Below are 56,240 nucleotides of genomic sequence, written 5' to 3'. Positions count from 1 at the left end.
TTCGACGGCCAGTCGCGCTGCGGCGGCGCGAACCAGTCGGGAAACAGGCACAGCACGCCGTCGGTCGAATGCAGCCAGCGGCCGAGCACGCGCCGCGCCGGCGGCAGCCCGAGCGCGCCGCGCGCCGCATTGAGCGCGGGCCCGCATACGCGGTCCAGCACCTGCCGCTCGATCAGCGTCATCAACGCCGACTTCACCGGCAGCGGCCAGCGCGCGGGAATCGTCAGCCGCTTGTGCGTCGGCGGCGCATGCGCGGACAGCAGCGTCGACGGCGACACCTGCACCGACACGTACGGCGTGCCGTGCAGCTCCTGCACGAAGCGCGCGGAAAACGCCCACAGCGTGCCGACCAGCACCGTGTCGGCGTCGGTCAGCGCGCGCAGCGCATCGTAATGCGGGCGCAGCACCGGCGCGATCACCTGCCACAGCGTGCGGAACGACGTGCGCGGATCCCACAGCGCCGGGTTCGCCATCGCGGCTTCGTATTCGGCCGCGGTGCCGACCGGCACGAACGCGAAGCCGCCGCGGCGCACCGCCGGCTCGAACGGCGGATGCGTGCAGAACACGACGTCGTGACCGCGCGCGGCGAGCGCGCGCGCGACGCCGAGCAGCGGATGCACGTCGCCCGCCGAGCCGATCGCGGTCACGATCACCTTCGCCACGATGCGCGCCGCCGGATTCAGTAGACGCCAGGGATCAGCGCCGCGACTTCGCGGCGGTACTGCGTATAGGCCGGCCCGAAATAGCCGGTCAGCCAGCTCTCCTCGACGCGCACCTTGTACGCGAGCGACGCGAACACGAGCAGCACGCCGAGTGCGCCGCGCCATTCGCCGCCGATCAGCGCGGCGCCGACGAGCGCGACCAGGCAGCCCGTATAGATCGGATGGCGCACCAGCGCGTACGGGCCCGAGCGAACCAGTTCGTGGTTTTCCTTCAGCGTGACGGACACGCTCCAGTTGGTGCCGAGATGCAGCCGCGCCCATACCGAGAACAGCAGCCCCGCGACCAGCACCGCGAGCCCGCATTGCGCGGACAGGCCGAACCGCTGCCAGTCGGGCACCAGCGCGTGCAACGTCGGATCGGGCAGGATGATCAGCGCGCCGCCGACGATCAGCGGGATCGACTGCAGCGTGCGCGAGCGCGACGCCTCCTTGCGCACGGTCGACTTCACGGCCTGCGAGGTCGCGATCCAGTACGCGAGCCACGCGGCCCAGGGAACGACGATGGCGATGGACTGAACGATATTCACGGCTGGCCTGCCTCGTAGGAATGGAATGCGGGATGCGCGGCGCGCGGCGTCACGACGACAGCGCGGGCATCGGCGCCGGCATGCACGCGCCGAAGTTGATGCCGGCCGCCGCGGGCGGCGCGTCGCAGAAGAAGCCGAGCAGCGCCGCGCGCGTGCGCTCGCGCTGCGCGCGGCCTTCGATGTCGAGGAAATGGCCGGCGTCGGCGATCGTCTGGAAACGCGCGCGCGGCACGTGCGCGGCGAGCTGGCGAACGTCGGCCGGCGTCGTGTAGTCGTCGCGCTCGCCGTTCAGGAACAGCAGTTCGCAGCCGATGTTCGAGAACTCGCTCAGGTAGCGCTCGGGCTGCAGCGACAGGATCTGGTCGACGTGGAACGCGACCTGGTCCTGCTCGTCGCGCGGCAGGCGCGTCAGGTAGCGGTAGTTGTACAGCTTCATGATGCGCGGCAGGTAGCGGCCGACGGTGTCGTTCAGCAACTGCGCGGCCTGCAGGTTCTCGCCGGCCGCGATGTGGTCGCGCGCACGCGTCACGTAGTCGACCATCGCGTCGTTCAGGAACGGCGAGAACGAGCAGATTGCCGCGCGCCGCACGCTCGGGCAGCCGCGCGCGAGCGCGAACAGCGACGCGACGCCGCCCCACGACACCGACACCAGGAACGCCGGCGCGAAACGCTCGACCAGATACTGGAGGATCGCGGCTTCGTCGTCCTTCGTCAGGATGAAGCAGCCCGGATTGTGCTGACGCGACTGCCCCGCATACGGCAGGTCGAAGCAGATCGTGTTCATTCGCTCGCCGAGATACTGGACGGTCTGCCCGAACGAAGCCGTCGTCGCGAGTGCGCCGTTGACGAGCATCGCCGTGTCGAACGCCGGGTCGAACACGTTCCGTTCGACGTAGACCTTCAGTCCATTCGGCAGCGGGACTACGTGTTTTTCGGTCGGCATCGTCGTTCTCCGGTGGCTGCGGCGTCTCGACGTCGCGTCATGCTGCAGGTGCGCAATCGTGCGCGGCGGTTCCCGCGCGAATGCCGCTCACGCGCGTTGCCGGCCCACCGCGGCATTCGCGGGCGGCATCGATTCTTTCCTCGTAGTGCGGCGCCATACTAATACGGACAATATTACTGACTCAAGTCGCTCCAACGATTCCCTCTATTCCGACGGGAAATACGACCGATTCAAATTTTCCGCGCATTTTTTATGGTAGGCGGAAACCTCCGAAAGGCGATCGCAATCGTTTGCGAGCGGCTTGTCACTGCCCGATAAATCACAAACTCTCTTTTAAATTCAATAGCTTGCTACGTTTCAATCTCCCACTTGAAACGTATTTCCGAAAATTACCGAATCCCATCGACGGAATCGAGCTTTTCATATCATGAATAATGTTTAGATCTTCGACATTCTTTCGCCGTGTAATAAAACAAAATCCGCCTTTTCATCGCTTCGGACGAACTGTTTCCCGATCCGTTTTAAACAAACTTCAATTTATTTAACATCCTTTCAATTCGTTTTTCCGCAGCTGCACAATTCCCGCTTGCAACGGCTCGGCCGCCTTCGTCACATCGCCCGACACCTCCGACCCCGATTTTTTGTTGATTGAACGATCAATAAAAAACCGCTAAGCTCTCGACTTCCATGGGCGGCCCGTGCGGGCGAAGGAGTCGCGATGCCGAAAGTCGGAATGCGGGAGATTCGCCGCGCGCAGTTGATCGACGCCACGCTGCGGTCGATCGACGAAGCGGGGCTGCCCGGCACGACGCTCGCGTCGGTCGCGCAGCGCGCGAACATCTCGACGGGCATCGTCAGCCACTACTTCGGCGACAAGAACGGCCTGCTCGAAGCGACGATGCGCCATGTGCTGCGCGATCTGTGGGCCGCCACCACGCGCCGCCGCACGAGCGCCCGCAAGGATCCGCGGGCCCGGCTGCGCGCGATCGCCGCCGCGAACTTCGACGACACGCAGGTCAGCGCACCGGTGATGAAGACCTGGCTCGCGTTCTGGTCGCAGAGCATGCACGACCCGATGCTCAAGCGCCTGCAGCACGTCAACACACGGCGCCTCCATTCGAACCTGTGCGCCGAATTCGCGAAGGCCTTGCCGCGTGCGAAAGCGCGCGAAGCCGCCAGCGGCCTCGCCGCGCTGATCGACGGCCTGTGGCTGCGCGGCGCGCTCGCCGGCGGCCCGATCGACACCCGGGCGGCACTGAAGCTCGCCCACGATTACATCGACCTGCTGCTCGCGTCCGCATGACGCGGCACACAGTCGCCCTCAAGGAGATCCTCATGTCCGTATACGGTTTGCAGCGCCTCTACATCGGCGGCGGTTACGTCGACGCCACCAGCGGCAAGACTTTCGACAGCTTCGACCCCGCCACCGGCGAACTGCTCGCGCAGGTGCAGCAGGCAAGCGCCGCCGACGTCGACCGCGCGGTCGCGTCCGCACGCGAAGGTCAGCGCGAATGGGCGGCGCTGACCGCGATGCAGCGCTCGCGCATCCTGCGCCGCGCGGTCGAGCTGCTGCGCGAGCGCAACGACGAACTCGCGGCGCTCGAAACGCGCGACACCGGCAAGCCGATCGCCGAGACGCTCGCGGTCGACATCGTCACCGGCGCGGACGTGATCGAGTACTACGCAGGCCTCGCCACCGCGATCGAGGGGCTGCAGGTGCCGCTGCGCGCCGACTCGTTCGTCTACACGCGCCGCGAACCGCTCGGCGTGTGCGCGGGCATCGGCGCATGGAACTACCCGATCCAGATCGCCTGCTGGAAGACCGCGCCCGCGCTCGCGGCCGGCAACGCGATGGTGTTCAAGCCGAGCGAAGTGACGCCGCTGAGCGCGCTGAAGCTCGCGGAAATCTATACGGAAGCCGGCGTGCCGGCCGGCGTGTTCAACGTCGTGCAGGGCGACGGCTCGGTCGGCGCGCTGCTCACCGGCCATCCGGATATCGCGAAGGTGTCGTTCACCGGCGGCGTCGAGACCGGCAAGAAGGTGATGTCGCTCGCGGGCGCGTCGTCGCTGAAGGAAGTGACGATGGAGCTCGGCGGCAAGTCGCCGCTGATCGTGTTCGAAGATGCCGACCTCGACCGTGCGGCCGACATCGCAGTGACCGCCAACTTCTTCAGCTCGGGCCAGGTCTGCACGAACGGCACGCGCGTGTTCGTGCACCGCTCGATCAAGGACGCCTTCACGCAGAAGGTGCTCGAACGCGTGAAGCGCATCCGCGTCGGCAAGCCGACCGATGCCGACACCAACTTCGGCCCGCTCGTATCGGCCGCGCAGCTCGACAAGGTGCTCGGCTTCATCGAGAGCGGCAAGGCCGAGGGCGCGAAGCTGCTCGCGGGCGGCACGCGGCTGACCGACGGCCACTTCGGCAGCGGCCAGTACGTCGCGCCGACCGTGTTCGGCGACTGCCGCGACGACATGAAGATCGTCCGCGAGGAAATCTTCGGGCCGGTAATGAGCGTCCTCGATTTCGAATCGGAGGACGAAGTGATCGCGCGCGCGAACGACACGCACTACGGCCTCGCGGCCGGCGTCGTGACCGAGAACCTGTCGCGCGCGCACCGCACGATCCATCGCCTCGAAGCCGGCATCTGCTGGATCAACACGTGGGGCGAGTCGCCGGCCGAGATGCCGGTTGGCGGATACAAGCAATCCGGTGTCGGACGCGAGAACGGCATCACGACGCTCGAGCACTACACTCGGATCAAGTCGGTGCAGGTCGAGCTCGGCCGCTACAACCCGGTGTTTTGAGTCTTAAAGGAGGACGCCCCGTCATGACGACACGCGAATACGACTACATCATCTGCGGCGCCGGTTCCGCGGGCAACGTGCTCGCGACGCGCCTGACGGAAGATCCGAATGTGACGGTGCTGCTGCTCGAAGCGGGCGGGCCCGACTACCGCTTCGACTTCCGCACGCAGATGCCGGCGGCGCTCGCCTATCCGCTGCAGGGCCGCCGCTACAACTGGGCATACGAAACCGATCCCGAGCCGCACATGGACAACCGCCGGATGGAATGCGGCCGCGGCAAGGGGCTCGGCGGCTCGTCGCTGATCAACGGGATGTGCTACATCCGCGGCAACGCGCTCGACTACGACAACTGGTCGACGCACAAGGGCCTCGAGAACTGGACGTATCTCGACTGCCTGCCGTACTTCAAGAAGGCCGAGACGCGCGACGTCGGCCCGAACGACTATCACGGCGGCAGCGGCCCCGTGTCGGTGACGACCAGCAAGCCGGGCGTGAACCCGCTGTTCGAGGCGATGGTCGACGCGGGCGTGCAGGCCGGCTATCCGCGCACCGACGACCTGAACGGCTACCAGCAGGAAGGCTTCGGCCCGATGGACCGCACCGTCACGCCGAAGGGCCGCCGCGCCAGCACCGCGCGCGGCTACCTCGACCAGGCGAAGACGCGGCCGAATCTCGAGATCGTCACGCACGCGCTCGCCGACCGCATCCTGTTCGACGGCAAGCGCGCGTCGGGCGTCACCTACCTGCGCGGCAACGAGCGCGCGAGCGCGCATGCGCGTCGCGAAGTGCTGGTGTGCAGCGGCGCGATCGCGTCGCCGCAGTTGCTGCAGCGCTCGGGCGTTGGCCCCGGCGCGTGGCTGAAGGAACTCGACATTCCGGTCGTGCTCGACCTGCCCGGCGTCGGCCAGAACCTGCAGGACCACCTGGAGATGTACATCCAGTACGAATGCAAGGAACCGGTGTCGCTGTACCCGGCGCTCAAGTGGTGGAACCAGCCGAAGATCGGCCTCGAATGGATGCTGAACGGCACCGGCCTCGGCGCGAGCAACCACTTCGAGGCAGGCGGCTTCATCCGCACGCGCGACGACGATCTGTGGCCGAACATCCAGTATCACTTCCTGCCGGTCGCGATCAACTACAACGGCTCGAACGCGATCGAGATGCACGGCTTCCAGGCGCACGTCGGCTCGATGCGCTCGCCGAGCCGCGGCCGCGTGAAGCTGCGCTCGCGCGACCCGAACGACCATCCGAGCATCCTGTTCAACTACATGGCCGAAGCGCTCGACTGGCGCGAGTTCCGCGATGCGATCCGCGCGACGCGCGAGATCATGCGGCAGCCGGCGCTCGACCGCTATCGCGGTCGCGAGCTGAACCCGGGCGCCGAGTGCAAGACCGACAAGGAACTCGACGCGTTCGTGCGCGCCCGCGCGGAAACCGCGTTCCATCCGTCGTGCTCGTGCAAGATGGGCTACGACGACATGGCCGTGGTCGACGACGAAGGCCGCGTGCACGGGCTCGACGGGCTGCGCGTGGTCGATGCGTCGATCATGCCGATCATCACGACCGGCAACCTCAATGCACCGACGATCATGATCGCCGAGAAGATCGCGGACCGGATCCGCGGCCGCAAGCCGCTCGAACGCGCGAACGTGCCGTATTTCGTCGCGAACGGCGCACCGGCGCGCAATGTCGCGAAGGCCGTGCGCCAGCCGGAAACGGTCTGACCGACGGCGGGGGCGGCCGCCCTCGCACGCCGTCGCTCCATCAGGACGCCGCCGACTCCCGCAGTCGGCGGCGTTCTTTTTTGCGGCTCATTCGTCGACCTCGCGCCGCAGCTTCGCGACGTCGACGTTCTGCAGGTAGGACGCGATGTTCCGCCAGACCGGATGGAACCCGTATCCGCCATGCTGCAGCTCGTCGAGCGCCTGCTCGCGCGTCCAGCCCTGGTACACGACGCGATACAGCGCCGACACGAGACCGGTGCGGTCCGCGCCGTGCTGGCAATGGATCAGCACCGGGCCGTCCTGGTCCGCGGTGCGCAATGCCTTGAGCGCCGCGACCATGTCCTGGTCGCGAATGTGCCAGGTATTGATCGGAATCCGCAGCATCGTGATCTGCGTGCCGGCCAGGATGCTGTCGTCCGAGTGGAACGCGCGAAAGCTGATGACCTTGCGAATGCCGAGCTTCTCCAGCTGCGGCACGTCGGCGCGCGACAGCTGCGCGCTGCGGTACAGCGAAGGCGTGATCCGGTAAAGATTGTTCACGCGTGTGTCGGTCATGCCCAGCGCCCAGGTCAGCGGCCGCGCCGGTACACCGGAAGCCGGCGTCGGCGCGGCATCGGCCGGCACTACGATGCCGGCGAGCGCGGCGGTCATCATCGCAACGATGGCAGTCTTCATCGTGGGTCAGCTCGGAGTGGATGGCCGCTCGCGGGACAGGAAAAACAGGACGATCGCCGCGGCGCTCATCGTCCAGTAGTCGGTCGGCGCGACGCCTACCCAGTGGATATGCCACGGCACGTGGGCCGGGTTGAAGCGCGCGAGTCCGTAGGCCGGGTTCAGCACGAACCACAGAAAATCCTCGACCAGCCAGAACACCATGATGCACGCGACGATGCGCGCCTCGATGCGCCACGACCATCGCCCGTTGAAGACCGGCGGCAGGTGGAAGAACAGCGCGACGAACGGGAACACCCACGCGTGGTAACCCGTCATCGGGCGTCCGCCCCAGAAGATGTCGAGCAGCCAGTGATGCTCGATGCGCCAGGTCGGCAGGTTGGCGGCCCAGCCGGCGCTGCCTTCGATCTGGATCTCGACGTTCGCGAAGAAGAATGCGAGCAGCACGACCCACGCGACGACGAACAGCGTGTGGCGCGTCGGCATGAAACGCGCGCCGCTCATGCGGCCGGCTCCAGGCCCAGCACGCGGTCGAGCACGAAGCGGCCGGCCTGCGGCCGCCCGAGCGGGAATAACCGACGGCGCATGTCGGCGAGGCGCTCGGGCGCCTGCAGCAGCGCGCGAATCCGGTAGACGAGCGCATCGTCGTCGATCGCCTTCAGCGCGACGCCCTGTTCGAGCAGGAAATCCGCGTTGCGCTCTTCCTGGCCGGGAATCGGCGAGTTGACGATCATCGGCAGCTGCATCGCGAGGCACTCGGACGTCGTCAGGCCGCCCGGCTTCGTGATCACGAGATCGGCGCAGGCCATCAGGCGCTCGACGTGGTGCGTGAAGCCCTGCGGAAAGAGTCGTGCGGGATGCTGCGCGGCGAGCGCCTGCAACGACGCCAGCATCGCCTGATTCTTGCCGGCCAGCGCGATCAGCTGGAAGTCGGCGTCCATCTCCAGCAGGCGCGCGGCCAGCACGTCGAGCCCGCCGAGACCGGCGCCGCCGGACATCATCAGGAAGGTCGGCTTCGCCGGATCCAGTCCGAACTCGGCCGCGCACGCGGCGCGATCGAGCGGCCGGCCGAACGCCGGCATGATCGGGATGCCGCTGACGTGCACCGTGTCGGGCGCCATCCCGCGCGCGCGCATGCGCCACGCAATCTCGTCGTTGGCCGCGAAATAGCCGCGCATGTTCGGCACGACCCACATGCTGTGCAGGTCGAAGTCGGTCACCTGCACCCACACCGGCGTATCGACGCGCCCCTTGCGAATCTCGCGCGACAGCAGCTCGGCCGGCAGGAAGTGCGTGCAGACGATCGCGTCCGGGCGCTGCCGTTCGATTTCCGCGAGCAGTTGCCGGCAGTTGAGCCGCTCGATCGCGCGGCGGATCTTCTGCGACGGCGCGGCGGGATCGACCTCGTCGGTCTTCTGGTACAGATAGCCCCACAGCGCCGGCTGGCTGCTGACGAGCTTGATGTAGAGATCGGTGTACAGCTTGCGAAAGCCGCTGGACACGAAATCCATCACGTCGAGGTGCGTGGCCTCGATGCCGGCCGGATGATCGTCCGCGAACGCGCGGATCGCTTCGGCCGCGCGAGTATGACCGGCTCCCGCGCTGACGCTCAGCAGCAGGATTTTCTTGCGTTGCTTTGCCATCTGACTGACCGTTTTCGAATTGTCTGATCCGGCGGCGGCCGCGCTGCGGTCGGATGGATATCCGGTGCCGGGAATGTCCGCCATTGGAGCATACTTTGGCGCTCGCTCGTCAAGCGGGGCAATGCAGGCCGGTCCCGCCCGATCGCGGACGCACGCAGGATCGAACGGAACCGCCGATGCGCGTCAGTCCGTCTCGACGTCGTCGCGGCTGAACGGCGCGATCGCGACAGCCCGCGTGCGCGGGCGCTTCGCCCGGACGATCGGGTTCCAGCGCGACGTCAGGCTCATCGCACCGCGCAGCCGCTCGAACGCGGCATCTTCCTGCGGCCCGAAGCAGCCGACCGCGGGCCCGGCAAGCACCGTATCGAGCCATTCCCGCCACGCGTCGCCGTAAAAGCGGCGCCCGAACGCATGCACGACGCCCGGCGCTGCAATCGCGACGCCTGCCAGCAGGTAGTACGCCCAGAAGCTTCCGGCGCCGACGAGTCGATCGAGACGGCACACGGACAGCGACGCCAGCAGGCCGTCCACCGACGCGAGATCGGCGCGACGCGTGCGGATCGCGCGCGCGACGAGGTTGTGCGCGCCGCCATACGCCGCGAGCGAGATCGCGTCGCCGGCCGCCAGCGCAGCGGAGAACGTCGCCAGCGCGGCCAGCTCGTCGATGCGCGAGGCGTCGTCGCGCGGACCGCAGACGCGCAGCACGACCGCATCGATCAGCGCGCCGGGGCGCGTCGACGGCTGCACGCCGGCCGTCGCCACGGCGATGCGTCGTTCCGCCGGATGCTTCGCCGGCGGTGCGGCATCTCGCCCGCGCTCATGGTCCGCATCGTGTGCGGCCGTCTCGTCGCCATTGCCGACGCCGTCCGCAATCCGCTCGAGCGCGGCCCAGCCGGTCTCGGGATCGTCGAACGACCACGCATCGACCACGCCGTACGCCGAGTCGTACACCGTGCGCGATCCCGGGCAGCAACGCTCCGCCTGCGCGAGCCGCTGCGCGTCCGGCACATGCGTGCACGCGTCGTCGCGCGCGCAGGCGCAGCCGCTGCCGTCCGTCGCGAGCCACGGCGCCAGTTCGTGCAGCACGGCGGCCGCATCGCGAGACAGGCCGGCGCGCGAACGCGCGTCGATCGACGCAACGCCGGCCGCATCGTCGAGACGGTCGATCAGGTATTGCAGCCACGCGGCCGTGCGCAACCGGTCGGGCAGCGCGCCGCGGGTGTCGCCGTCCTGCTTCGGGTCGGTGATCATGGTTCGTCCGGGAGGGTTCTGGCAGATCGGCATCGCGCCGTTTCAGTCGCTTCGGCCGGTGCGCGATCACGCACCGGCCGCCGCACGACCGCGCGCGCCGGATCGCGGCCCACGCGGCCGGCCGTCGCGCCGCAACGCGCGACGACACCAACCCGTCGGAGATCGAGGCAGCGGACGCCCACCGCGCCTGCATCACGGCCCTCGAATGGCAGCCGTCCGGCCCCGATCCGCGACGCTTACTGCACGTGGAATTTCGGCGACGTCGCGACCGTGCCGCTCACCGTGCAGTCCGGCGTCAGCAGCGCGTTGTTGAACGTCAGCGACGAGTTCGGATCGCTCCACGTCGTCACGATCTTGCTCGGCCCGCATGCACCGAGCAGCGAAACGGTCACCTTCGCGTTGTTGATCGACAGCTGCGTCGTGCTGTCGGCCTGGCCCGTCCACGGCGTCGTGCTGCTCGCGCTGCCGCTGATCAGCCCGCACGTCGGTCCGCCGGAAAACGTCGTCGACGTGATGTTGACGATGCCCGTCGCGGTGATCGTGCCGTTGAACGTCGCGTTGCAATTCGCGTTGATCGCCCCCTTGGCGAGGGTCGTCAGGCCCGATGCGGAAAACGGTTCGCCGTTCGGATTCATCGGCTGGCCGTCGGCGCGCGACACGGTGACCGCGAACGCGGGTGCGGCGGCGGCCACGCTCAACGCGGCTGCCGCAACAAGCGAAACGATTGGACGAATGCTCATTCGAACTGCCCCCTCTCTTCATGAACGGCGGCACGCCGCCGGGAACGCGCCCCTCCGGCCGCAACGACACCGGCCGGCCGGTCGCAGGAAGCCGCCGGCGCGCGTCATGCGCGCCGGTCGGCTCAGAACTTGTAGGAAATCCCGACGAACGTGATCAGCGGATCGGCCTTCAGCCGCGTGCGCGTGGTCGCGAGCGTCGAGCCGTCGGCGGCGCGGATCACGAGCGACGAATAGGTCTTCAGCGGCATGTAGGTGAGCGTCGCCGTCAAACCCCAGTGCTTGTCGATCGCGTAGCTCGCGCCGATGTTGTAGACCGGCGTGAACGACGACGACGCCTTGCCCTCGACCGACGTCGGCCCCGGCTTGTCGGCGCCCGCCGCGAGCACGCTGCCGAGGTTCTCGTTGATGTCCTTCGCGAAGTTGCCGTTCAGCTCGATGTTGCTGAACCAGCTGTAGGCCACGCCGATCCCGACGAACGGCCGGAACTTCGCGGTCGGCGAATTGAAGTAGTACTGCAGGATCACGGTCGGGCTCCACTGCCGCGCGTTCTTCACGGCCGGCTGGTTCGCCGACTTGTCCATGTCGACGCTGCCGAGCGCGCCGGCCGGGCCCGGCGGCCGGATCACGCCGTGCCCGGTCAGCGTGAACTCCGGCGGCACGCCGAGCACCGACGTGACCGCGATATGGTCGGTAAAGAAGTGCGTGAGCGTGAGGCCGACCGTATCGGCGTTGTTGACCGTCAGGCTCGTGCCCGGCGACGTAAACGAACCCGGCAGCCGCAGCGGCCCGTTGATCGGCATGTTCGCGAGATTCGTCGTCAGGCCGTTGGTCGAATCCTGCGGCATGATGTGCAGCCACCCGAGCGTCGCGACGTTGTCGCCCGCCTGCTGGGCCGATGCGAGCGTCGACGCGCCTGCGACGACACCCGCGACTATCAGCTTCTTCATGAGGTCTCCCCCTCGTTCTGTCCGGGCGCCGCGCACCTGCGCGCGGCGCCGCCGTGTCTCCATCCATGCGCTCACTGCACGAACGCGCCGACCGTGAAGTACGGATTGCTCGCATCGTTCATGTCGAGGAAGCCGAACACGCCGCCGGTGAACACGAACTTGCCGGTCGCCGGCCCCGACGCCGCGTCCGCATGCACGGTCGTGACGACGCCCGGCACCTTCTGCGTGTAGTCGAGGTTCAGCGCGCGCGCGAGCGCGGCCTGCGACGCGTCGAACGGATCGAGCAGCGTCGCCTGCGCGCCGACCAGCGCGGTCGCGCGGTAGTCGAACGCGCTGTCGACGCCCGTGTACTCGCCGTTCTGCGAACCGGACGCGATGACCGTCTGCGGGCTCAGGAACGAGATGCCCGATTCGTCGTCCGCGCTCGGCGCGCCCTGCGTGAGATCCGCATTCGCCGCACCGGTGCGGATGAAGATCGGCACGAGCTGGTTGCGCAGCCGGCCGACGATCAGGATCCCCTTGCCGGCCTTCGCCGGATCGAGCGCGGCGAGCGTCGGCGCAATCTGCGGCTGGTAGTTCAGCGACTGGAACGCCGGCGCATCGGTGCGCAGCGTGAACGGCTGGTTCGCGGTCGCGCTCGATGCCAGCGGCTGGCCGCCGTTCTTCTTGCCGAAGTTGTCGGTCTCGACGTAGCTGCCGTCCGCGTGGATCGTCACCTGCTGGTCGAGCGCGACCGGCTGGAAGTTCTGCGACGGCACCTGGTGATAGCCGAGCTGGTTGTAGGTGCCGGCGATCTTGGTCAGGTCGGTTTCCAGCGACGAGAAGCTGATGAACGGGTAGTACGGGAACGTCGTCTTCGGAATCCGGCCAACGCCGATCACGCCGTCGAACTGGATCGTCGCGCCGGGGATCGCGCCGCCCAGCACGCCTTCGCCGAGGAACAGCCGCGCGGGCCGGTTCGGGTCGAGGCTCGCGTTCTGCATCCGGAACGTGCACTGGTTCAGCTTGACGGTCGGCAGGCCGGTCTCGTCGACCAGCGTGCCGTCGACCACGTTGGCGGGCGCTGCGTCGCGCGTGGGCTGCACGGTGCCGGTCGTGACCGGCACCGGCGACGCGAGGTAGGTCATCCGGTAGGTCATCTTCGTCGTGTCGAGCTGCACCTTGACGAGTTCGCCGGATCCCGACCCGCCGATGAACACCGTGTTGTAGTCGATCGCCTGCGGACACAGCCGCACCACCGGCGCGGGCGGCGGGTCGCCGTCGCCGCCGCAGGCGGCCAGCACGGGCGCGAGCGTCGCCGCGGCCATCCAATGCTTCACATTCATAGGGAATCCTCTTGAATATCGATTCGCCGGCGGCGACGCCTGCGCCGCCGGTAGTCCGTGTCCGGTACGCCGTTACTGCACGAACGCGCCGACCGTGAAGAACGGGTTGACCTTGCTGTTGTTGACGACCATCGCGTAGACGTTGCCGGCCGTCACGATCCAGCCCGTATCGCCCTTGCTGAAGATCGCCACGTCGCCGTTCGCGCCCTTCGCGTTGAAGTCCTGCGTGGCCGTGACCTTGACCTTGCCGGGCGTGGCCTGCGTGTAGTCGAGCGTGAACTGCGAGGTCACCGACGACGTCTGCGGATCGATGAAGGCCGCCGTATTGCCCTGGAACAGCGTCGACGTGTAGTTCGCGGCGATCGTCGATACCGCGGTGCCGTCGTTGCAGGTGCCCGCTTCCGGCATGAAGCTGCCGTTGACGAAGCGTCCCGGCAGGTCCGGGTGCGGCACGTTCGGATCGAAGCTCGGCCCCGCCATGGCAAAGGAGTTCACCTCGCCGCCGGACACCACGACGCCGCATGCGGATGCGCTGGTCGCGCCGATGTAGCCGCCCTTCAGCGAATTCGCGGCAATCGCGGTGGTCGGCGACAGCATCGAGATCCCGACTTCGGCATCGCCGACCGACGCGAGCGGATTGGACGCATCGACATACGTATAGCCGACCCGAATCACGACCGGCACCAGCACGCCGTTCAGCTTGCCGACGATCATGATGCCCTTCGCCTGGCTCGGCGAAAGAATCATCAGGTTCGCCGCCTGCCCTGCCATCGGATACACGGGCAGCCCGAACGCGTTCGGCACCGGGTGGCTCACGAACACGTTGTCGGCCGATCCGTCCGCGTTCTTGCGCAGCGTCCACGGCGTGCCGGTCGTCTGGCACGAGTAGTCGCTGCCCGGCGTGATCGTGCACGAACCGTCCGCGTTGAACGTCTGGTTCCAGTTGACGACGTCCGGCTCCCAGCCGACCAATCCGGCCGCACTCTGCGCAGCGCCGCCGAGCGGCGACAGATGAATGCCGACCTCGTTGTAATTGCCCGCGACCTTCGAGAAGTCGGTTTCCGTTTCGACGAAGCCGATGAACGGATAGAAGTCGAACGTGCGCGACGGCACCGTGCCGAGGAACACGCCCGGCACGACTTCCAGCCCCGCGAACGCGATCGTCGCGCCCGGAATCCCGCCGCCGACCACGCCGTTGCCGACGAACAGCATCGGCGGGTCGGCGCGGTTGATCGTCACCGAATACGCGCCGTCGCTCGTCGCGCCGTTGTCCAGCACGAATGCGCAGCGATTCTGCTCGGCCGTCGGCAGATTGGTCGGATGATGGAACGTCCCGCTGATCGTCAGGCCCGCGCGCGTGTCGTTGACCTGCCCCGCCGAGGTCGGCACCGACGATTCGAGGAACTGCAGCTGGTAGGTGAGCTTCGTCGTGTCGAACTTCACCTTCACGTATTCGCCGCTGCCGGCCCCGCCCGTGTAGGTCGTCGTGTAGTCGAGCGCGTCGGGGCACAGCTTGTTGACCACGGGCGGCGTCGTGATCGGGCCGCTCGGCCCGCATGCGCTGCCCGAGCACTGCGGCACGTTGATCGGCCCCGGATCGTCGCCGCCGCCGCAGCCGGCGACGAACGGCATCGCCAGCACCGCGCACGACAGGATCGCCTTTCGCCATTCAGGAATACAGATCATCAACCCCTCCTTTTCGGGTACGACAGGTCTCGTCCGGGCGAGCTGCATGGCCCGCCGGTTGGTATCGCGCCGTCGCCCGCGCGCGGCGCATGACGGTGTGCGCGACGCGGCCGGCACCTGTCATGCCGCATGAGCGACGACGGCGGAACGGCGCGTGCGCGTTCCCGCGGCGCCGTCATCGGTACGGCGCCGTCGGAACGTCAGAACGGAATCGGATTCGCCACTAGGCGGCGCTGCGGCAGCGCGGGCGCGCGACTCGCGTCGCGCCCGCATTCGTGGAAGAAACGGAAAAAACGGAAAACGGCAGTCCGGCTGGCCTCGTGGATGCGCGTGTCATGGATGGTCTCCGTACGTACGCTTGATTCGTTATCGTGATGCGTCGTTCGGCAAACTATGATCGGACGATACGCACAAGTAAATGGATGCAGAGTTCCAAACGGGCGGGATCGCGCAATCCCTGTCCTTGCGTGGCCTTTGACAGATTTTCAAACAGCCTACATTTTGTTTGCTCAGACAAATATCCAGCCGGTATAACAGGCGTTTGATTGGTCGCGCACGCACCGCGCGCAGCCCGACCGGGCGGCCCGCGCCGGCTGTCGGACCTGCCGCGGCGCAAGCTTACACGTCGACGATCGCCAGCGTGCCATGACTGCCGGGCAGCACAGTCGGCCGGCCGCGGTGCGCCGCCGGTGCGCAAGACGCGGGGCCTGCGTCGATCGGCACGAATCGATGCATATTGTTCGCCTCATTTGAATAAAAAACCGCAGCACTCAACGCACGCCCGATATTTCGAGCAAATCCCGCACGCACGCGCCGCCGCCTTTCCACCAGCATGCATTTCGATCTTCCGATTGCTAAGATGGCGGTCCCGCGATTCCGCACCCTGCACCGTTCGACATGACGCCTGCCCGCCATGCCGCGCCCGATTTCGCCCGCCTCCCCGCGGCCGTGAAGCCGGGCCTGCACGACTGGCGCCGCGCTGTCGGCCGGCCGTGCCATCCGTGAGCATGCAACCGATCCTGTCCGTTTCCGACCTCTCGAAGACTTACGCGTCCGGCTTCCAGGCGCTGAAGCACGTGACCCTCGACATCCGCCCCGGCGAGATCTTCGCGCTGCTCGGGCCGAACGGCGCCGGCAAGACCACGCTGATCGGCTCGATCTGCGGGATCGTCACGCCGACCGAAGGCCGCGTGACGGTCGGCGGCCACGACATCCGCGATGCGTATCGCGCGGCCCGCGAAATGATCGGCCTCGTGCCGCAGGAACTGACGACCGACGCGTTCGAGACCGTCTGGGCGACCGTGTCGTTCAGCCGCGGCCTGTTCGGCAAGGCGCCCGATCCCGCATACATCGAGAAGACGCTGAAGGCGCTGTCGCTGTGGGACAAGCGCGACAACAAGCTGATGACGCTGTCGGGCGGCATGAAGCGCCGCGTGATGATCGCCAAGGCGCTGTCGCACGAGCCGCGCATCCTGTTCCTCGACGAACCGACCGCCGGCGTCGACGTCGAGCTGCGCCGCGACATGTGGAAGCTCGTCGATACGCTGCGCGACGACGGCGTGACGATCGTGCTGACCACGCACTACATCGAGGAAGCCGAGGAGATGGCCGACCGGATCGGCATCATCCTCGGCGGCGAGCTCGTGCTGGTCGAGGAAAAGCGCGAGCTGATGCGCAAGCTCGGCAAGAAGCAGCTGACCGTGCAGCTCGAACATCCGCTCGCGACGGTGCCGGCCGAACTCGCGCCGTTCGCGCTCGAACGCGCGGACGACGGCGCCGCGCTCGTCTACACCTACGACTCGCAGCGCGACGACGCGAGCATCGCGAAGCTGATCAATGCGCTGGGCGCATCCGGCATCGGCTTTCGCGACCTGCATACGACGCAGAGCTCGCTCGAGGATATTTTCGTCAGCCTGATCGACAACCGCCGCAACGGCGCACAAGAGGCCCAGACCCGATGAATCTCCAGGCGATCCGCGCGATCTATCGCGCCGAAATGGCCCGCACGCGCCGCACGCTGATGCAGAGCATCATCGCGCCGGTGATCTCGACGTCGCTGTACTTCGTCGTGTTCGGCTCGGCGATCGGCTCGCGCATCAGCGACGTGAACGGCATCGGCTACGGCTCGTTCATCGTGCCGGGCCTCGTGATGCTGTCGCTGCTGTCGCAGAGCATCTCGAACGCGTCGTTCGGCATCTACTTCCCGCGCTTCACCGGCACGATCTACGAGATCCTGTCCGCGCCCGTGTCGTACTGGGAGATCGTGATCGCGTATGTCGGCGCGGCCGCGTCGAAGTCGATGCTGCTCGGCCTGATCATCCTCGCGACCGCCGGCCTGTTCGTGCCGCTGCACATCCTGCATCCGTTCTGGATGGTGCTGTTCCTGGTGCTGACGTCGATCACGTTCAGCCTGTTCGGCTTCGTGATCGGCATCTGGGCCGACAGCTTCGAGAAGCTGCAGCTCGTGCCGCTGCTGATCATCACGCCGCTCACGTTCCTCGGCGGCAGCTTCTATTCGGTCGACATGCTGCCGCCGGTATGGCGCGTCGTCACGCTGTTCAATCCGATCGTGTACCTGATCAGCGGCTTCCGCTGGTCGTTCTATGGGCTCGCGGACGTGCACGTCGGCATCAGCCTCGCCGCGACCTCGCTGTTCCTCGCGATCCTGCTCGCGATCGTCGCGTGGATGTTCCGCACCGGCTACAAGCTGAAGAACTGACCGGCGCGCGCCGCGGCGATGACGCATTTGTTCAAGCCCGCGGCGCTTTTCCTCCAATGCGGCTTTTTGTGGTCGCGTCTACTGAATGCTCGAAGCCTTGAAGCCGCCCGCTTCGAGGCTTTCCTTCTTCAGAGGACGCCATGCCCGCCGCCACCGCTCCCGCCTCCGCCGCCGCCCGGCTCGAACGCCTGCCGTTCTCCGGCTATCACAAGCGGATCTTCTTCATCATCGCGATCGCGTTCTTCTTCGATTCGGTCGATCTCGGCACGATGACCTTCGTGCTGGGCTCGATCCGCAAGGAGTTCGGGCTGTCGACCGCGGCCGCCGGCCTCGTCGCGAGCGCGAGCTTCTTCGGCATGGTGCTCGGCGCGGCCGTCGCCGGCCTGCTCGCCGACCGCTTCGGCCGCCGCCCCGTGTTCCAGTGGAGCATGGTGCTGTGGGGCGCAGCGTCGTACCTGTGCTCGACCGCGCAGAGCGTCGACGCGCTGATCGTCTATCGCGTGCTGCTCGGCATCGGCATGGGCATGGAATTCCCGGTCGCGCAGACGCTGCTGTCCGAGTTCGTGCCGACCGAGAAGCGCGGCCGCCTGATCGCGCTGATGGACGGCTTCTGGCCGCTCGGCTTCATCACGGCCGGCATCGTCGCGTACTTCGTGCTGCCGCAGTTCGGCTGGCGCACGGTGTTCGCGCTGCTCGCGATTCCGGCCGTGTTCGTGCTGGTGGTGCGCCGCATCGTGCCCGAATCGCCGCGCTGGCTCGAACACGCGGGCCGGCACGCGGAAGCCGACACGGTGATGCGCACGATCGAGGCGAAGGTGATGGGCTCGGCCGGCGTCGCGACGCTGCCGCCGCCGTCGCGGCTCGCCGAGCCGATCGCCGCGCGCGGCCGCGGCGCGCTGCGCGAGATCTGGAGCGGCGCATATCGCCGCCGCACGACGATGGTGTGGCTGCTGTGGTTCTTCGCGCTGCTCGGCTTCTACGGGCTCACGTCGTGGCTCGGCGCGCTGTTGCAGCAGGCCGGCTTCGAGGTCACGAAGTCGGTGTTCTACACGGTGCTGATCTCGCTCGGCGGCGTGCCGGGCTTCCTGTGCGCCGCGTGGCTCGTCGAGCGCTGGGGCCGCAAGCCGACCTGCATCGCGTCGCTGGTCGGCGGCGGCATCATGGCGTATGCGTACGGACAAAGCGCACTGTACGGCGGCAGCATGGCGCTGCTGATCGGCACCGGCCTCGCGATGCAGTTCTTCCTGTTCGGGATGTGGGCCGCGCTGTACACGTATACGCCCGAACTGTACGGCACCGGCGCGCGCGCGACGGGCTCGGGCTTCGCATCGGCGATCGGGCGCGTCGGCTCGCTGATCGGGCCTTACGTGGTAGGCGTCGTGCTGCCGGTGTTCGGTCAGGGCGGCGTGTTCACGCTCGGCGCGCTGTCGTTCGCGGCGGCCGCGATCGCGGTGTGGACGCTCGGGATCGAAACGAAGGGGCTCGCGCTGGAAGAACTCGCGACGGGCGACGATGCGGCCGGCGGCCGCTATCCGGCAACGGCCGACAAGGTGTTGTGACCGCGGCACGGCGCATTCGCAAGCAAGTCATCGGCGGAAACGGGCGCTGGACCGGCGCTTCGGTTTCCGCCGACACCCGCCCCACTGCCCATGCGAGGTGACCCCGACGAGCGCGTCCCGCATCGAATACAGTGCCTTCCCCGCCCGCTCCATCTTGCTCCAGGGTCAATTGGGAAGCTCGCTATCGACAATGAAGGTGCCATTCGCATAGCGATACTGTCGTGTAAGAGGTTCTGGTTTTGCGTAATTCGCCCAGTGAATACGGAAATCGTCTCCCGCCTCAGTCCAAGCGATCGCAAGATAGGGAGACTTGTTCCCTGAATCGGTGAACAAGTCGATGTTCTTGATGCAGCTCTGCACCAGCGTCGAGTAGACAGGTTCTGCGCGTTTTCCATCTAAACGAAGGACGTAAAGCGTTCCTTCCTCGCCGGCCCCGCAGTAGCCCGTTGGATTGTCGCTGGACGATTGATTGATCACCACCATGAGGAACTCATGCCCATCGATTATTCGGGAGCGCGCCGCTGGAAATGCGACGCTCGATGACGACGTCAATGCACGCCGTATCGCGCCAGGAACCTCCAGGGTCCGCAATTTTCCATGCCGCGCGTCAGTCACGACGAGCCGGTGCGCATGTTGCTGCACAATCGGTCCCGCGCTCAGTTGTACATACTGCGGCTCCGGTGTTTGTGCAATCGCGACGGCACTAAAAGCGCCGACAACCATTCCACACAATGCCGTCTTAATTGTTCGCCATGTGGTCTGCATAACAGATACCCGAATAGATCCAAGCGTGTTCATCGGAACGACCTGCCTTCCCACTCTTGTATGTGTCCTTGTCGCGTTTGTGCAATTCTTCCACAGTCTTATCCTTGTTCGCATCTTTCGACATATCCCAGCCAATGTTGCTGGTGTCCGGATCGCACATAATCGTCCCATTCGGCACCCAAGCGTTCGATGATTCGTCCCACCGGTAGTAGACGCTGCCATTCCAACGAGAAAACGTCGCACGGATCAGTTGATCTTCGGTATATGGATGACCAGCCAAATCTTTCTTGGCATACCCCTGCTTCTCTTGATAGAGCTTGATGCCCACCTTGATATTCTCTTTCCAATTCCACACTTGTTCGTAAGTAGGCGCTGGATTGGTCATCTGTGTCATGCCGTACCCGTTGTCAAAGGCGACGACGGGTTCCTGATCCGCATTGATGAAGTTCTTGTAGTGACTTTCCTGATTGATCACACGATCGAAGCCGACGGCGTCCTTCTGGGTCTTCAAAAATTCGAGCACAGCGTCTTTGCTCGGGTTTGTGCCGACGATAAAAACCGTGCGTCGGAATTGCTCCGTACCTGCAGTGACCTCGACCACCAGTTTGCCGCCCAAGATCTTCCCGCCCAGATCGGCGAGCCAGGTTTTGTCATTGCTCGAGAACGAGCCGGTATCCGAGAAGGTTTTGAGCTTTTTGCCGCGTGGTTTCTCCCGAAGTCCGCTCACCTGCGCGTCCCACGTGATCGTCCACTTCCATTGATACGGTGGAGGCTGCTCTGTCTTTATCTCGAATGTGATCTCCGGAAATTTTGGCGTCTCGTCGAGGTAGGCGCCTCGTGCATTGCCGGTCTGCTGGATCAGGTAGCCGAGATGGAGCGCGGAGTTCCCCTGACTGCTGAACAACGGCACCGCGGACTTCGCCGCAGCGTTGCGCGTCGCCGGGTGGCAGACCTGATCAACCGTCGCCGGGTCGAACCGAACCAGCCCGTCTCGAGGCACGAACTGGTCGACCCGCCGAACCGGACCGTAGACGGCACAGCCGGTGCTGGCGCAGGTGATCGAAAAGCCGGCGTAGCGCACCGTGGCGCTACCGATCGCGCGCTCGATGAACACCGGTTTGTACGTCGGCATCGGCAGTTGCGCCGGGTCGCACGACGTCATGGCCTGGCGCTGCTCTATACGGCACCGGCGCGCGCGCGACGGGCTCGGGCTTCGCGTCGGCGATCGGGCGCGTCGGCTCGCTGATCGGGCCTTACGTCGTGGGCGTCGTGCTGCCGGTGTTCGGCCAGGGCGGCGTGTTCACGCTCGGCGCGCTGTCGTTCGCGGCGGCCGCGATCGCGGTGTGGACGCTCGGGATCGAAACGAAGGGGCTCGCGCTGGAAGAACTCGCGACGGGCGACGATGCCGCCGGCGGCCGCTATCCGGCAACGGCCGACAAGGTGTCGTGACCGCGGCGCGGCGCGCGCCTGCGCGCCGCAAACGCGCCTTTGCGCCCGCAGGGCGGCGGCATTCGTCGTTACAATAGCCGGCGGCTGCCGCGCCTCGCCCCGCTCCGTTGAAGGCAGGTGACGCGGCGCATTCGCAAGCAAGTCATCGGCGGAAACGGGCGCTGGACCGGCGCTTCGGTTTCCGCCGACACCCGTCCCACTGCCCATGCGAGGTGACCCCGATGAGCGCGTCCCGCATCGAAGAAATCCGCAGCGGCCTGTTTCGCGCGACAACCTATGTCGACGCGCTGAACCTCGGCTTCAGCCAGTTCTTCGTCCGCTCGCCGAGCGGCGAGGTCGTCTGCATCGAAACCGGCACCCGCGCCAATTTTCCGCAGCTGCGCAACAGTCTCGCGATGGTCGGCATCGCGCCGTCGAGCGTGACGGGCGTCGTCGTCCCGCATTTCGAGGCCGACGAGATGGGTGCGCTGCCCGAATTCCTGGCGGCCAATCCCGCGCTCGTCGCCTACGGCCATCCGATCTGCACGCACGGGCTGGCCGACGTGTTCGGCGTACGCGTGAAGCCGCTGAAGGACGGCGAGCCGACGACGATCGCCGGCGTCGAGATCGTGCCGGTCTTCACCAAGCACGTGCACCAGTGGGATGCGATGGTCGTGTATCTGCCGGCCTACCGCGCGCTGCTATCGTCAGACATACTGATGCGCTTCGGCGACGACGACGCGGACGATCCGCTGCCCGTCATCCTCGACTCGATCAGGCGCTCCGACTATCTGCCCTCGCTCGCGCACATGGCGGCTGCGCTGCGCCGAATTCAGGCGCTCGAGCTCGACATCATCCTGCCGATGCACGGCGCGGCCATCACGCGCGACATCCCGCGCGTGCTCGCCGGCGCGATCGCGCATTGCGACGCGGCCGCCGCGTAGCGCCGCCCGCGCCGCTCAGGCGCCGGTGACGACGAACTCTTCGGCCGCCTTGCGCTGGATCGCGGCCATCATCGCCAGCTCGCGCTTGCTGCGCGGCTCGCTGGAAACGACGCCCGTCGCGTGCTTCGCCTTCGCCCCCGGCGGGTAGAAGACGAACGACACGCCGGCCGGCGCATCCGGCTCGGCACGCAGGCGCTTGTTCAGGATCTTCAGATACTTCTTCTTCGAGACTTCCTTCGCGGCCATGACGCCCTCCGGCATGAACGTGGTGCCGGTCAGCATACCAGCTTTGCCCGCCGGCCCGGCGAGACCGGCGGCAAGCTGGCGGACCGCGCCAGGATGCGCGCTCACGCCGCGGGCGCCGCGTCCCAGCGCCCGATCTCGTCGAGCGGATACACGGGCCGCGCGAGCCGCTCGTAGCGGAACAGCCCGTAGTCCGAACCCGTGACCCCGCGGCTGTCGCATTCGACGAGCGCGGCCGCGATCGGCACGAACACGGGGCGGCAGTACATCCGCGATTTCAGCAGCAGAAACCGCGCGCGGCGCGGATCGATGCCGACGCTCTCGAACACGCCGAGATCCCACGGCTCCTGCGTGCGCTCGGTGACGACGAGCGTCGCCGCGCCGATGTCGAGCACGGCCGTGCGGCCCATGTACGCGCGCTGGCCGGTATAGGTCGGCCCGGTGATCACGTATTCGCCGTCGGTGATCGCGCGCACGACACCGGTCGCGCGAAACGGCTCGCGCCGCACGCCGCCGTGCGACGGCAGCTTGTTGCCGACCGGCACCGTGACGGTCGCGCCGACGCCGGCGTCGATCAGCCGCGCAACGGCCTCCGGGTCGCACAGCGGCCCGCTGACGAGGCCGTCGAGCCCCTGCGCGAGCGCTTCCTCGAGCACGTCCATCGTGTCGCACGGGCCGCCCGACATGCAGTTGTCGCCGTGGTCCAGCATCAGCACCGGACGATCCGCGCCGCGCGCGAGCGTCGCGGCCTGCGCGACCGATTCGGCAAGCGGCGCGCTGCGGTAGACGAATTCGTCGCGCGCGTCCCAGATCTGCCGCGCGATGCGTTCGGCGACCGCGTCGGCCGCCGCACGATCGCCGTCGCCGACCACGACGACGCTGATGCACGGCGCGGGAATGTCGGCCAGCGAGAATCCCGACAGCACCGACACCGCGAGCATTCCGTCGGCCTCGGCCGCGCGCGCGGCGTCCAGCGCGCGCCGCATCGCGCCTTCGGCGCTCGCGCTGCGCAGCGTCGAGGTCATCAGCGGCGGCTGCCGCCATGCGAGCACCGGCCGCGCACGGCCGTGGATCCGGTCGAGCAGCACGCGCGCGGCATGCTCGCCGGTCTCGTACATGTCGACGTGCGGGTAGGTCTTGAAGCTGACGATCACGTCCGCGTGGTCGATCATCTTCTGCGTGACGTTCCCATGCAGGTCGAGCGCGACCGCGATCGGCGCGTCGGGCAGCGCCGCGCGCACGCGTTCGAGCAGGTCGCCCTCGCCGTCCGCGCTCTGCTCGGCGACCATCGCGCCGTGCAGGTCGAGCATCACCGCGTCGCAGCCGGGCGCGGCCGCGACGATCGCGTCGCAGATCGCCGCATACGCGTCGGCCGCGACCGGGCCGCTCGGGTTCGCGGCCGCCGACACGGGCGTCACGACCTCGGCGCCCGCGCGCGCCGCCGCATCGAGGAACGCGGCCATCGCGGTGCGCATCCCGCGATTCGCGCGATCCGCGTCGTCGCCCCAGTCGGGGCCGTTGCGGCCGAACGCCGACAGCGGCGTCGGCACCGGCGAGAACGTATTGGTCTCGTGGTTCATCCGGGCGATCAGAATCTTCATCGCGCGTCGCCCTCCGCGATGCCGGCCGCGCCGAGCATCGCCTGCAGCAGCACGTTGCAGCCGGCTTCGAGATGCGCGGGATCGGCGTCCTCGATCTCGTTGTGGCTAATGCCGTCCTTGCACGGCACGAAGATCATCGCGGTCGGCGCGACGCGCGCGAGATACACGGCGTCGTGCCCTGCGCCGCTGATCACGTTCATCGACGACAGCCCGAGCGCGTTCGCGCCTGCGCGCACCTGCTCGACGAGCGCCGCATCGAACGGCTGCGGCGGGAAGTACACGACCTGCTCGACGTCGATCCGCATGTCGGCCTGCGTCGCCGCGTCGGCACAGGCTGCGCGCAACGCGGCGTCCATCGCGGCGAGCGTGGCGTCGTCGGCCGCGCGCAGGTCGACCGTCAGCGTCACGCGCCCGGGGATCACGTTGCGCGAATTCGGATGCACGTCGACCCAGCCGACCGTGCCGCGCCCGTGCGGCGCATGCGCGCGCGCGATGCCGTTCACCGCGCGGACGAGGTCCGCGGCCGTCAGCAGCGCGTCGCGCCGCAACGCCATCGGCGTCGGGCCCGCATGCGCCTCCATGCCGTGCACGGTCACGTCGTACCAGCGCTGCCCGAGCGCGCCCTCGACCACGCCGATCGTCGTCGCATGCGCCTCGAGCACCGGGCCCTGCTCGATATGCGCCTCGAAATACGCGCCGACCGGATGCGCACCGCCCGCATCGCCCGCATAACCGATCGCCGCGAGCGCCTCGCGCACCGACACGCCGTCCCGGTCATGCTGCGCGAGCGCATGTTCGAGCGTAAACGCGCCGGCGAACACGCCCGAGCCCATCATCACCGGCACGAAGCGCGAGCCTTCCTCGTTGGTCCAGACCGCAACCTCGAGCGGCGCGCGCGTGCGCACGCCGGCATCGTCCAGCGCGCGCAGCACCTCGAGGCCGGCCAGCACGCCGTAGTTGCCGTCGAACTTGCCGCCGGTCGGCTGCGTGTCGATATGACTGCCGGTCATCACCGGCGGCAGGTCGTCGCGCGCGCCCGCGCGCCGCGCGAAGATGTTGCCGATCGCGTCGACCCGCACGCTGCAGCCGATCGCCTTCGCCCACGCGACGAACAGATCGCGCGCTTCGCGATCGCGCTCGGTCAGCGCGAGCCGGCACACGCCGCCCTTGCTCGTCGCGCCGATCTGCGCGAGACGCATCAGGCTGTCCCACAGCCGCGCGCCGTCGACGCGCAGCGCGCGCGTCGCGACGTCCGGCCCCGAATCCTCTACTTGCATCGATGGAACTCCTCGCAATATAAGAACGCGGCGCTCACGCGACGCCGACGCCCAGGTAACGGTCCTTCACTTCGTGGTCGGCCGCGAATGCCGCATTGCCGCCTTCGTAGACGATCACGCCCTGTTCGATGATGAAGTGGCGATCCGCGAGCTGCGTGCACACTTCGAGGTTCTGCTCGACGAGCAGGATCGCGACGCCGGCCGCCTTGATCTGCTTCAGCTGTTCGACGATTTCCTCGACGATCACGGGCGCGAGCCCTTCGACCGGTTCGTCGAGCATCAACAGGCGCGGATGGTTCATCAGCGCGCGGCCGATCGCGAGCATCTGCTGCTCGCCGCCCGACAGCTGCGCACCGCCGTTGCGGCGACGCTCCTTCAGCCGCGGGAAGATCCGGTAGATGTCGTCGAGTTGCCACGGCGAATCGCGGCGCGCGCCGAGCCGCAGGTTCTCCTCGACCGTCAGCAGCCGGAAGATGCCGCGATGCTCGGGCACGAAGCACAGCCCGCGCGCGGCGATCCGGTGCGCGGGCTGTCCCGCGACGGGCCGCCCCGCGAACGCGACCGCGCCGCCGCTCGGCGCGACGACGCCCGCGATCGCCTTCAGCGTGGTCGACTTGCCCGCGCCGTTGCGGCCGAGCAGCGTCACCGTCTCGCCTTCCCGCACGTTCAGCGACACGCCCTGCAGGATATGGCTCTTGCCGTAACGGGCGTGCAGGTCCTTCACGTCGAGCATCATGCGCGGCCTCCGGTAATCATGTTGCCGAGATACGCGGTGCGCACGCGCTCGTCGCCGCGAATCGCGTCGGGCTTGCCTTCGACCAGCACGCGTCCTTGCTGCATCACCGTGATCGTGTCGGAGATGTCCATCACGATCCCCATGTTGTGTTCGATCAGCACGACCGTATAGTCGTCGCGCAGGCCGCGAATCAGCGCCTTCATGTCGTCGAGATCGTCGATCCCCATGCCGGAGGTCGGCTCGTCGAGAAAGATCGCGCGCGGCCGCGCCGCCAGCGCCATCCCCACTTCGAGCCGACGCTGCTGCCCGTGCGACAGCGCCGCCGCCGCGGTGCCCGCGAAGCGCTGCAGGCCGAGCCGCTCCAGCACCTCGTCGACGATGCCGTCGTGCGCGAGCGCGCCGCGCGGCGGCATCCACGGGTTCAGCGCGCGGCGCGATTCGACGCCCTGCGCGGCGACGCGCAGGTTCTCGCGCACGCTCAGGTTCGGAAACAGGCTCGTGACCTGGAACGAGCGTGCGATGCCGCGCCGCACGCGCTTGTAGTCGGGCTCCTGCGTGACGTCGTGGCCGTCGAACACGATCGAACCCGACGTGATCGGCAGCGTGCCCGTCAGCGTATGGAACAGCGTCGTCTTGCCTGCGCCGTTCGGGCCGATCACCGAGTGCACGGTGCGCGGCATGATGCGCAGGTCGACGCCGCCGAGCGCCGTGAATTTGCCGTAGCGCTTGACGATGCCGCGCGCTTCGAGAATCGCTTCGCTCATGCCTGCTCCCCGCTCGTTGCCGCATTGCGCCGCAGCGACGCCGCGATGCGTTCGCCCAGCCCCCACAATCCGCGCTGCATGAACAGGCTGACCGCGATCAGCACGAGGCCGAGCAACAGCAGCCAGCGCGGCCACAACGTCGACAGCCAGTCCGCGAACAGCACGTAGAACGCCGCGCCGAGCACCGACGCGAACAGGTTGCCGGTGCCGCCGATCACCGTCATCACGAGGATCATCTCGCTCGTGTGATAGTCGATGTTCGACAGCGGCGCGATTCCCGTCATCAGCGCATGCAGCGCGCCCGCGAAACCCGTCACCGCGCCCGACAGCACGAACGCCGCAAGCTTGAAGCGCTTCACGTCGTAGCCGGCCGCCGCCGCGCGCGCCTCGTTGTCGCGGATCGCCAGCAGCGTGCGGCCGAATACCGAGCGCGATACGCGCAGCAGCAGCCAGAACACCGCGACGAACAGCACCGCGACGAAGCCGTAGTAGCGCCACGGCGAATCGAGCGACACCAGCGAATGGCCGAACGCGGACAGCGCGGGACGCGGGATGTCGAGCAGCCCGTTGTCGCCGCCGGTGAGGTCCGGCGTCGTATAGGCGAGGAAGTAGAACAGCTGCCCGAACGCGAGCGTCAGCATCACGAAGTAGGTGCCGCGCTGCCGGATCGAGAACCAGCCGACCAGCGCGGCCGCGACCGCGCCGAGCGCGACGGCCGCCAGCAGCGCGAGAGGCACCGACGCGACACCGTGCGTGAGCACGAGCCCGGCCGCATAGCTGCCGAGCCCGAAGAAGATGCCCTGCCCGAACGACAGCAGTCCGGTCAGCCCGAGCAGCAGGTTGCAGCCGAGCGCGGCCAGCGCGAACACGAGCACTTCGGTCGCGAGCGACCCCGAGCTCAGCGCCAGCGGCAGCACGCCCGCAACCCCCACCGCGAGCCAGCCTTCCGGCCGCCGCAGCGCGCCGCGCCATGCGGGCGAACGCCGGGCAGCGCCGGGCGGCAGCGATTTCGACGATTCGATCATGCGGTCCTCCCCAGCAAACCGTTCGGGCGCAGCAGCAGCACGGCGGCCATCGCGACATAGATCATCAGTCGCGCGCCTTCCGGCCACAGCGTGCTCATCAGGCTCTGCACGATGCCGACCAGCAGCCCGCCGACCAGCGCCCCGAGAAAATTCCCCATCCCGCCGACGACGACCACCACGAACGCGACGCCGAGCGCCTCGATGCCCATGAACGGATCGACGCCGCGAATCGGCGCGGCCAGCACGCCCGCGAGCGCGGCCGTCGCCGCACCCAGCGCGAATACCAGGCTGAACACGCGCGTCACGTTGATGCCGAGCAGCGACACCATCTCCGACGATTCGCTGCCCGCGCGCACCGTGCTGCCGAGCCGCGTGCCTTCGAGCACCCACCACAGCAGCGCGGCCAGCACGGCCGTGAAGCCGATCACGAACAGCCGGTATTTCGGATAGACGAAGCTGCCCCAGATCACGACGCCGCTCAGTGCGTCGGGCGGCGGCACGTTGTCGCCGAGCGGGCCCCACGCGAGGATCGCGCATTCCTGCAGCACCAGCGCGAGACCAACCGTCGCGAGAATGTGGAACTCGTGCTGCTGCGCGTATACGTGACGCAGCACGAGCTTTTCGACGAGCCATGCGAACGCGCCGACCACCAACGGCACGATCGCGAGCGCGACCCAGAAATTCGCCGACCATTGCAGCGCCTGGTAGCACAGGTATGCGCCGAGCAGGTAGAACGCGCCGTGCGCGAAATTCACGAAGCGCAGCAGGCCGAACACGATCGACAGGCCGACGGCGAGCAGGAAGTACAGCATGCCCACGCCGATGCCGTTGACGATCTGCAGCAGATAGACGTTCATGGCTTCCGTATCGGAAAGGAAGGAAACGGACGTCCGCGGCGCGCAGCGGCCGCGGACGCGCCCAGCGCGTTACGCGAGCTTGCAGCCGGTCTTGTCGACGGGCAGGAACGACTGCCCCGAGCTGACGATGTCCGCGTAGTCGTCCGCGTTCTTCATCCGGCTCTTCGGCTTGCCCTTCAGCAGGTAGTAGTTCTTCAGCACCTGGTGGTCGCCCTTGCGGATTTCCTCGGGGCCGGTGAGCCCGTCGTACTTCATGCCTTCCATCGCGGCGACGACCTTCTTCGGGTCCGCGCTGCCGGCCTTCACCATCGCATCGAGCAGGATCTTCGAGCAGATGTACGAGCCGGCGAGGCTGTAGTTCGGATTGGACTTGAACGCGGCGTTGGTGCGCTTCACGAGGTCGCGGTTCAGCGGCGAGTCGATCCCGTGCCAGTACTGCGCGCCGAAGTAGACGCCGTCGCAGATGTCGGCGCCGAGCGTCTCGAACTGTTCGAGGCCCGATGCCCACGCGAGCAGGATCGTGCAGTTGCGCTTCATGCCGAAGCTCACGGCCTGGCGCAGCGTGTCCGACGACTGCGAGCCGAAGTTCAGGATCAGCAGCACGTCGGGCTGCGCGGCAGCCGCGTTGGTCAGGTAGCCGCTGAATTCCTTCTCGGCGAGCGAGTGGTAGCTGTTGCCGACGTGCTCGATGCCCTTTTCCTTGAAGATCGCCTTCGCGGCCGACAGCAGTCCGTCGCCGAACACGTATTGCGGCGTGATCGTGTACCAGCGCTTCGCCTTCGGCAACATGCCGATCAGCGGCCGCACCGTCTGCTCGATCGCGCCGAAGGTCGGCACCGACCAGCGGAACGTCGCGTCGTTGCAGTCCTTGCCGGTGATCTCGTCGGCGCCGGCGGTCGTGATGAACACGCCGCCGGCCTTCTGCACTTCCTTGCCCATCGCCAGCGACTCGGACGACAGGATCCCGCCGGCGAAGAAGCGCACGCCCTTCTGCTGCGCGATCTCCTGCACGCGCCGCACGGCGGTCGCCGGCTTGCCCTCGGTGTCGAGCGCGGTATAGGCGAGCGGTGCGCCGAGCACCTTGCCGTACTGCTTGACGACGAGCTGCATGCCGAGGTCGGCGTATTTGCCGTTGGCGGCGAACGGCCCCGACATCGGCACCGGGCAAGCGAGCTGGAGGGGCGCGCCCTGCGCGAAGGCGGCCCGCGACGACAAGCTGCCGAGCGCGCCCGGCACGGCCGACAGAGCGGCCAGTTTCAACAGTTCTCGGCGATTCAAGTTGATGCTCCTGGTAAGAGGGACATGCGCGATACGACCGACTGCGGGCACGCTCCCGCCCGGCGCGGGCGGAGACCGGCCTCCACGATACGTTTCACCGGTTGATCCTATTTATCATGATAAATAGAATGAACCCGATCCTAGGGACGATCAAAATTGGTGTCAATCAGGCAAAATTCCGTACCCCGCGCCGGAACGGATCGTCGACGATGACGGGCGCGCAGTCAGACAAAGGAGTCTCGAAGATGGTCATGGACCGAGCCAGGGCGGGCCTCGCGGTCGAAATCAAGCAGCCGAAGCGCGCGGATCTCGTCGCGGAGGAAATCAAGCGGCTGATCACCGAGAAGGACCTGAAGCCCGGCGACCGGCTGCCGCGCGAGGCCGAGCTGCAGCAGCTCTACGCGGTCAGCAAGAGCACGATCCGCGAGGCGCTGAAGTCGCTCGAGGTGCAGGGGCTGATCAAGGTCACGACGGGGCCGTCGGGCGGCGGGATGGTGGTCGAGGTGCCGCTCGATCGCACGCTGCAGCTGCTGCAGAACTACCTGTTCTTCAAGGACGTCACGATCGACGACATCTACACGGTGCGGCAGCTGCTCGAACCCGAGCTGGCGGCGGGCGCCGTCCCGCACCTGACCGAGCGCCACTTTGCAGCGCTGGAGGCGAACATCGCGTGCTGCGACGGCGCGTCGGGCGTGCACGATCGCGGGCACATGCTGCGGCAGCGACAGGAGGACACGACGTTCCACGACATCCTCGCCGCCGCGAACCCGAACCCGTTCCTGCGCTTCAGCTGCGAACTGATCAACGAGATGATCCGGCAGCTGATCGAGTTCCGGAACGACACGCCGCTCGCGGAACACAAGCGCTTCGGCGAAGCGAACGTGCAGATTCATCGCGCGATCCTGCAGGCGGCGCGCGAGCGCGACACGGAGCGCGTGCGCGCGCTGATGGTCGAGCACATGACCGAGGCGCCGAAGCACGTGAAGCGGATGAAGGGCAAGCTGCGCGGGCGGCTGATTCTCGATTCGGAGATCCGCAAGCGCGCGAGGGCGGAGATTGCGCCGGCCGATGCCGAGGAGACGGCCGACGACTGACGGCCGCCGCGCACCCGCCCCGCCGACGCGCGGCGATTCAACGCCACGATTGTTGTTCCGCGATGTCGATTTCCGTGCAGGTCGCCCGTCGTATCCATGCACGCCCCCGTTCGCGCTGCCGCGCGGCGGGGCCTGCGCCCCGTCACTCAACCGAAGGAGCAACGACAATGCGCGTCATGGTGATCGTCAAGGCGACGGCCGATTCCGAAGCGGGCGCCCTGCCCGATACCGAACTGCTGGCCGCGATGGGCCGGTTCAACGAGGAACTCGTCAAGGCTGGCGTGATGCTCGCCGGCGAAGGGCTGCACCCGAGCTCGCGCGGCAAGCGCGTGCGTTTTGCCGGCGAGGGCCGCACGGTGATCGACGGCCCGTTCGCCGAAACCAGGGAACTCGTCGCCGGGTTCTGGCTGTGGCAGGTGAAATCGATGGACGAGGCCGTCGAATGGGTGAGGCGCTGTCCGAATCCGATGCCGGGCGAATCGGAGATCGAGATCCGCCCCGTGTTCGAGCCCGAGGCGTTCGGTGCAGAATTCACGCCGGAACTGCGGGAGCAGGAGGCGCGACTGCGCGCGGAAATGGACGCGCGGAAAGGCACGTAGGCCGCCGCGCATGCACGGCGGGCGCGCCCGGTCACGCCGCTCGATCGCCGGCCGCCCCGCCGCACAAATCGATTGACGCGGCGCGTTTTCGTAACGTATCGTTTTGCGACGTTATTAAAACGCGCTGCATCGCATGCATTCCCGTTTCGACCGCTTCCGTTCGACGCCGCTCGGCGCGCAGCTCGAAGCGCTGATCACGCACCCCGATCGCTACCTCGAATTCGCGGCGCTGTCGCGCGTCGGCGTGGCCGCGATCGGCGCGATCCAGGACGAGCTCGCGCGGACCTTCCCCGAAATCGCCGCCGACACGACCGCCCGGCAGTTCTGCGGCGCGATGGTGGCCGACGTGATGCGCCGCCACGGCCACGAGGTCGTGCAGCCGCGCGGCCGGCTCGGCGGCGCGCTGTTCAGCTACGGTGCGGTGTTCAGCGCGGCGCCGTGGCGTGCGCCGTTCGCCGAGGTCGTCGCGGCGCTGTCCGCGATGCCCGCCCGGCTCGCCGGCTACGCCGCGCATGTGCCGGCCGCGCTGCAAACGCGCCGCCCGCCGGGCACCGGCTTCTCGCTGGTCGAACATGCGTGCCATCTGCGCGACCTCGACGCGGTGTTCGCGGCCCGCATCGACGCGGTCCGCACGCACGATCTTCCGCTGCTCGAATCGGTCGACGGCACCGCGCTCGCCGAACAGCGCGACTATCGCGCGCAGCCGCTCGACGAAGCACTCCACGCATTCCGCACATCGCGCGCCGCGCTGTGCGCCGACGCCGCCGCGCTGCGGCCGTCGCAACTCGCGCGCTGCGGACTGCGCGACGGCATCCGCCGCATGTCGCTCGACGACCTCCTGCGCGAACTGCTCGATCACGACCGCACGCACATGCTCGAACTCGACGAACTGCTCGCCGAGCTCGCGCTGCCGCCCGTTCCTTCATCGCCTGCCCCATGAGCCAGCCCACCCCCGTCGTCTTCGTTCACGGCTTCATCGGCACGTTCGACGTGCCCGCATGGAACGGCCCGCATCTCGCCCCCGACCTGCTCGGCTACGGCGCACACCGCGCGACGCCGTTCGACGCGATCACGCTGGCTGCGCAGGTGGCGCATCTGCGACGCATCGTCGACGCGCACTTCGGCGCCGCGCCGGTCGATGTGGTCGGCCACTCGGTCGGCGGCGCGATCGCGATGCTGTTCGCGCATGCGCATGCCGAACGCGTGCGCCGCGTCGTCAACGTCGAAGGCAACTTCACGCTCGACGACGCGTTCTGGTCGGCGTCGGTCGGCCGCATGACACCGGCCGAAGCCGACGCGATGCTCGACGGCCTGCGCGCCGATCCGCCCGGCTGGCTACGCGGCGCGATCGACGCGCCGCCGCCGCGCCTGCACGACGACGCGCGCCGCTGGCTCGCACATCAGCCCGCCTCGACGCTGCGCGCGATGGGGCGCTCGGTCGTCGAGACGACCGGCGCGCCCGGCTATCTGCACACGCTCGCGCAGGTGTTCGACCGCCATCCGGTCTGGCTGGTCGCCGGCGAACGCTCGCGCGCGGGCTGGCACGTGCCGGACTGGGCGCTGGCCCGCTGCGCCGGCATCGAGACGATCGAAGGCGGCGGACATCTCGCGCCGGCCGAACGGCCCGACGCGTTTCGCGCGGCGCTCGAGCGCTGTCTCGCGTAGCACGCGAACGCAGGCGCGCTCGCCTACAACCCGTAGGCTTCGTCGAAATATGGTTGAAAGGCTCGGTTGCTAGAGTCGGTCGGCAGGGTTTTCCCGCGAATTCCGGACCTTCATGCACGAGCGACCCATGCGACGACCGACGACCCTCGCACGCGCCTTCTGGCTGCTTCTGCTGCTCGCCCTCGCCGGCCCCGCGCATGCATTCCAGACGCGGGTCGTCGCGATTCCGAGCGCCGCGATGCATGAAACGCTGAAGGCGACGGTCGTGCTGCCCGACGACTATGCGCGCGGCACGCGCAACGCCGAGCGCTACCCGGTCGTCTATCTGCTGCACGGCTCGGGCGGCGACCATACCGACTGGACGTCGAACACGCGCATCGGCGAGCTGGCCGACCGCTACCGCGCGATCCTCGTGATGCCCGACGGCGGCCACGAAAGCTGGTACATCGACAGCCCGTACGAATCGGGCAGCCGCTACGAGACCTTCATCGGCGACGAAGTCGTCGCGTACGTCGATGCCCATTTCCACACGCTCGCCACGCGCCATGCGCGCGCGATCACCGGGCTCAGCATGGGCGGCTTCGGCGCGCTGCGCATCGCGCTCGACCGGCCCGACACGTTCGGCGCGGTCGGCAGCATCAGCGGTGCGGTCGATCCGCGCAACTGCGAGGACGAACCGGGCATCGACCATGTGTTCGGCGATCCGGTCCGCCATCCGTCGTTCTGGAATCGCAATGCGATCGTCGAAAGCGCGCGCGCTTTCCTGCGCGCCCATCTCGACCTGACGATCGACTGCGGCCGCGACGACGCGTTCGTCGGCTCGAACCGCACGCTGCACGAACGGCTGGTTGCGCTCGGCGTGCCGCACGACTACGCGGAGCGGCCGGGCGGCCACACGTGGGACTACTGGGCGAACGCGATCCGCTACCAGATGCGCTTCTTCGCGGCGTCGTTCCAGCACGGCGGCTACGCATTCCATCCGCATCCGGCCGGCGCCGGCCGCGCGCCGGGCTTCACACGCGCGAGCTGAGCGGCGGCGCCTCGCGGCGCGCCACGGTGGTACGATGCGCAAGCTCCTACCATTCGACACGCTCCATGCCGCGCGACAATTTCGCGGACCTGCTTGCCTTCATCGCCGTTGCGCGCGAGCGCAGCTTCACGCGCGCGGCCGCCCGGCTCGGCGTATCGCAATCCGCGCTCAGTTACACGATCCGTGCACTCGAAACGCGCCTCGGCGTGCGGCTGCTCACGCGCACGACGCGCAGCGTGTCGCCGACCGAAGCCGGCGAGCGCCTGCTGCGCAACCTCGCGCCGCGCTTCGACGAAATCGAGGCCGAGCTGTCGGCCGTCGCCGAGCTGCGCGACAAGCCGGCCGGCACCGTGCGCATCAATGCGACCGACTACGTGATCCGCACGCTGCTGTGGCCGAAGCTGTCGCCGATGCTGCGCGACTATCCGGATCTGAAGGTCGAGTTCGTGACCGACTACGGGCTGTCCGACATCGTCGCCGAACGCTTCGACATCGGCGTGCGGCTCGGCGACCAGGTCGCGAAGGACATGATCGCCGTGCGCATCTCGCCCGACCTGAAGATGGCGATCGTCGGCGCGCCCGCGTACTTCGCGCAACGCGCACGGCCCGTCGTGCCGCGCGATCTCGTCGCGCACGACTGCATCAACCTGCGGCTGCCGACGCACGGCGCGCTGTATGCATGGGAACTCGCGAAAGACGGCGAGACGCTGCAGGTGCGCGTCGACGGGCAGGTCACGTTCAACGGCACCTACGAGATGCTCGACGCCGCGCTGGACGGCTATGGTCTCGCCTACGTGCCCGCCGATCTCGCGGCGCCGCATGTCGCCGCCGGCCGCCTCGACAGCGTGCTCGCCGACTGGTGCCCGACCTTTCCCGGCCATCACCTGTACTACCCGAGCCGCCGGCAGTCGTCGCGCGCGCTCGCGCTGATCGTCGACGCGCTGCGCGAGCGCGCAGGAGCGCCGTTTGATGAATCGGCGCGATAAGTGCATGCGAATTGTCGGGGATTATCGATAAGCGCCGAAACCGCTACGCTCTGCGGTGTTCCACTCCGGCCGGCCGGCGGGTTCCCGCAGCGGCGCACGCGCCGCGCGTCGCGCACACGACCGCGCCCGGCCTGCCTTCCGATTCGAACCGACGCGGGCGCGCGCCCGCATGGAGCATGCACATGGATTACCGCTATCTCGGGCGCAGCGCGCTCAAGGTGTCGCCGCTGTGTCTCGGCGCAATGATGTTCGGCGGCGAGACCGACGAAGCGACGTCGACCCGCATCATCGACAAGGCCTTCGACCAGGGCGTCAACTTCATCGACACGGCCGACGTCTATCACGCCGGACGCTCGGAGGAGATCGTCGGCCGCGCAATCGCGCCGCATCGCGACAGCTGGGTCGTCGCGACCAAGTTCGGCTACCCGGCCGGACCGGACGCCGGGCCGAACCGGCAAGGCCAGTCGCGCAAGTGGATCTGCCAGGCCGTCGATGCGAGCCTGAAGCGTCTCGGCACCGACTACATCGACATCCTCTATTTCCATCGCGCGGTGACCGACGCGCCGCTCGAGGAAGCGATGCGCGCGGTGGGCGACCTGATCCGGCAGGGCAAGATCCGCTACTACGGGCTGTCGAACTTCCGCGGCTGGCGCATCGCCGAGATCGTGCGCATCGCCGATCAGCTCGGCATCGACCGGCCGGTTGCGAGCGAGCCGCTGTACAACCTCGTCGACCGCACCGCCGAAGTCGAGCAGCTGCCGGCGGCGGCGCACTACGGGATCGGCGTCGTGCCGTACAGCCCGCTCGCGCGCGGCGTGCTGACCGGCAAATACGCAACCGACGGGCAGCCGCCCGCCGATTCGCGCGCAGGCCGTGGCGACCGGCGCATTCAGCAGACGGAATGGCGGCCCGAATCGCTGCGGATCGCGCAGCAGGTCGCCGCGCATGCGGCCGCGCGCGGCACGACGTCGATCGCGTTCGCGCTGGCGTGGGTGCTGAACAATCGCGCGGTCAGCGCGGCGATCGCGGGGCCGCGCACCGAAGCGCACTGGGACAGCTATGTCGAGGCGCTCGCGCTCGAACTCGGCCCGGACGACGAACGCTTCGTCGACGCGCTGGTGCCGCCGGGGCATGCGTCGACGCACGGTTATACGGATCCGAACTATCCGGTCGAAGGCCGGAAGGTCTGACCTCGCAGCGCGCGCGGCGCGGCACGCGCGACCTCATCGCTCGCGTGCAGTCGGGATCGACGCAATGACATGCCGCGCGGCATCGCCCGGCAGGATGACGAAAGCGCGTCGATCGACGCACCGGAGACGACAGCGGAAAGTGCGGGAATCAGAGGCTGCGCGCCGCGTCCGCGCTCACCACGCGGTCGAAGAATTCCTGCGCACGCGCCAGTTCGTCGAGCGCGCGATCGAGGCGCGACATCGCGCGTGCGTATTCGTCCGACGCGTGCTCGTCGTCGCGCTCGCCGCGCACCGCGCGAAACGCCTGATCGACGTTGCGCGTCGCTTCGACGAAGCGCTGCGCAGCCCGGGCTTCCCGCGAACAGATGTGACTCGGCATCGACACTTCTCCCTCAGGTTGCTTGAGTGAAGCAGGCCGACGCAGTGTGCGCGGTGCGCATGTCGGCGGCGTGAACGACAGGTTCCGCCGCCGGGCGACGCATCGGCCATCGTGCGGCCCGGCGCGCTTCGACCCGATTGTCCCTCTGCGCCCGCCGAACCGCTATCGCGAGATTGCAACAAATTCTTGCGCGCCGAACCGGCGCGCGCGTCATGCGCGCCCGATACGCGGATGCGTGATGCCGCCGAACGCCGCGGGTTCTCCCGGCGACAGGTCGAACAGATCGCCGGTCAGGCCGCGCGCATGCTCGGCCGCGGGACGGCTGCGCAAACGCGCGACATGCGCGGGCGCGACATACGCGGCCGCGGTTTCGATCGGCGGCACGTCGAACAGGTCGCGCGTGACGCCGCGCACCGCCTCGGTCGGCGACTTGCCGCGCAAGCGTGCGACCAGTTCGACGAAGCGGTCGAAATCGCCCGCGCGCGTCGCCTTGTTCACCTCCGCGAGATCGCGCGCCTTCAGCACGCACGGCTGCGCGAGCCGCACGAAATACGGCGCTTCGAGTTCGACCGACAGCGCGAGCGGATAGCTCTTGCCGGTCTGCTCCTTCGCGCGCCCGACGCAGTCGACGACGGCCGCGCCCTGCGCGACGCCGAGCGGCTTGCCCGTGCTGACGCTGCGCAGGTGATCCGGATACACGCGCAACTGCGTGCCGACCGTCAGCGCGGTGGACGACGCGCATACCAGCGCGTAGTGCTGCTCGCGACGCCGGCCCGATGGCAGCCTCGCGCGGCTCGCGATGAACGTATGCGGCGGCAGCGGCCGCACCTGGCCGCTCGCGTCGACCCATGCATTCCACAGCAGCGCATCCTTGCGCTCGCCCGCCCGCGTGCGCGACGCGACCGGCGAGAACAGCGCGAGCAGCGAGCCGGTGCGATGCGCGGCGACCTGCGCGCTGTTGCCGAGCGGCTGGTTGATGCCCCACAGAAAACGACCGCCTCCGAGCCGGCGTTCCCATTCCTTGCGGAGCACGACGGTCGGCAGTTCCTCGCCGGACTCGGTACCGATCTTTGTCCAGCAGAACGTGGGAGGGAGGTGTTTCAGTGTCATCAACTTTCTCGGGATACAGCCTCGCCGGCGACAGCAAGCCCATTCAACAGCCGTAACTGTATAGGTATAATGCATCGCATGGAAGCCCCGGACCAAGATTTTCCCGTTCAAGACCTGTTACGCTGCTTGCTGGCGGATACGCGTTCGTCCAGCGAAATCGCGCGACTTTCCGGGGTCAGCCAGCCGACCGTGTCGCGCCTGCGGCTGTCGGACGGGCGTCGGCTGCGCCGCAGCGCGCCATTCAATAAGCTATGCACTTTCTATGGCGTCGAGATCGGTCCGTCGCGCCGCCGCTATAACGAACTGCTGCGCGACGCGATCGTCGACGCGTGGGACGGCTCCGACGAACACGGACGTGCGCTGCTGGTCGTGATTCAGGGCTTGAAGGATCTGCAGGCGAAGGCGGACGACGGGTGACGATGTCACTCCATCAGCGCAGCGACGTCCGGCCAGGCAACCGGGCGCGCGAGCGGAGCGCGCTGCGTTCTGCCATGACCGATGCCGTCGGTCGTGATGGCAAGGTGTCCTGTCAATCGTCGAGATCGAACCTGATCGGCACGCGCGCGCGCATCGGCACCGGCGCCCCGTTCTCGCGATACGGCGTGCAGCGGCTCGCCAGCACCGCGTCGCGCGCGGCCGCATCGAGGCGCGCGTAGCCGCTGCCGGCGGCGACATGCGCGGCGGCCACATGTCCGGCCGCATCGGTTTCCAGTTCGACGAGCACGGTGCCGTGCTCGCCCGCGCGCAGCGACTGCGGCGGATAGTCGGGTTGCGTCAGCGCGCAGTCGGGACGGGCGACGAAACGCGGCGCCGCCGGTGCGGGAGCCGTCTCGGGCGCCGGCCGGGAAGAGGATTGGGGTTGCGGTTGAACCGACGCCGGCGCGTTCGGCGCGTCGGTCGCCGCATCGTTTCGCGCGGCATGCTCGCGCACGGCCGGCGCGACCGGCCGCGATGGCGCGAGCCCGTGTGCATCACGCGCCGGCGATCGCGCGCGCGCAACCGGATGCGGCCGTATCGCCGATGATGCGACAGCGGACACGGGCCCGCTCGCAGGCTTCGTTCGCTGCATCGTGCGCGACGCCGTCATCGCGTCCGGCGCGGCCGCCGGGGCTGCGGTGGTCGGCACGATCAGCGTCGCCATCATGACGCGCGGCTGCACCGAAACGCGCCGCAGCGCCGCCGGCTGATGCGCGAGCAGCACGAACAGCGTTGCATGCAGCGCGCATACCGTCGCGACGACCGCCGCGATGCGCGTCGCACGCATACCGAAGCGCGTGCGGACTTCGCCGCTCGCCGATGCCGCGCCCGGCGCGGCAAACGCGGTGGTACTCATCGTCACCTCCGTCCCGCGTCGATCCATTCGCGCGCGAATGCGCGGCTCGGCCGCCACGAAACGCACGCCGCATCGCTCGTTCCGAGGTGCGTCGCTTCGCGCCGCGCGCGCCGCCGGTCAACGCGCCAGCGAATTCTCCCGGCTGCGAAACACCAGCGGCTGCACATCGGTTCGCACGCGCTCGCGCGCGAACCGCACCGCCTGCTCGACCTGCCCGTGATGCGCGGATTTCTCGCACACCGGATCGGCCTCTGTCGGATCGCCGGCCAGCAGGTAGGCCTGGCAACGGCAGCCGCCGTGATCGACATGTCGCTCGTCGCAACTGCGGCATGGCTCGCGCATCCAGCCGTCGCCGCGAAACGCATTGAATGCGTCGCTGTCGTACCAGATCTCCCGCAGCGAAAGGTCGCGAACGTTCGGCAGCGCCAGCCCCGGCAACCCGCGCGCGGCATGGCACGGCAACGCGGTGCCGTCCGGCGCGACGCCGAGGAACACCGATCCCCAGCCGTTCATGCAGGCCTTCGGCCGCTGCTCGAAATAGTCGGGCACGACGAACAGGATCCGGCAGCGCTCGCCGACCATCTTGCGATAGCGATTGACGGTGTCCTCCGCGTCGCGCAACTGTTCCGCGGTCGGCATCAGCTGGTCGCGGTTCAGCATCGCCCAGCCGTAGTACTGCGTGTTCGCGAGCTCCAGGTAATCGGCGCCGAGGTCGAGCGCCATCTCGATGATGCGGTCCACGTGCGCGAGGTTGTAGCGATGCAGCACGCAGTTCAGCACCATCGGATAGTCGTGCGCCTTGATGAGCCGCGCGACGCTGCGCTTCAGCTCGAAGGTGCGCGTGCTGGTCAGGAAATCGTTCAGCTCGCGCGTCGAGTCCTGCAGCGACAACTGGATATGATCGAGCCCGGCGGCCTTGAGCCGTTCGATGCGCGCCGCATTCAGCCCGATGCCCGACGTGATCAGGTTCGTGTAGAAGCCGAGGCCGCGCGCATGCTCGACGAGCGTCTCGAGGTCGTCGCGCTGCAGCGGCTCGCCGCCCGAGAAGCCGATCTGCGCGGCGCCGAGCGCGCGCGCATCGCTGATGACGGTACGCCATGCGTCGGTATCGAGTTCCGCGCCGTGCTTCGCGAAATCGACCGGGTTGTAGCAGAACGCGCAGTGCAGCGGGCAGCGGTACGTGAGCTCCGCGAGCAGCCACAGCGGCGCCGATGGACGATCGAGGTCGGCCGTCATGTCAGTCGAGCCAGCCGCGCAGGCGTGCATGATCGAGGAACCGGTAGACGTCGGTCGCGAGGTCCGACTGGCTGAACAACTGCTCCAGCTCGCCGATGATGTCGTCCAGCTCGCGCGTGCCGTCGCAGCGCAGCAGGATCTCGCCCGCGCTCGGGTTGAGCTTGACCATTCCTTCCGGATAGAGGAGCACGTAGGCATCCTGGGCCGCCTCCCATTGCAGGCGGTACATGCCCCTCAGGCAGGGGCGCAGCGGCACGCCGCTGACGGCATCGATCGCGTTCATGCGGGATAGGCCTTTTCGACTGCGTCGAGGATCGACCACAGAATGTCGAGCTTGAATTGCAGGATGCCGAGCGCGCGCTGCTGCGCCTCGGGCGTCGTGAAATGCTGCAGCGTGACGGCCAGCCCGTGCTCGACGTCGCGCTGCGCGAGCGGCACGCGGCTGCGGAAATAGTGCAGGCCGTCCGGCTCGATCCACGGATAGTGCGACGGCCAGCCCGCCAGCCGGTCGAGATGGATCTGCGGCGCGAACATCTCGGTCAGCGACGAGCACACGGCTTCCTGCCACGGCGCACGCCGCGCGAAATTGACGTATGCGTCGACCGCGAAACGCACGCCGGGCAGCACGTGTTCGAGCGACCACAGCGCGTCGCGATCGAGGCCGACCGCTTCAGCCAGCCGCACCCATGCCTCGATGCCGCCCGCGTTGTCGCCCTGCCCGTCGTGATCGATCAGCCGCTGGATCCAGCGCCGCCGCGTGTCGCGATCGGGGCAGTTCGACAGGATCGCCGCATCCTTGAGCGGAATGCTGATCTGGTAGTAGAAGCGGTTCGCGACCCAGCCGCGGATCTGCGCGGGCGAACACGCGCCGCTGTTGAGCCGCCGGTTGAACGGATGATGGATGTGGTAGCGCGACTCGAGCGCGCGCAGGCGCGCCTCGAACTCGGTCGCGGTCCAGGGCGTCGCGTGCAACGCCGCAGTGGGGATCGGTGCGTTCATCGTCATACCTGGAATTGCATGCCGTCGTGCGCGACGTCGATGCCGTGCGTGCGCAGCTGCGCGTGCTCGACGGAATGCGGGTCGAGAATCGGATTCGTGTTGTTGATGTGCGTGAGCACCTTGCGCGTCTGCGCGGGCAGCGTATCGAGCCAGTCGATCATGCCGGGACGGCCGTCCTCCGCGCACTGCGCGAGATGGCCCATGTCCGCCGCGTGCTTCGCCGACAGCCCGAGGTCGATCATCTCGGTGCCGGTCCAGAACGTGCCGTCCACCAGCACGAGATCGGCGCGCTCCATCGCGGCGCGCACGTCGTCGGTGATCGCGGCGAGGCCCGGCGCATAGAACGCACGCCGGCCGCTCGCAAGGTCCTCGATCGACAGCGCGACGTTGTCGCCGGGCGCGGCCGATGCGCGCCGCGGCGAATACGGCGGCGCCTTGCTGTCGACCGGAATCGCGGTGAAGCGGATCCCGGGCGTCGCCGGCACCGCGAACGGCTCGCCGAGCGCGATCGGGTGCGCGTCGACGCCGCAGTAATGACCGAGCAGCGGCACCAGCGGCAGCCCGGTCGACAGGTCGTCGAGCACCGGCGCGCTCGCATACAGCGGCAGCGGCGTCGAACGCTCGCGCAGCATCAGCAGGCCGGTCACGTGATCGATCTGCGCATCGCACAGCACCACGGCGGCAATGCCGCTGTCGCGAATCGCGCGCGCGGGCTGCAGGTCCGGATCCGCGCGCAGCTGGGAAAGGATGTCGGGCGACGCGTTGACGAGGACCCAGTCGACGCCGTCGTCGCTGACCGCGATCGACGATTGCGTGCGCGGCAGCACATGGCCGCTGCCGCTGCGCGCGCGCCGGCAGTTCGCGCAGTTGCAGTTCCACTGCGGCAGGCCGCCGCCGGCCCCCGAGCCGAGTATCTTGATCTTCATGAGCGTCCGGTTCCGAGGCCGTCCGCGCCGCAGGTGCGGCACGAACGGCGTCTCGCGCGTCGATCAGCGGTTGGCGATGTACATCGTGATTTCGAAGCCGAAACGCAGGTCGGTGTAAGACGGGGTCGTCCACTGCATGATGTGTCTCCTTGTTGAGTTGGTGAGTCGAGGAACCGCGCCAGTCGAGCGGTCGGTTCTTCCTCAGCAAGGAGCGTGCCGGTCGCGCATCCGGCGCATTGCGGCGCGGCGCAGGGCCGTCGCCCGGGCATCGGGACGGAATCCTTACGATTTACCGACAGAATGCAGGCGCACGCGCCGCATCGCCGGGCCGACATCGCGCACGATAGCCGTGACAGGTGTTGAATCATTGAACACCGGTGTTGCATCCTGACACACCGGCTGTGACAGCGGCAGGCGTGGGCCTGCGTTGCGCGCGTCGCCGTCATGCGCAGCATCGCGCGCCCGCGGCCGACGGCTGCCGGCCCGCGGGCGTCAACTTTCGTCGCGCGCCAGCCGGCCCGGTTCGGCCGACGGCATTTTCCGGTAGATCGTATTGCGCGACACGCCGAGCGCGCGCGCCGCGGCCGACACGTTGCCGCCGTGACGGGCCAGCGCGGCCGCGATCGCCGACGCGGCGACGTCCTGCAGACGCGTATCGCCGAACGGATCGGCGTCCGCCGCGCCGGGCGCGGGCGCGTCGTGCGCGGGCTGCGCATCGTCGTCGGGCAGGTCGTCGAAGAAGTCGTCGGGCAGGTGTTCGCGCCGGATCTCGCCGTCGTCGTCGACCATCGCCGCGGCGGTGCGCAGCAGGTTGCCGAGCTGGCGGAAGTTGCCGGGCCAACTGCTGCGCACGAACAGCGCCATCACCTCCGGCGCAACGCTCAGCGGCCGGCCGGCGCCCGCAAAGGTTTCCCGCTGCAGCATCTTCTGCACGACGATCGCGAGATCCGTGCGGTCGCGCAGCGGCGGCAGGCGCACCACGAGGCCGTTGAGCCGGTAGTACAGGTCCTCGCGGAAGCGGTTCTGCGCAATCATCTCGCGCAGGTCGCGGTGCGTCGCGCAGATGATCGAGATGTCCACCGCGATCGACTTGGTCGAGCCGAGCGGGTTCACGAGGCGCTCCTGCAGCACGCGCAGCAGCCGCATCTGCAGCGGATACGGCATGTCGCCGATCTCGTCGAGGAACAGCGTGCCGCCGTTCGCCTGCAGCAGCTTGCCGATTGCGCCCTTGCGGCGTGCGCCGGTGAACGCGCCTTCCTCGTAGCCGAACAGTTCGGACTCGATCAGCGTCTCCGGAATCGACGCGCAGTTGACCGCGACGAACGGCCCGTCGCGCCGCGGCGAATCGTTGTGGATCGCCTGCGCGAGCAGTTCCTTGCCGGTGCCGGTCTCACCCGTGATCAGGATCGGGATGTCCTTGCCCAGCACCTTGTGCACCTTCGCGATCACCGACGCGACCTGCGGATCGCCGGTGTCCAGGTAATTGAGCCGCGACAGGCCGGCCGCCGGCGGCTGCGCGGCAGGCACCGCGGCTTGAGCGCGTGCCGCCGGCGCGGCCGCGTCGTGCACGCCCGTCGGGCGGCTGCCCTCGGCCAGCGTCGCGCGCCGAAAATGCACGCGCGCGCAGACCACCGCGCCGTTGCAGAGGTTCAGCGTCTGGTGCGGCGCGGTACTCATCCGCATCCGGTCGATCAGTTGCGCGCTGGTGACGTCGAACAGCGACGACAACGTATGCGCACGCAGCGCGGCAAGCGGCATCCCGAGCTGGAACTGCGCACTGCGGTTCGCGGACAGGAAGCGGCCGTCGGCCGTAAACGCGACGATGCCTTCCATCAGCGTGCCGAGAAACTCCGGGCGGCCATGGAACGACACTTGCAGCGTTTCCTGGAAGGTCGTCGTGAACAGATGATTCTCGATCATCTGCACCGACATCTTCGCGAGCGCCATCGTGTGCTGGTGATAGCTGCGATGGTCGCCCGTCACGTCGAGCACGCCGATCGCGTCGCCGTACGGGTCGAGGATCGGCACGCTCGAACAGGTCAGGAAGCGGTTCGCGGCCAGGAAATGCTGGTCGCCGTGGACGACCATCGGGCACAGCTCGGCGAGCGCGGTGCCGATCGCGTTGGTGCCCTGCCGGTTCTCCGCCCAGTTCGCGCCCGGCCGCAGCGCGACCTTCTCCGCGCGGCGCAGGAAGTCGTCGTCGCCGATCGAATGCAGGATCAGCCCTTCCGCATCGGTCAGCACGATCATGCTCTGCGTATTGACGATCTGCTCGTGCAGCGTCTCCATCACCGGCATCGCGTGCACGCACAGCACGCGGTTCTGCTCGCGCTTCAGCACCAGGCCGGCATTCGACAGCACATCGTAGTCGGGCCGCTCGGACACGCGCAGGCCGAACGTCTCGGAGCGCTCGTGGGCTTTCTGGATCGACGGTGGGGGCCAGCCAGCGGAAAGCGTCGCCTGTGATCCGGCCGCCTGATCTACGTCATCGCGCATTGTCTCCTCCGGGGGATCCTTCCGGTCACGTGCCGGACTCTTTGTCGTGATGACAAGCAAACATCGGGCCATACTGCGGCCATCACACAGCACACCGAAAGACAAATGCAAGCAATCGTGCACCGAAGCGCGGCGGATCGGTGGCCCTTGCAATGCGTCACGGACCGGACGCGCGACCGGCCGCCGGTGCGCGAATTCCGATCTTCACGGCTGGCCCGATTCTGGCTTTGAGCAGGATCAAATCCAGGCGGCGCCCGCGCAAACCCGGCCGGTCGACGGCCGCCCCTTCTCCCGAACGTTATCGACATGACGCCGCTTCACGCTCCTCCCGCCCTCGCGTATCGGCGTCTGCGCCGCGACGCACAATCGATCGCGTATGCCGTCACCGGCGCCGCGCACGGCCGCGCGGTCGTCGTGCTGCACGGCGGTCCCGGCAGCGGCAGCCAGCCCGGCATCCTGCGCCTGTTCGACCTGACGCGTACGCGCGTCGTGCTCGTCGACCAGCGCGGCGCGGGCCGCTCGGTACCGCGCGGCACTACGCGCCACAACGATACCGCGCGGCTGATCGGCGATCTCGAAGCGATCCGCGAACGACTCGGCATCGCGCGCTGGGGCGTCGTCGGCGGATCGTGGGGCGCGGCGCTGGCGCTCGCGTATGCCGGCACCTGCCCCGATCGCGTGACTGGCGTCGTGCTGCGCGGGCTGTTCCTGACGTCCGCGCGCGAAGTTCGCGGGCTGTTCGTGCAGTCGCGCACACGTGCGCCGCGCGAATGGCGACGCCTGTGCGACGCCGCCGGATGCCGGCAGCCCAGACGCATGCTGTCGTGCTGCGCACGACGCCTGCATCGGGGCGCGAGCGCGGCCCGCCAGCGCGAGGTCGCGCTCGCGTGGCACGCGTACGAGAGCGCGCTGCTCGCCTCCGCGTCCATGCGCAACACGCATGCATGCGCGATCCGCTCGCGGCGAACCGCGAACCAGCTGATCGACAAGTACCGGATCCAGGCGCATTACCTGCAACACGACTGTTGGCTCGGCGAACGCCGGCTGCTCGCGCTGGCGCGCCGCGCCGCGGACGCCGGCGTGCCGCTGTTCGCCGCGCACGGCACGCGCGATCCCGTCTGCCCCGTCGACAACGCTGCCCGGCTTCTGCGCGCGGCACCCGCAGCCCGCATCGAACGCGTGCCGGCCGGCCATCTCGCTGGCGAACCAGCGCTCGCGCGCAGCGTCGCACGCGCGCTCGCCGCGATGTTCGCCGCGCGTGCCGCGCCGTGATCGCCCGTCAACGCGACGCGCGACGCCCGCGCGGCATGCGGCCGCGCCGCCGTCAGTCCCACGCATAACGCACGCCGACCCACGCGCCGCGCGGCGCCCCGGGGCCGACGAACTGCTCGTTGACCGGCTGCGCGCCATCGAACGTATGGTTCGGACCATTGAAGAAATTCTGGCCGAGCACGCCGAAGCTCGCGTAGCGCTTGTCGAACAGATTGGTCACGCTCGCGAACACCTCGAAGCGCTTCGTGATCCGGTAGCGCATGTCGAGATCGACGAGCAGATAGCCGGCGATCCGGCCGTTCGCGTCCTGGTTGTTCTCGTCGCCGCGCGCATAGACGCCGCTGCGCCAGGTGGCGTTCATTCCGATGTTCCAGTTCGGCGTCGCCGCGTAGTCGAGCCGCAGCTTGACCGTATGCGCCGGAATGCCGGGGATGCGGTCGCCGGATTTCACGGTCACGTTGCCGCTGGCGTCGGCGGCCGAGTTCGCCGGGCTGTGTTCGGTCCACGACGAGCGATAGGTCGCATCGACATAGCTGTACGAAAGCCCGACGCCGAGCGGCCCGAACTGCGTGCGGCCCGCCAGCTCGATGCCCTGGCGCCGCGTGTCGCCGACATTGCGGAAATAGCCCTGCGCGCTCGCCGGGTCGCTGATGAACGCAATATCGTCGGTCAGCGTCGTGCGGTAGGCGGCGGCGCTCCACGTCGTGGCCGCGCCGATGCGGCCGCGCATGCCGGCCTCGAAGGTCTTCGAGATCACCGGCTTGAGCGCAGGATCGGCGACGAAGTCGTTCGGCAGCGAGCACGGCGCGGCCGGGTCCGCGCACGCAAGCTCGATCGCGGTGGGCGCGCGCATCCCCTCGTTGTAGGTCGCATACGCGGTGAAGCCGGGAACCGGATTCCAGTTCAGCCCGACCGCCGGATTGAAGCGCGAGAACGTGTGGTCGCCGTCGAGCAGCGGCTGCACGCCGCTCTCGTCGCCGATCTTCGAGCGCGAACGATCGTAGCGGCCCGACAGCGTCAGCGTCCAGTGCGGCGTGAGCGACAACGCATCGCTCACGTAAATGCCGAGGTTCGCGTTGCGCGTGTTCGCGTCGGTCCGCGGCACGAAGCCGCCGATGCCGACCGCCGCGCGCGTGTCGGTGAAGTAGGCGTCCTGCGACGACGCGACATAGCTCGAATTCGCGACATCGACGGCGACGCCCGAGACCAGCTGGTTCGACAGCCCGAACAGCTTGCCGAGCAGCGTCAGCTGCAGGCTGCCGCCGTAGCTGTCGGTGACGATCGTCGACTGCGCGTTGGTGCCCTGCAGCGTGTCGACGCCGCCGTCGTCGTCGACCGATCCATAGTCGGTGTTGTTGTTGCTGCTGGTATTGGTATTGCGCAGGTGCCGGTAATACAGGTTGCCGCTCAGCTCGACGTGATCGCTGAAGAAGTGATCGCCCGACAGCGTCAGGTAGGCGGCGCTGTTGCGGTTCAGGTCGGGATACGTATACGCCTGCTTCCGGTTGTCGAGAAACGAGCGCGGGATCGTCTGGCTGCCGTACAGCGCGTTGTCCGCACCGCCCGCGGCGACCGACAGCGTGGTGTCGGCATCGGTATAGCGCAGCTTGCCGAACACCTGCCGCACGCGGCTTTCGTTGTGATCCGCCCACCCGCCGTCGTGCGCGACGTTCGCGGTCGCGTAATAGTCGAGGTTCGACCCGATCGTGCCGCCCTGCTCGACCGACCCGCCGACGCGGCCCCACGAGCCGCCCGACACCTCCGCCTCGCCGCCCGGGCTCGACTTGCCGTTCTTGGTCGTGATCGCGAGCGCGCCGCCGAGCGTATTGCGGCCGTATACCGGATTGGAGCCGGGAATCAGCTGCATCCGGTCGATCGCCTGCATCGGCAGGATGTCCCAGTTCACGACGTCGCCGAACGGCTCGTTGACGCGCACGCCGTCGACGAACACCGACAGGCCCTGCGGCGTGCCGAGCAGCGGCGACGCAGTGAAGCCGCGATAGTTGAGATCGGCCTGGTAGGGATTGCCCTGCGCATCCGAGATCGTCACGCTCTGCAGGTTCGCGGCAAAGTAGTCGGCCAGCGTCATCCGGTGCTGCGCGTCGAGCGCCGCTGCGCGCACGGTCTGCACGTTCGCCGGCACCTTCGACAGCGGCGTGCCGATGCCGAGCAGCGGCGTCGTGCCGACGACGACCACTGCCGGCAGCGTGACCGTCGCCGCCGCTTGCGGTGCGCCGCCCGCCGCCGCGTCGTCGCCCGCATGCTGCTGCGCGCGAACCGCGTCCGGCGCCAGGCCGAACAGCGCGATCGCGCCGAGCGCGGCGCCGACCCGGCGCGTGCGTCGACGCATCGGCGGCGGGCTGCGCCGTGCCGGTGTCTTTGGTCTCCTGATCATCGAGGTCTGTCTCCGTAATCGTTTTTTGCGTGCGACGTCGTGGCCGCACGACGCGGTCTTCCGCGTTCACGAACAGCGAGAAGCATGCCAGCGCAGCGCGCGTGCGCCGGCGCGCCGCATGCGCGACTGCGCCGGCCGTCGGCACATCACCTGTGATGTTTGGCAACACCTCGCACGCAACGGTGTACCGGAATGCAACACCTGCGCCGGCGATGCGCCACGCCGCCGGCGGCGCCCCACCGCACGCGACTCGGCGATGCGCCGCGTCGCGCGGCCTTTCCGACGCGATGGCATGCGACTTGCGTGAATGGCATCGCACTCGGCCCGGAATCCCCACCCGTGCCGGCGCGACGATGCGTTCGCGGCGGTGCGACCACAATGACTCAGGAGACAACCATGAAGAAACTCTCGGCTTCGACGAGCCGACTGGCAGCGATCGGCATCGCGACGGCAGCGGCCATCGCACTGAACCCCGGACTCGTCGCCGCGGCGGCCGACTATCCGGCCGTGACCTACCAGCGCTTGACCGATGCGCAGCGCGACCCGGGCTGGCTGACCTACTACCGCACCTACAACGGCCAGTCGCATTCGCCGCTCAAGCAGATCGACCCGTCGAACGTGAACCGCCTCACGCAGGCGTGGAGCTACAAGTTTCCCGCGGAGCTGAAGCAGGGTTTCGAAGCGACGCCGATCGTCAACGGCCGCTACCTGTTCGTGACGACGCCGAAGGACAACGTCTACGCGTTCGATGCGACGACCGGTGCGCAGCTGTGGAAATTCGAGCCGAAGCTCGGCGCCGAATCGTTCAAGACCGCGTGCTGCGACGTCGTGAACCGCGGTGTCGCGCTGTACGGCAAGAATGTCTATGTCGCGATGCTCAGCGGCGAAGTGGTCGCGCTCGACGCGCAGACGGGTACGCTCGTCTGGAAGAAGCAGATGTTCGAGCCGGGCCTCGGCTACGCGTTTTCGCTCGCGCCGCTCGCACTCGACGGCGCGATCGTGGTCGGCAGTTCGGGCGGCGAGTACGGCGCGCGCGGCTTCATCGCCGCGCTGAGCCCGAACGACGGTGCGCTGTTGTGGAAGCGCTTCACGATCCCCGGCCAGGGCGAGAAGCATGCCGATACGTGGCCCGACGGCATGCAGGCGCACGGCGGCGCACCCGCCTGGCTGACCGGCACCTACGATGCCGCGACGCGCACGCTGTACTGGGGCGTCGGCAATCCGGGGCCGTGGCTCGCGGACCTGCGCCCCGGCGACAACCTGTACTCCGACTCGCTGCTCGCGCTGAACCCGAAGAACGGCGACCTGAAGTGGCACTACCAGTACACGAAGCACGACACCTGGGACTATGACGGCGTCAACACGCCGATCCTCGCGACGATTCAATACAAGGGCAAGTCGCGCGACGCGATCCTCCACGCGGACCGCAACGGCTACTTCCACGCGATCGACCGCGATACCGGCAAGCTGATCTACGCGGAGCCGTTCGTGAAGGCCACGTCGGTCACCGGCTATACGGAAGACGGCGCGCCGATCCAGGATCCCGCGAAATACCCGAAGGTCGGCACGACGATCGACACGTGCCCGAGCTTCCTCGGCGGCAAGAACTGGTGGTCGGTGTCCTACGATCCCGCGCGCCATCTGGCGATCGTGCCGTCGCTGCATGCGTGCATGAGCCTGTCCGGCAAGTCGGTGAACTACATGGAAGGGCTGCCGTATCTCGGCGAAGGCTTCGAGATCAAGCCCGAGCCCGGCAGCGAAGGCTACGGCGAGCTGCAGGCGATCGACGTGAACACCGGCAAGAAGGTGTGGAGCCACTGGAGCAAGCTGCCGTGGAACGGCGGCGTCGCGACGACGGCCAGCGGCCTCGCGTTCAGCGGCTCGCTCGACGGCCACCTGTACGCGTTCGACGTAGCGACCGGCAAGGTGCTGTGGGAAAGCCCGCAGCTCGCGAGCGGGATCATCGCGCAGCCGTCCGTGTTCGAGGTGGACGGCAAGGAATACGTCGCGGTCCTCGCCGGCTACGGCGGCGCCAACCCGATCTGGGGCGGCCCGATGGCCAAGGCGGCGGAAGACGTGCCGCGCGGCGGCACGCTGTACGTGTTCGCCCTCGATCACAGCTGAGCGTCACCGCCCGGCCACCTCGCGCCCGCACCCGCCTCACGCGGGCGCCCCTCCCCGTTTTTGACCTGAGCGCACGATCATGAACACTCGACTCATTCCTCTCGCTGCGGCCTGCGCGCTCGCGGCCGGCGCGGCCCTGACGCCAGCGCCCGCAGCGGCCGCGGCCACGGTCCGCGTCTGCTCGCTGCCCGGCACGCCGACGGCCGCGCTCGACACCGCGGTCGCCCGCGAAGCGTTCCGCCTTGCGGGCATCGCGGCGACCTTCAGCACCCACGGCATCGACGGCGGCGACGACGACGACGGCATCTCCGCACACGAGCTCGTCAAGTCGCTCGACCGCCACTGCGACGTGATCGCGGGCTTCCCGCGCTCGGCGATCGCCGACGCGTCGGATACCACGCTGCTGTTCTCGCAGGGCTACCTGCGGTCCGGCTACGTCAGCGTCGCACTGCGCAACGCCCGCACAGCGCCGGCCGGCAAGGAAGTCGTCGCGGCCACCTATGCGAGCCCCGCACAGCTGATCGCGGTGCAGCAGCAGAACGTGCGCTTCGATCTCGAGAACACGTCCGAGCGCACCGTCGATGCGGTGGCGACCGGCCGCGCGCAGCGCGCGATCGTCTGGTATCCGGCGGTCGTCGCGTACCAGGCCGCGCATCCGAAACAGGCGTTCCGCATCGGGCCGACGTCGTCGCCGTACGCAGGCTGGCAGCTCGTGTTCGCGTTCGGCGCGCGCTCGGCCGAGCTGCAGCAGCGCGTGGATGCGGCCTTGTCGCGCATGAAGGACAACGGCCGTCTCGCCGCGCTGACCCGCAAGTGGACGCTGCCCGACAACGCCCAGGAAGCGCGCGACACGCATGCGGCGCCGCGCTTTCTCGACGGCGCGTTCGCGTCCGCCGGCCGGCTGCGCGCCGCCGTCGTCGCGGTGCGCGGCACGGCCGCCGCGGGCGGCTTCATCAAGGTAGCGGCCGGCACCGGCGGCGACACGCCGGCATTCGATGCCGCGCAGGTTGCGCATGGCAAGCAGCTGTACGGCGACGCGTGCGCGAAATGCCACGGCGCGAACCTCGAAGGCAATACGGCACCCGCGCTGAGCGGCCCGTCGTTCGCGCCGTTGTCCCACTCGCACCTGACGATCGGCGGCATCTTCGGCTACATGTCCACCAACATGCCCGCCGACCAGCCGGGCAAGATGAAGGACGAAGAGTATGCCGACCTGATGGCGTTCCTGCTGTCGTCGAACGGCTACCTGCCCGGCAAGGACAAGCTGACCGCCGATGCGGCGCGCGCATCGACGACGCCGCTCGTCGTCGGCCCCGCCGGTCACAAGGAAGCCAGCCAGTAAGCGGACGCGGTGCGCGCTTCAGCGTCGCGCCTCGTTCGATCGCCATTGTTCATTCATCAGGAAACCAAAGTGACTGTCCAGACTCGCAGAACCTTCATCGTCCGCACGATCGGCCTGTGCGCCACGCTCGCCGCCGCGCGCACCGCGCTTGCCGCGCCGCCCGTCGTCGACGAAGCCGACGCCGGCGCCAAGACCCTCGGCTATCGCGCGAAGGCGTCGACCGTCGATGCCGCGCAGTTCCCGAAGTACCAGCCCGGCCAGCGTTGCGCGAACTGCCGCTTCTACAGCGGCGGCGCGTCCGATGCGACCGGCACGTGCCCGATGTTCGCGGGCAAGCTCGTTGCCGCCGAAGGCTGGTGCAACGTGTATGCGAAGCGGGCCTGAGCGCGCACGCGATCGGGCGCCGCACGAAGTCGGCCAAGCGTGCGCACCGCTGGCTGCCGACGGCGGCCGGCACGGCGTGGCGCCCGGCCAGCACGTCGATGCGCTGGCCGGCGCCGAGCGCGATGCGCGGGACGGCGCCGCGCCGCGCCTGCATGCGCTGATCGCGACCGGTCTCGCGCGCGGATTCGTGACGCGCGGCGACATCGTCGACGCGCTGCCCGACGAGGACGCCGACGACGCCGGCATCGCAGCCGCGGCTTCGACACTCGGCGAACTCGGCATTGCGGTGCACGACGCCGTCGACGCGCGTGGCGGCTGGGCGCTCGACCGCCATTTCTCGCCGGCCGCACGCTCGCCCGCGTGGCCCGACGGCGCGGGCGCCGTCGCCGCGCTCGACCTGCTCGTGCCGCGCACGACCGATCCGATGCGGCTCTACCTGCGCGAGATGGGCGCGACACCGCTCCTCGAGCGCGACGACGAGATCGATCTCGCACGGCAGCTCGAAGCGGGCCGCGCCGCGTGCATCGATGCGTTGAGCGGCGATCCGGCGGCGCTCGACGTGCTGTCGGCGATCCATCGGGACATCGTCGAGCGCCGCGCGCCCGCATCGGCCTACGTGACCGGCCTCGTCGATGCGGGCGATGCCCGGCCGCAGGCACCGGGCGCAGACGCGTACCCGGCCGAGCCGGACGACGACGCCAGCGACCGCGACTGTCCCGCAACGCGCACCGCCGTGATCGAACGCCTCGCCGCCGTCGCCGCGCTGGCGGCCGCGATGCGCGACGCCGTGCGCGCGCATGGCGCCGCATCGCCCGCCTATCTGTCGCTGTGCCGCGAATCCGCCACGCTGCTCGGCACGCTGCGCTTCTCCGCGCGAGCGGTCGAACGGATGCTGGCGCGTTCGCCGGACCTGCCGCCCGACACGATTGCGGCCCTCGACGCGCGCATCGAACGGATCGAACGCGCGACGCGCCCGGCGCGGACGAAGCTGGTCAAGTCGAACCTGCGCCTCGTCGTGTCGATCGCGAAGCGCTATCCCGATCGCGGACTGCCGTTGCCCGACCTGATCCAGGAAGGCAACATCGGCTTGCTCAAGGCCGTCGAGCGCTACGATCATCGCCGCGGCTTCAAGTTCTCGACCTATGCAACGTGGTGGATCCGGCAGGCGATCACGCATGCGCTCGCGGATCTCGGCCGGACGATTCGCGTGCCCGCGCATACGGTGGACGCCGTCAACAAGCTCGCGCGCATCGCCCGCGACCATGTGCAGCGTGCGGGCGTCGCCGCCACGCCCGCCGAGCTGGCCGACCGGATGGACCTGCCGCTTGCGAAGGTGCTCGACCTGATGGCGATCGTCAGGGAGCCGGTATCGACCGACGTGCCCGTGTCGCCGGATGGCGACATGACGTTCGGCGACGTCGTGCCGGACCACGCCACGCCGCTGCCGGAAGACGCGGCCGCGGCGACGCAGCTGCGCGCCGCGATGGCCGCCACGCTCGGCGGGCTGCCGGCGCGCGAGGCGACGGTGCTGCGCCTGCGCTACGGCATCGGCACGGCCGACGGCGTGTCGCTGCGCGACATCGGCCGGCAGCTGAACGTCCGCCGAGCGCGTCCGGCAGATCGAGGCGTCGGCGCTCGATCGCATTCGCGCATCCGGCGCGCTGCACGGCTTGCGCTCGTTCATGGCGTGACGCCGATCGACAGCGCGCGCGACGCCGCGCCTGTTGATCCCTGCAACAGCCGTTGATGCATTTCGGCGCACCGTCGCAATGAAACGCGTGCAGCCGGTGTGGTTCCGACCGACCTCGCACATCGCCTTTCTTCCGTGATCCTTACGATTACGAACACGTCCGTCGTCCCGCCCGGCTCATGCATGCGTCGCCACGGCCCGCCACCCGCGGCGCTTCCCGCGTCTCGACGGCCCGCGCGACCGATCGCACAAGCCGCGGCCGGAACGCTTTCGTCGCGCATCGACCAGCCGCGCGCCGCGACTGGCATGCAAGTTGCGTTTGATCGTCCCGCACCGGGTGACACCGTGCCGCCCCAACGGCACGGCATTCGGGCGGCGCACTCCCGGGGCGCTTCCCGATATTGATTAGCGATACGTAATACAACACTCAACAACACGGAGACAGACGATGAAGAGCAGGACACGGACGATCTGCGCGGCGCTGCTGGGCGCGGCCGCCAGCACGGGCGCCTTCGCGCAGAGCAGCGTGACGCTGTACGGCAACCTCGACACCGCACTGCTGTACACGAGCAAGACGCTCGATTCGACCACCGGGCAGAATGCCGGCCATCAGTTCGCGATGACCGATACCGGCATGACGCCCACGACCTTCGGGCTGACGGGCACCGAGGATCTCGGCGGCGGCCTCAAGGCGATCTTCAAGCTCGAAAGCGGCTTCGCGGTCACCAACGGCGCGTTCAACCATTCGAACGGCAACTTCTTCGGCCGCCAGGCGTGGGTCGGGCTCGACAGCGGGTATGGCCAGATCAAGGCCGGCCTGCAGTTCTCGCCGTTCGTGCTCGCGGTGCTCGACTCCGACCCGCGCGGCTTCTCGCATTTCGGCAGCAGCCTGATCAACTATGTCGACAACGTGCTCGTCACCGGGCTGTTCAACGCGAATGCGGTGTCGTATACCAGCCCGACGATCGCCGGGCTCACCGGCAGCGCGCTGTTCGCGTTCGGCGGCAAGGCCGGCGACTTCCAGGCGGGCCGCCAGTATTCGGCAAGCCTCAAGTACGAGAACGGCGGCTTCATGCTCAATGCGGCGTTCTACGACGGCAACGGCGGCGGCACCGCGGCGACGCCGGTTCCCGGCACGGTCGCCTTCGTCGGCCGCACGATCGGCGCCGCGTACCGCTTCGGCCCCGTCACCGCGAAGGCCGCGTTCACGAGCTACAAGGTCGGCGGCTCGTTCAGCAACAACGTCTATGGCGGCGGTCTCGACTATCAGGTGACGCCTGCGGTCGACGTCAACGGCGGCGTGTGGGTGACGAGCGATCGCAACGACACGCACAACCATTCGGTGCTCGCCGCGCTCGGCACGAGCTATGGCCTGTCGAAGGCCACCGCGCTGTACGCGCAGGTCGGGCTGGTGAACAACCACGGCGCGATGGATACGGGGCTCGGGATCAATAACGCGCTATTCGGCGTCACGGGCACGACCGTCGGCGCGAACATCGGCATCCATCACATGTTCTGACCTGTGCGGGCCGGGCGCCACGGCTCGCCGCGGCGTCCTCACTGTTCGAGGCCGACCGCCAGCGGCCGCTGGTCGCTGCGGCCGTGGTCGTCGACCACCCGCACCGTATAGCCGCCGGCCGTGTGCGGCTGCCAGAACAGCGCTTCGCCCGGCGCGCTGCGACCCACATACGCATCGTTGACGAACCAGTACAGCGTGTGCGCGCTCGCGTCGGCCGTCGCATTGAACGCGATGCGCGTATCGTCCGCGCTTTTCACGCGCATCGCATAGGTGCTGCCGCGCAGCGGCGA

At 68.3% G+C, this 56,240-nt stretch carries 53 protein-coding genes and 2 pseudogenes (2 of these 55 cut by a window edge); 22 read left to right on the top strand and 33 right to left on the bottom strand.

Going from position 1 to position 56,240, the window contains the following annotated elements; all coding sequences use genetic code 11:
- The 3 genes in view from BST28156_RS07790 to BST28156_RS07780 are tightly spaced (at most 49 nt apart) and all read right to left on the bottom strand, a layout consistent with a single transcriptional unit that may run on beyond the window.
- Positions 1-662 carry the 5' portion of a glycosyltransferase gene (locus tag BST28156_RS07790; RefSeq protein WP_174901933.1) on the bottom strand. 622 nt of this gene lie to the left of the window's left edge, so 662 of the gene's 1,284 nt are visible here — the first part of the coding sequence; it begins with the start codon at positions 660-662; the stop codon falls past the left edge of the window.
- 17 nt (positions 663-679) lie between these two features.
- Positions 680-1,249, bottom strand: coding sequence for a methyltransferase family protein (locus BST28156_RS07785; RefSeq protein ID WP_174901932.1), 570 nt, complete (start codon positions 1,247-1,249; stop codon positions 680-682).
- Positions 1,250-1,298: 49 nt separating this feature from the next.
- Positions 1,299-2,192, bottom strand: coding sequence for an alpha/beta fold hydrolase (locus BST28156_RS07780; protein ID WP_174901931.1), 894 nt, complete (start codon positions 2,190-2,192; stop codon positions 1,299-1,301).
- 718 nt (positions 2,193-2,910) lie between these two features.
- On the opposite strand from BST28156_RS07780, the gene betI reads away from it, so the two are divergent.
- Genes betI through betA form a run of 3 tightly spaced genes read left to right on the top strand, consistent with a single transcriptional unit; the run spans position 2,911 to position 6,721 of the window.
- Entirely contained in the window at positions 2,911-3,495 is a 585-nt protein-coding gene (gene betI / locus BST28156_RS07775; RefSeq protein ID WP_060244436.1) for a transcriptional regulator BetI, read from the top strand.
- A gap of 32 nt (positions 3,496-3,527) precedes the next feature.
- Positions 3,528-4,997, top strand: a complete 1,470-nt coding sequence (gene betB, locus BST28156_RS07770) for a betaine-aldehyde dehydrogenase (RefSeq protein ID WP_174901930.1) — start codon at positions 3,528-3,530, stop codon at positions 4,995-4,997.
- Between the two features lie 23 nt (positions 4,998-5,020).
- Positions 5,021-6,721: a choline dehydrogenase gene (gene betA / locus BST28156_RS07765; protein WP_060244438.1), complete on the top strand. Its 1,701-nt coding sequence runs from the start codon at positions 5,021-5,023 to the stop codon at positions 6,719-6,721.
- A gap of 87 nt (positions 6,722-6,808) precedes the next feature.
- Here betA and BST28156_RS07760 read toward each other — a convergent pair whose 3' ends face one another.
- From BST28156_RS07760 to BST28156_RS07720, 9 genes are all read right to left on the bottom strand, one after another.
- Positions 6,809-7,396: a dual specificity protein phosphatase family protein gene (locus BST28156_RS07760; protein WP_174901929.1), complete on the bottom strand. Its 588-nt coding sequence runs from the start codon at positions 7,394-7,396 to the stop codon at positions 6,809-6,811.
- Positions 7,397-7,402: 6 nt separating this feature from the next.
- Entirely contained in the window at positions 7,403-7,897 is a 495-nt protein-coding gene (locus tag BST28156_RS07755) for a hypothetical protein (RefSeq protein ID WP_174901928.1), read from the bottom strand.
- Complete coding sequence (locus BST28156_RS07750; RefSeq protein ID WP_174901927.1) at positions 7,894-9,036, bottom strand: MGDG synthase family glycosyltransferase; 1,143 nt, start codon at positions 9,034-9,036, stop codon at positions 7,894-7,896. Before BST28156_RS07750 ends, BST28156_RS07755 begins: the two co-directional genes overlap by 4 nt.
- Positions 9,037-9,219: 183 nt before the next feature.
- Positions 9,220-10,287, bottom strand: a complete 1,068-nt coding sequence (locus tag BST28156_RS07745) for a hypothetical protein (protein ID WP_174901926.1) — start codon at positions 10,285-10,287, stop codon at positions 9,220-9,222.
- A 236-nt stretch (positions 10,288-10,523) separates the two neighbouring features.
- Complete coding sequence (locus BST28156_RS07740) at positions 10,524-11,027, bottom strand: PraA/PraB family alkane oxidation protein activator (protein WP_060244448.1); 504 nt, start codon at positions 11,025-11,027, stop codon at positions 10,524-10,526.
- A 122-nt stretch (positions 11,028-11,149) separates the two neighbouring features.
- On the bottom strand, positions 11,150-11,974 hold the full coding sequence (locus BST28156_RS07735; protein ID WP_174901925.1) for an OmpW/AlkL family protein: 825 nt from the start codon (positions 11,972-11,974) through the stop codon (positions 11,150-11,152).
- 71 nt (positions 11,975-12,045) lie between these two features.
- Positions 12,046-13,299: a DUF2957 domain-containing protein gene (locus BST28156_RS07730; protein ID WP_174901924.1), complete on the bottom strand. Its 1,254-nt coding sequence runs from the start codon at positions 13,297-13,299 to the stop codon at positions 12,046-12,048.
- Between the two features lie 72 nt (positions 13,300-13,371).
- Positions 13,372-14,985, bottom strand: a complete 1,614-nt coding sequence (locus BST28156_RS07725) for a DUF2957 domain-containing protein (RefSeq protein WP_174901923.1) — start codon at positions 14,983-14,985, stop codon at positions 13,372-13,374.
- Positions 14,986-15,603: 618 nt separating this feature from the next.
- Positions 15,604-15,819: a hypothetical protein gene (locus tag BST28156_RS07720; RefSeq protein ID WP_155755040.1), complete on the bottom strand. Its 216-nt coding sequence runs from the start codon at positions 15,817-15,819 to the stop codon at positions 15,604-15,606.
- A 173-nt stretch (positions 15,820-15,992) separates the two neighbouring features.
- Between BST28156_RS07720 and BST28156_RS07715 the strand changes: the two genes are divergently transcribed.
- The 3 genes from BST28156_RS07715 (at position 15,993) to BST28156_RS07705 (ending at position 19,263) form a co-directional block, all read left to right on the top strand.
- Positions 15,993-16,946, top strand: coding sequence for an ABC transporter ATP-binding protein (locus BST28156_RS07715; protein ID WP_059602475.1), 954 nt, complete (start codon positions 15,993-15,995; stop codon positions 16,944-16,946).
- Positions 16,943-17,704, top strand: a complete 762-nt coding sequence (locus BST28156_RS07710) for an ABC transporter permease (RefSeq protein ID WP_060244475.1) — start codon at positions 16,943-16,945, stop codon at positions 17,702-17,704. The genes BST28156_RS07715 and BST28156_RS07710 overlap by 4 nt, the downstream gene beginning before the upstream one ends.
- A gap of 140 nt (positions 17,705-17,844) precedes the next feature.
- Entirely contained in the window at positions 17,845-19,263 is a 1,419-nt protein-coding gene (locus BST28156_RS07705; protein ID WP_174901922.1) for an MFS transporter, read from the top strand.
- Positions 19,264-19,428: 165 nt separating this feature from the next.
- On the opposite strand, the gene BST28156_RS07700 is transcribed toward BST28156_RS07705, so the two are convergent.
- A complete protein-coding gene (locus tag BST28156_RS07700) occupies positions 19,429-20,028 on the bottom strand; it encodes a hypothetical protein (protein ID WP_155755106.1) in 600 nt (199 codons plus the stop codon).
- Entirely contained in the window at positions 20,003-21,190 is a 1,188-nt protein-coding gene (locus tag BST28156_RS07695; RefSeq protein WP_174901921.1) for a hypothetical protein, read from the bottom strand. The genes BST28156_RS07700 and BST28156_RS07695 overlap by 26 nt, the downstream gene beginning before the upstream one ends.
- A gap of 14 nt (positions 21,191-21,204) precedes the next feature.
- Here BST28156_RS07695 and BST28156_RS07690 point away from each other — a divergent pair.
- Together BST28156_RS07690 and BST28156_RS07685 are read left to right on the top strand one after the other, a co-directional pair.
- A pseudogene (locus tag BST28156_RS07690) lies at positions 21,205-21,477 on the top strand (MFS transporter); the annotation flags it as partial.
- A 221-nt stretch (positions 21,478-21,698) separates the two neighbouring features.
- Positions 21,699-22,400 (top strand): oxygen-binding di-iron domain-containing protein, encoded by a 702-nt coding sequence (locus BST28156_RS07685; RefSeq protein WP_174901920.1) that lies wholly within the window; start codon positions 21,699-21,701, stop codon positions 22,398-22,400.
- Positions 22,401-22,415: 15 nt separating this feature from the next.
- On the opposite strand, the gene BST28156_RS07680 is transcribed toward BST28156_RS07685, so the two are convergent.
- From BST28156_RS07680 to BST28156_RS07645, 8 genes are all read right to left on the bottom strand, one after another.
- Complete coding sequence (locus BST28156_RS07680; protein WP_009687821.1) at positions 22,416-22,646, bottom strand: hypothetical protein; 231 nt, start codon at positions 22,644-22,646, stop codon at positions 22,416-22,418.
- A 101-nt stretch (positions 22,647-22,747) separates the two neighbouring features.
- Positions 22,748-24,244 carry a M81 family metallopeptidase gene (locus BST28156_RS07675; protein WP_174901919.1) on the bottom strand — a complete coding sequence of 499 codons (1,497 nt, stop codon included), beginning with the start codon at positions 24,242-24,244 and terminating at the stop codon, positions 22,748-22,750.
- On the bottom strand, positions 24,241-25,521 hold the full coding sequence (locus BST28156_RS07670) for a Zn-dependent hydrolase (protein ID WP_174901918.1): 1,281 nt from the start codon (positions 25,519-25,521) through the stop codon (positions 24,241-24,243). Before BST28156_RS07670 ends, BST28156_RS07675 begins: the two co-directional genes overlap by 4 nt.
- A gap of 34 nt (positions 25,522-25,555) precedes the next feature.
- Positions 25,556-26,257 (bottom strand): ABC transporter ATP-binding protein, encoded by a 702-nt coding sequence (locus BST28156_RS07665; protein WP_174901917.1) that lies wholly within the window; start codon positions 26,255-26,257, stop codon positions 25,556-25,558.
- Positions 26,254-27,021: an ABC transporter ATP-binding protein gene (locus BST28156_RS07660; protein ID WP_174901916.1), complete on the bottom strand. Its 768-nt coding sequence runs from the start codon at positions 27,019-27,021 to the stop codon at positions 26,254-26,256. Before BST28156_RS07660 ends, BST28156_RS07665 begins: the two co-directional genes overlap by 4 nt.
- Positions 27,018-28,046 carry a branched-chain amino acid ABC transporter permease gene (locus tag BST28156_RS07655; protein ID WP_174901915.1) on the bottom strand — a complete coding sequence of 343 codons (1,029 nt, stop codon included), beginning with the start codon at positions 28,044-28,046 and terminating at the stop codon, positions 27,018-27,020. The genes BST28156_RS07660 and BST28156_RS07655 overlap by 4 nt, the downstream gene beginning before the upstream one ends.
- Positions 28,043-28,903 carry a branched-chain amino acid ABC transporter permease gene (locus tag BST28156_RS07650; protein WP_009688863.1) on the bottom strand — a complete coding sequence of 287 codons (861 nt, stop codon included), beginning with the start codon at positions 28,901-28,903 and terminating at the stop codon, positions 28,043-28,045. Before BST28156_RS07650 ends, BST28156_RS07655 begins: the two co-directional genes overlap by 4 nt.
- Positions 28,904-28,972: 69 nt before the next feature.
- Positions 28,973-30,181 (bottom strand): ABC transporter substrate-binding protein, encoded by a 1,209-nt coding sequence (locus BST28156_RS07645; RefSeq protein WP_060244491.1) that lies wholly within the window; start codon positions 30,179-30,181, stop codon positions 28,973-28,975.
- A gap of 245 nt (positions 30,182-30,426) precedes the next feature.
- Here BST28156_RS07645 and BST28156_RS07640 point away from each other — a divergent pair, with 245 nt between their 5' ends.
- The 7 genes from BST28156_RS07640 (at position 30,427) to BST28156_RS07610 (ending at position 36,745) form a co-directional block, all read left to right on the top strand.
- Entirely contained in the window at positions 30,427-31,275 is an 849-nt protein-coding gene (locus BST28156_RS07640; RefSeq protein ID WP_009688861.1) for a FadR/GntR family transcriptional regulator, read from the top strand.
- A 167-nt stretch (positions 31,276-31,442) separates the two neighbouring features.
- On the top strand, positions 31,443-31,874 hold the full coding sequence (locus BST28156_RS07635; RefSeq protein WP_059605992.1) for a YciI family protein: 432 nt from the start codon (positions 31,443-31,445) through the stop codon (positions 31,872-31,874).
- Positions 31,875-32,007: 133 nt separating this feature from the next.
- The gene (locus BST28156_RS07630) at positions 32,008-32,814 is read left to right on the top strand and encodes a DinB family protein (protein ID WP_059515179.1); all 807 of its coding nucleotides are present in this window, start codon (positions 32,008-32,010) and stop codon (positions 32,812-32,814) included.
- Entirely contained in the window at positions 32,811-33,539 is a 729-nt protein-coding gene (locus BST28156_RS07625; protein ID WP_059605995.1) for an alpha/beta fold hydrolase, read from the top strand. Before BST28156_RS07630 ends, BST28156_RS07625 begins: the two co-directional genes overlap by 4 nt.
- A gap of 127 nt (positions 33,540-33,666) precedes the next feature.
- Complete coding sequence (locus tag BST28156_RS07620; protein ID WP_059605998.1) at positions 33,667-34,569, top strand: alpha/beta hydrolase; 903 nt, start codon at positions 33,667-33,669, stop codon at positions 34,567-34,569.
- 65 nt (positions 34,570-34,634) lie between these two features.
- Positions 34,635-35,555 carry a LysR family transcriptional regulator gene (locus tag BST28156_RS07615; RefSeq protein WP_174901914.1) on the top strand — a complete coding sequence of 307 codons (921 nt, stop codon included), beginning with the start codon at positions 34,635-34,637 and terminating at the stop codon, positions 35,553-35,555.
- 182 nt (positions 35,556-35,737) lie between these two features.
- Positions 35,738-36,745, top strand: coding sequence for an aldo/keto reductase (locus tag BST28156_RS07610; protein WP_174901913.1), 1,008 nt, complete (start codon positions 35,738-35,740; stop codon positions 36,743-36,745).
- Between the two features lie 148 nt (positions 36,746-36,893).
- On the opposite strand, the gene BST28156_RS07605 is transcribed toward BST28156_RS07610, so the two are convergent.
- Both BST28156_RS07605 and BST28156_RS07600 read right to left on the bottom strand, forming a co-directional pair.
- Entirely contained in the window at positions 36,894-37,124 is a 231-nt protein-coding gene (locus BST28156_RS07605; RefSeq protein ID WP_009688853.1) for a hypothetical protein, read from the bottom strand.
- Between the two features lie 210 nt (positions 37,125-37,334).
- Positions 37,335-38,234, bottom strand: a complete 900-nt coding sequence (locus tag BST28156_RS07600) for a hypothetical protein (protein ID WP_174901912.1) — start codon at positions 38,232-38,234, stop codon at positions 37,335-37,337.
- A 78-nt stretch (positions 38,235-38,312) separates the two neighbouring features.
- Here BST28156_RS07600 and BST28156_RS07595 point away from each other — a divergent pair, with 78 nt between their 5' ends.
- The gene (locus BST28156_RS07595; protein ID WP_009688851.1) at positions 38,313-38,651 is read left to right on the top strand and encodes a helix-turn-helix domain-containing protein; all 339 of its coding nucleotides are present in this window, start codon (positions 38,313-38,315) and stop codon (positions 38,649-38,651) included.
- 112 nt (positions 38,652-38,763) lie between these two features.
- Here the strand turns inward: BST28156_RS07595 and BST28156_RS07590 are convergent, their stop codons facing one another.
- From BST28156_RS07590 to BST28156_RS07560, 7 genes are all read right to left on the bottom strand, one after another.
- On the bottom strand, positions 38,764-39,567 hold the full coding sequence (locus BST28156_RS07590) for a TonB family protein (RefSeq protein WP_174901911.1): 804 nt from the start codon (positions 39,565-39,567) through the stop codon (positions 38,764-38,766).
- Positions 39,568-39,684: 117 nt separating this feature from the next.
- Positions 39,685-40,803 (bottom strand): pyrroloquinoline quinone biosynthesis protein PqqE, encoded by a 1,119-nt coding sequence (gene pqqE, locus BST28156_RS07585; protein ID WP_174901910.1) that lies wholly within the window; start codon positions 40,801-40,803, stop codon positions 39,685-39,687.
- 1 nt (position 40,804) lies between these two features.
- Positions 40,805-41,086 (bottom strand): pyrroloquinoline quinone biosynthesis peptide chaperone PqqD, encoded by a 282-nt coding sequence (pqqD, locus tag BST28156_RS07580; protein ID WP_009692128.1) that lies wholly within the window; start codon positions 41,084-41,086, stop codon positions 40,805-40,807.
- Positions 41,083-41,802, bottom strand: a complete 720-nt coding sequence (pqqC, locus tag BST28156_RS07575; RefSeq protein WP_059515281.1) for a pyrroloquinoline-quinone synthase PqqC — start codon at positions 41,800-41,802, stop codon at positions 41,083-41,085. Before pqqC ends, pqqD begins: the two co-directional genes overlap by 4 nt.
- Before the next feature lie 2 nt (positions 41,803-41,804).
- A complete protein-coding gene (gene pqqB / locus BST28156_RS07570) occupies positions 41,805-42,728 on the bottom strand; it encodes a pyrroloquinoline quinone biosynthesis protein PqqB (RefSeq protein ID WP_174901909.1) in 924 nt (307 codons plus the stop codon).
- A 63-nt stretch (positions 42,729-42,791) separates the two neighbouring features.
- Positions 42,792-42,866, bottom strand: a complete 75-nt coding sequence (pqqA, locus tag BST28156_RS07565) for a pyrroloquinoline quinone precursor peptide PqqA (protein WP_006485436.1) — start codon at positions 42,864-42,866, stop codon at positions 42,792-42,794.
- 354 nt (positions 42,867-43,220) lie between these two features.
- Entirely contained in the window at positions 43,221-45,224 is a 2,004-nt protein-coding gene (locus BST28156_RS07560; protein ID WP_174901908.1) for a sigma-54-dependent Fis family transcriptional regulator, read from the bottom strand.
- A gap of 306 nt (positions 45,225-45,530) precedes the next feature.
- Here BST28156_RS07560 and BST28156_RS07555 point away from each other — a divergent pair, with 306 nt between their 5' ends.
- Positions 45,531-46,496, top strand: coding sequence for an alpha/beta fold hydrolase (locus tag BST28156_RS07555; RefSeq protein WP_060244509.1), 966 nt, complete (start codon positions 45,531-45,533; stop codon positions 46,494-46,496).
- A 52-nt stretch (positions 46,497-46,548) separates the two neighbouring features.
- Here BST28156_RS07555 and BST28156_RS07550 read toward each other — a convergent pair whose 3' ends face one another.
- The gene (locus BST28156_RS07550) at positions 46,549-48,891 is read right to left on the bottom strand and encodes a TonB-dependent receptor (RefSeq protein WP_174901907.1); all 2,343 of its coding nucleotides are present in this window, start codon (positions 48,889-48,891) and stop codon (positions 46,549-46,551) included.
- Positions 48,892-49,287: 396 nt separating this feature from the next.
- Here BST28156_RS07550 and BST28156_RS07545 point away from each other — a divergent pair, with 396 nt between their 5' ends.
- From BST28156_RS07545 to BST28156_RS07525, 5 genes and pseudogenes are all read left to right on the top strand, one after another.
- On the top strand, positions 49,288-51,015 hold the full coding sequence (locus BST28156_RS07545) for a methanol/ethanol family PQQ-dependent dehydrogenase (protein ID WP_009687374.1): 1,728 nt from the start codon (positions 49,288-49,290) through the stop codon (positions 51,013-51,015).
- 79 nt (positions 51,016-51,094) lie between these two features.
- Entirely contained in the window at positions 51,095-52,357 is a 1,263-nt protein-coding gene (locus BST28156_RS07540; RefSeq protein WP_174901906.1) for a c-type cytochrome, read from the top strand.
- A 69-nt stretch (positions 52,358-52,426) separates the two neighbouring features.
- The gene (locus tag BST28156_RS07535) at positions 52,427-52,741 is read left to right on the top strand and encodes a high-potential iron-sulfur protein (RefSeq protein ID WP_040132043.1); all 315 of its coding nucleotides are present in this window, start codon (positions 52,427-52,429) and stop codon (positions 52,739-52,741) included.
- A 76-nt stretch (positions 52,742-52,817) separates the two neighbouring features.
- Positions 52,818-54,432: pseudogene (locus tag BST28156_RS07530) on the top strand (sigma-70 family RNA polymerase sigma factor).
- A gap of 447 nt (positions 54,433-54,879) precedes the next feature.
- Entirely contained in the window at positions 54,880-55,950 is a 1,071-nt protein-coding gene (locus tag BST28156_RS07525; RefSeq protein ID WP_040131063.1) for a porin, read from the top strand.
- A gap of 38 nt (positions 55,951-55,988) precedes the next feature.
- On the opposite strand, the gene pbpC is transcribed toward BST28156_RS07525, so the two are convergent.
- Positions 55,989-56,240, bottom strand: partial view of a penicillin-binding protein 1C gene (gene pbpC / locus BST28156_RS07520; RefSeq protein ID WP_059606007.1) — the final stretch only. It continues 2,169 nt past the right edge of the window; only the last 252 of its 2,421 coding nucleotides appear in the window; the start codon falls outside the window, past its right edge; the stop codon is at positions 55,989-55,991.

The organism is Burkholderia pseudomultivorans, assembly GCF_902499075.1.
Lineage (GTDB): Bacteria > Pseudomonadota > Gammaproteobacteria > Burkholderiales > Burkholderiaceae > Burkholderia > Burkholderia pseudomultivorans.
The sequence above is the reverse complement of the archived record's forward strand: the minus strand, read 5'-3'. Positions and strand labels throughout refer to the sequence as shown.

Excerpts from the sequence above, each read along its gene's own strand:
- BST28156_RS07605 (WP_009688853.1), bottom strand. The coding sequence starts at position 37,124 with ATGCCGAGTCACATCTGTTCGCGGGAAGCCCGGGCTGCGCAGCGCTTC.
- BST28156_RS07725 (WP_174901923.1), bottom strand. The coding sequence starts at position 14,985 with ATGATCTGTATTCCTGAATGGCGAAAGGCGATCCTGTCGTGCGCGGTG.
- pqqC (WP_059515281.1), bottom strand. The coding sequence starts at position 41,802 with ATGAACGCACCGATCCCCACTGCGGCGTTGCACGCGACGCCCTGGACC.
- BST28156_RS07680 (WP_009687821.1), bottom strand. The coding sequence starts at position 22,646 with ATGGCCGCGAAGGAAGTCTCGAAGAAGAAGTATCTGAAGATCCTGAAC.
- BST28156_RS07750 (WP_174901927.1), bottom strand. The coding sequence starts at position 9,036 with ATGGCAAAGCAACGCAAGAAAATCCTGCTGCTGAGCGTCAGCGCGGGA.
- BST28156_RS07695 (WP_174901921.1), bottom strand. The coding sequence starts at position 21,190 with ATGACGTCGTGCGACCCGGCGCAACTGCCGATGCCGACGTACAAACCG.
- betA (WP_060244438.1), top strand. The coding sequence starts at position 5,021 with ATGACGACACGCGAATACGACTACATCATCTGCGGCGCCGGTTCCGCG.
- BST28156_RS07660 (WP_174901916.1), bottom strand. The coding sequence starts at position 27,021 with ATGAGCGAAGCGATTCTCGAAGCGCGCGGCATCGTCAAGCGCTACGGC.
- BST28156_RS07735 (WP_174901925.1), bottom strand. The coding sequence starts at position 11,974 with ATGAAGAAGCTGATAGTCGCGGGTGTCGTCGCAGGCGCGTCGACGCTC.
- BST28156_RS07590 (WP_174901911.1), bottom strand. The coding sequence starts at position 39,567 with ATGAGTACCACCGCGTTTGCCGCGCCGGGCGCGGCATCGGCGAGCGGC.
- BST28156_RS07685 (WP_174901920.1), top strand. The coding sequence starts at position 21,699 with ATGAGCGCGTCCCGCATCGAAGAAATCCGCAGCGGCCTGTTTCGCGCG.
- BST28156_RS07630 (WP_059515179.1), top strand. The coding sequence starts at position 32,008 with ATGCATTCCCGTTTCGACCGCTTCCGTTCGACGCCGCTCGGCGCGCAG.
- BST28156_RS07705 (WP_174901922.1), top strand. The coding sequence starts at position 17,845 with ATGCCCGCCGCCACCGCTCCCGCCTCCGCCGCCGCCCGGCTCGAACGC.
- BST28156_RS07550 (WP_174901907.1), bottom strand. The coding sequence starts at position 48,891 with ATGATCAGGAGACCAAAGACACCGGCACGGCGCAGCCCGCCGCCGATG.
- BST28156_RS07555 (WP_060244509.1), top strand. The coding sequence starts at position 45,531 with ATGACGCCGCTTCACGCTCCTCCCGCCCTCGCGTATCGGCGTCTGCGC.
- BST28156_RS07665 (WP_174901917.1), bottom strand. The coding sequence starts at position 26,257 with ATGATGCTCGACGTGAAGGACCTGCACGCCCGTTACGGCAAGAGCCAT.
- BST28156_RS07635 (WP_059605992.1), top strand. The coding sequence starts at position 31,443 with ATGCGCGTCATGGTGATCGTCAAGGCGACGGCCGATTCCGAAGCGGGC.
- BST28156_RS07525 (WP_040131063.1), top strand. The coding sequence starts at position 54,880 with ATGAAGAGCAGGACACGGACGATCTGCGCGGCGCTGCTGGGCGCGGCC.
- BST28156_RS07625 (WP_059605995.1), top strand. The coding sequence starts at position 32,811 with ATGAGCCAGCCCACCCCCGTCGTCTTCGTTCACGGCTTCATCGGCACG.
- BST28156_RS07720 (WP_155755040.1), bottom strand. The coding sequence starts at position 15,819 with ATGCTGGTGGAAAGGCGGCGGCGCGTGCGTGCGGGATTTGCTCGAAAT.
- BST28156_RS07710 (WP_060244475.1), top strand. The coding sequence starts at position 16,943 with ATGAATCTCCAGGCGATCCGCGCGATCTATCGCGCCGAAATGGCCCGC.
- BST28156_RS07760 (WP_174901929.1), bottom strand. The coding sequence starts at position 7,396 with ATGAAGACTGCCATCGTTGCGATGATGACCGCCGCGCTCGCCGGCATC.
- BST28156_RS07730 (WP_174901924.1), bottom strand. The coding sequence starts at position 13,299 with ATGAATGTGAAGCATTGGATGGCCGCGGCGACGCTCGCGCCCGTGCTG.
- BST28156_RS07600 (WP_174901912.1), bottom strand. The coding sequence starts at position 38,234 with ATGACACTGAAACACCTCCCTCCCACGTTCTGCTGGACAAAGATCGGT.
- betB (WP_174901930.1), top strand. The coding sequence starts at position 3,528 with ATGTCCGTATACGGTTTGCAGCGCCTCTACATCGGCGGCGGTTACGTC.
- BST28156_RS07755 (WP_174901928.1), bottom strand. The coding sequence starts at position 7,897 with ATGAGCGGCGCGCGTTTCATGCCGACGCGCCACACGCTGTTCGTCGTC.
- BST28156_RS07700 (WP_155755106.1), bottom strand. The coding sequence starts at position 20,028 with ATGCAGACCACATGGCGAACAATTAAGACGGCATTGTGTGGAATGGTT.
- BST28156_RS07670 (WP_174901918.1), bottom strand. The coding sequence starts at position 25,521 with ATGCAAGTAGAGGATTCGGGGCCGGACGTCGCGACGCGCGCGCTGCGC.
- BST28156_RS07595 (WP_009688851.1), top strand. The coding sequence starts at position 38,313 with ATGGAAGCCCCGGACCAAGATTTTCCCGTTCAAGACCTGTTACGCTGC.
- BST28156_RS07715 (WP_059602475.1), top strand. The coding sequence starts at position 15,993 with ATGCAACCGATCCTGTCCGTTTCCGACCTCTCGAAGACTTACGCGTCC.
- BST28156_RS07620 (WP_059605998.1), top strand. The coding sequence starts at position 33,667 with ATGCGACGACCGACGACCCTCGCACGCGCCTTCTGGCTGCTTCTGCTG.
- BST28156_RS07545 (WP_009687374.1), top strand. The coding sequence starts at position 49,288 with ATGAAGAAACTCTCGGCTTCGACGAGCCGACTGGCAGCGATCGGCATC.
- BST28156_RS07745 (WP_174901926.1), bottom strand. The coding sequence starts at position 10,287 with ATGATCACCGACCCGAAGCAGGACGGCGACACCCGCGGCGCGCTGCCC.
- BST28156_RS07655 (WP_174901915.1), bottom strand. The coding sequence starts at position 28,046 with ATGATCGAATCGTCGAAATCGCTGCCGCCCGGCGCTGCCCGGCGTTCG.
- pqqD (WP_009692128.1), bottom strand. The coding sequence starts at position 41,086 with ATGAACGCGATCGATGCCGTCAGCGGCGTGCCGCTGCGCCCCTGCCTG.
- BST28156_RS07780 (WP_174901931.1), bottom strand. The coding sequence starts at position 2,192 with ATGCCGACCGAAAAACACGTAGTCCCGCTGCCGAATGGACTGAAGGTC.
- BST28156_RS07610 (WP_174901913.1), top strand. The coding sequence starts at position 35,738 with ATGGATTACCGCTATCTCGGGCGCAGCGCGCTCAAGGTGTCGCCGCTG.
- BST28156_RS07540 (WP_174901906.1), top strand. The coding sequence starts at position 51,095 with ATGAACACTCGACTCATTCCTCTCGCTGCGGCCTGCGCGCTCGCGGCC.
- BST28156_RS07640 (WP_009688861.1), top strand. The coding sequence starts at position 30,427 with ATGGTCATGGACCGAGCCAGGGCGGGCCTCGCGGTCGAAATCAAGCAG.
- pqqB (WP_174901909.1), bottom strand. The coding sequence starts at position 42,728 with ATGAAGATCAAGATACTCGGCTCGGGGGCCGGCGGCGGCCTGCCGCAG.
- BST28156_RS07675 (WP_174901919.1), bottom strand. The coding sequence starts at position 24,244 with ATGAAGATTCTGATCGCCCGGATGAACCACGAGACCAATACGTTCTCG.
- BST28156_RS07615 (WP_174901914.1), top strand. The coding sequence starts at position 34,635 with ATGCCGCGCGACAATTTCGCGGACCTGCTTGCCTTCATCGCCGTTGCG.
- betI (WP_060244436.1), top strand. The coding sequence starts at position 2,911 with ATGCCGAAAGTCGGAATGCGGGAGATTCGCCGCGCGCAGTTGATCGAC.
- BST28156_RS07740 (WP_060244448.1), bottom strand. The coding sequence starts at position 11,027 with ATGAGCATTCGTCCAATCGTTTCGCTTGTTGCGGCAGCCGCGTTGAGC.
- BST28156_RS07650 (WP_009688863.1), bottom strand. The coding sequence starts at position 28,903 with ATGAACGTCTATCTGCTGCAGATCGTCAACGGCATCGGCGTGGGCATG.
- pqqE (WP_174901910.1), bottom strand. The coding sequence starts at position 40,803 with ATGACGGCCGACCTCGATCGTCCATCGGCGCCGCTGTGGCTGCTCGCG.
- BST28156_RS07560 (WP_174901908.1), bottom strand. The coding sequence starts at position 45,224 with ATGCGCGATGACGTAGATCAGGCGGCCGGATCACAGGCGACGCTTTCC.